General features: G+C 72.8%; 54 protein-coding genes (1 of these 54 only partly in view). 34 read left to right on the forward strand and 20 right to left on the reverse strand.

What is annotated here, in order from left to right; genetic code table 11:
• Positions 1-15 precede the first annotated feature (15 nt).
• Complete coding sequence (locus CUT83_RS15160; protein WP_101255216.1) at positions 16-1,794, reverse strand: acetyl/propionyl/methylcrotonyl-CoA carboxylase subunit alpha; 1,779 nt, start codon at positions 1,792-1,794, stop codon at positions 16-18.
• Positions 1,795-2,171: 377 nt separating this feature from the next.
• On the opposite strand from CUT83_RS15160, the gene CUT83_RS15165 reads away from it, so the two are divergent.
• A complete protein-coding gene (locus CUT83_RS15165) occupies positions 2,172-2,672 on the forward strand; it encodes a hypothetical protein (protein WP_101256421.1) in 501 nt (166 codons plus the stop codon).
• Here the strand turns inward: CUT83_RS15165 and CUT83_RS15170 are convergent.
• From CUT83_RS15170 to CUT83_RS15180, 4 genes are all read right to left on the reverse strand, one after another.
• Positions 2,653-3,267 (reverse strand): nucleoside triphosphate pyrophosphatase, encoded by a 615-nt coding sequence (locus tag CUT83_RS15170; RefSeq protein WP_101256422.1) that lies wholly within the window; start codon positions 3,265-3,267, stop codon positions 2,653-2,655. The two genes, CUT83_RS15165 and CUT83_RS15170, sit on opposite strands and share 20 nt — an antisense overlap.
• A 50-nt stretch (positions 3,268-3,317) precedes the next feature.
• Complete coding sequence (mmpB, locus tag CUT83_RS31600; protein ID WP_369126572.1) at positions 3,318-3,437, reverse strand: morphogenic membrane protein MmpB; 120 nt, start codon at positions 3,435-3,437, stop codon at positions 3,318-3,320.
• A gap of 90 nt (positions 3,438-3,527) precedes the next feature.
• The gene (locus CUT83_RS15175) at positions 3,528-3,743 is read right to left on the reverse strand and encodes an acyl-CoA carboxylase subunit epsilon (RefSeq protein ID WP_101256373.1); all 216 of its coding nucleotides are present in this window, start codon (positions 3,741-3,743) and stop codon (positions 3,528-3,530) included.
• A 57-nt stretch (positions 3,744-3,800) separates the two neighbouring features.
• The gene (locus tag CUT83_RS15180) at positions 3,801-5,408 is read right to left on the reverse strand and encodes an acyl-CoA carboxylase subunit beta (RefSeq protein ID WP_101256374.1); all 1,608 of its coding nucleotides are present in this window, start codon (positions 5,406-5,408) and stop codon (positions 3,801-3,803) included.
• Between the two features lie 138 nt (positions 5,409-5,546).
• Between CUT83_RS15180 and CUT83_RS15185 the strand changes: the two genes are divergently transcribed.
• The 5 genes from CUT83_RS15185 to hutH all read left to right on the forward strand — a co-directional run bounded on the left by CUT83_RS15185 (position 5,547) and on the right by hutH (position 11,667).
• Positions 5,547-6,425 (forward strand): biotin--[acetyl-CoA-carboxylase] ligase, encoded by an 879-nt coding sequence (locus CUT83_RS15185; protein WP_101256375.1) that lies wholly within the window; start codon positions 5,547-5,549, stop codon positions 6,423-6,425.
• A 229-nt stretch (positions 6,426-6,654) separates the two neighbouring features.
• On the forward strand, positions 6,655-7,725 hold the full coding sequence (locus CUT83_RS15190) for an adenylate/guanylate cyclase domain-containing protein (protein ID WP_240957566.1): 1,071 nt from the start codon (positions 6,655-6,657) through the stop codon (positions 7,723-7,725).
• Between the two features lie 161 nt (positions 7,726-7,886).
• Positions 7,887-8,687 carry an enoyl-CoA hydratase/isomerase family protein gene (locus CUT83_RS15195; RefSeq protein WP_101256423.1) on the forward strand — a complete coding sequence of 267 codons (801 nt, stop codon included), beginning with the start codon at positions 7,887-7,889 and terminating at the stop codon, positions 8,685-8,687.
• A gap of 107 nt (positions 8,688-8,794) precedes the next feature.
• The gene (locus CUT83_RS15200; protein WP_101256424.1) at positions 8,795-10,006 is read left to right on the forward strand and encodes a GGDEF domain-containing protein; all 1,212 of its coding nucleotides are present in this window, start codon (positions 8,795-8,797) and stop codon (positions 10,004-10,006) included.
• A gap of 104 nt (positions 10,007-10,110) precedes the next feature.
• Positions 10,111-11,667: a histidine ammonia-lyase gene (gene hutH, locus CUT83_RS15205; protein ID WP_173915079.1), complete on the forward strand. Its 1,557-nt coding sequence runs from the start codon at positions 10,111-10,113 to the stop codon at positions 11,665-11,667.
• Here hutH and CUT83_RS15210 read toward each other — a convergent pair.
• Positions 11,648-11,986: a hypothetical protein gene (locus CUT83_RS15210; RefSeq protein WP_101256378.1), complete on the reverse strand. Its 339-nt coding sequence runs from the start codon at positions 11,984-11,986 to the stop codon at positions 11,648-11,650. The two genes, hutH and CUT83_RS15210, sit on opposite strands and share 20 nt — an antisense overlap.
• Before the next feature lie 410 nt (positions 11,987-12,396).
• On the opposite strand from CUT83_RS15210, the gene CUT83_RS15215 reads away from it, so the two are divergent.
• From CUT83_RS15215 to CUT83_RS15225, 3 genes are all read left to right on the forward strand, one after another.
• A complete protein-coding gene (locus CUT83_RS15215; RefSeq protein WP_101256379.1) occupies positions 12,397-13,680 on the forward strand; it encodes a L,D-transpeptidase in 1,284 nt (427 codons plus the stop codon).
• 458 nt (positions 13,681-14,138) lie between these two features.
• Entirely contained in the window at positions 14,139-17,471 is a 3,333-nt protein-coding gene (locus CUT83_RS15220; RefSeq protein ID WP_338154113.1) for a S8 family serine peptidase, read from the forward strand.
• Between the two features lie 284 nt (positions 17,472-17,755).
• Positions 17,756-18,298, forward strand: coding sequence for a type 1 glutamine amidotransferase domain-containing protein (locus CUT83_RS15225; RefSeq protein WP_101256381.1), 543 nt, complete (start codon positions 17,756-17,758; stop codon positions 18,296-18,298).
• A gap of 96 nt (positions 18,299-18,394) precedes the next feature.
• Here CUT83_RS15225 and CUT83_RS15230 read toward each other — a convergent pair whose 3' ends face one another.
• Positions 18,395-18,691, reverse strand: a complete 297-nt coding sequence (locus CUT83_RS15230; RefSeq protein WP_158239020.1) for a YrhB domain-containing protein — start codon at positions 18,689-18,691, stop codon at positions 18,395-18,397.
• Between the two features lie 214 nt (positions 18,692-18,905).
• Between CUT83_RS15230 and CUT83_RS15235 the strand changes: the two genes are divergently transcribed.
• From CUT83_RS15235 to CUT83_RS29845, 3 genes are all read left to right on the forward strand, one after another.
• Positions 18,906-19,250 (forward strand): hypothetical protein, encoded by a 345-nt coding sequence (locus tag CUT83_RS15235; RefSeq protein WP_101256383.1) that lies wholly within the window; start codon positions 18,906-18,908, stop codon positions 19,248-19,250.
• A 391-nt stretch (positions 19,251-19,641) separates the two neighbouring features.
• Positions 19,642-20,052, forward strand: coding sequence for a hypothetical protein (locus tag CUT83_RS29840; RefSeq protein WP_143688570.1), 411 nt, complete (start codon positions 19,642-19,644; stop codon positions 20,050-20,052).
• A 166-nt stretch (positions 20,053-20,218) separates the two neighbouring features.
• Positions 20,219-20,548 carry a hypothetical protein gene (locus CUT83_RS29845; protein ID WP_143688571.1) on the forward strand — a complete coding sequence of 110 codons (330 nt, stop codon included), beginning with the start codon at positions 20,219-20,221 and terminating at the stop codon, positions 20,546-20,548.
• Between the two features lie 713 nt (positions 20,549-21,261).
• Here CUT83_RS29845 and CUT83_RS15250 read toward each other — a convergent pair.
• Positions 21,262-21,504, reverse strand: coding sequence for a DUF7848 domain-containing protein (locus CUT83_RS15250; protein ID WP_240957550.1), 243 nt, complete (start codon positions 21,502-21,504; stop codon positions 21,262-21,264).
• Positions 21,504-21,743 carry a hypothetical protein gene (locus CUT83_RS15255; protein ID WP_101256387.1) on the reverse strand — a complete coding sequence of 80 codons (240 nt, stop codon included), beginning with the start codon at positions 21,741-21,743 and terminating at the stop codon, positions 21,504-21,506. The genes CUT83_RS15250 and CUT83_RS15255 overlap by 1 nt, the downstream gene beginning before the upstream one ends.
• Positions 21,744-21,887: 144 nt before the next feature.
• On the opposite strand from CUT83_RS15255, the gene CUT83_RS15260 reads away from it, so the two are divergent.
• Together CUT83_RS15260 and CUT83_RS15265 are read left to right on the forward strand one after the other, a co-directional pair.
• On the forward strand, positions 21,888-22,604 hold the full coding sequence (locus tag CUT83_RS15260) for a helix-turn-helix domain-containing protein (RefSeq protein WP_173915080.1): 717 nt from the start codon (positions 21,888-21,890) through the stop codon (positions 22,602-22,604).
• Between the two features lie 3 nt (positions 22,605-22,607).
• Positions 22,608-23,078 (forward strand): NUDIX domain-containing protein, encoded by a 471-nt coding sequence (locus tag CUT83_RS15265; protein ID WP_101256389.1) that lies wholly within the window; start codon positions 22,608-22,610, stop codon positions 23,076-23,078.
• 87 nt (positions 23,079-23,165) lie between these two features.
• Here CUT83_RS15265 and msrA read toward each other — a convergent pair whose 3' ends face one another.
• Together msrA and CUT83_RS15275 are read right to left on the reverse strand one after the other, a co-directional pair.
• Positions 23,166-23,825 carry a peptide-methionine (S)-S-oxide reductase MsrA gene (msrA, locus tag CUT83_RS15270; RefSeq protein WP_101256390.1) on the reverse strand — a complete coding sequence of 220 codons (660 nt, stop codon included), beginning with the start codon at positions 23,823-23,825 and terminating at the stop codon, positions 23,166-23,168.
• 92 nt (positions 23,826-23,917) lie between these two features.
• Complete coding sequence (locus CUT83_RS15275) at positions 23,918-25,117, reverse strand: hypothetical protein (RefSeq protein WP_101256391.1); 1,200 nt, start codon at positions 25,115-25,117, stop codon at positions 23,918-23,920.
• A gap of 38 nt (positions 25,118-25,155) precedes the next feature.
• Here CUT83_RS15275 and CUT83_RS15280 point away from each other — a divergent pair, with 38 nt between their 5' ends.
• Positions 25,156-26,358, forward strand: coding sequence for a cystathionine gamma-synthase (locus tag CUT83_RS15280; protein ID WP_101256392.1), 1,203 nt, complete (start codon positions 25,156-25,158; stop codon positions 26,356-26,358).
• Positions 26,359-26,531: 173 nt separating this feature from the next.
• Here the strand turns inward: CUT83_RS15280 and CUT83_RS15285 are convergent, their stop codons facing one another.
• Positions 26,532-26,858 carry a TraR/DksA C4-type zinc finger protein gene (locus tag CUT83_RS15285; RefSeq protein ID WP_101256393.1) on the reverse strand — a complete coding sequence of 109 codons (327 nt, stop codon included), beginning with the start codon at positions 26,856-26,858 and terminating at the stop codon, positions 26,532-26,534.
• A 335-nt stretch (positions 26,859-27,193) separates the two neighbouring features.
• Here CUT83_RS15285 and CUT83_RS15290 point away from each other — a divergent pair, with 335 nt between their 5' ends.
• From CUT83_RS15290 to secD, 4 genes are all read left to right on the forward strand, one after another.
• Positions 27,194-28,201: a HAMP domain-containing sensor histidine kinase gene (locus CUT83_RS15290; RefSeq protein ID WP_101256425.1), complete on the forward strand. Its 1,008-nt coding sequence runs from the start codon at positions 27,194-27,196 to the stop codon at positions 28,199-28,201.
• A complete protein-coding gene (locus tag CUT83_RS15295) occupies positions 28,198-28,863 on the forward strand; it encodes a response regulator (RefSeq protein WP_101256394.1) in 666 nt (221 codons plus the stop codon). Before CUT83_RS15290 ends, CUT83_RS15295 begins: the two co-directional genes overlap by 4 nt.
• A 110-nt stretch (positions 28,864-28,973) precedes the next feature.
• Complete coding sequence (locus tag CUT83_RS15300; protein ID WP_101256395.1) at positions 28,974-29,402, forward strand: hypothetical protein; 429 nt, start codon at positions 28,974-28,976, stop codon at positions 29,400-29,402.
• A 63-nt stretch (positions 29,403-29,465) separates the two neighbouring features.
• The gene (secD, locus tag CUT83_RS15305) at positions 29,466-31,781 is read left to right on the forward strand and encodes a protein translocase subunit SecD (protein ID WP_101256396.1); all 2,316 of its coding nucleotides are present in this window, start codon (positions 29,466-29,468) and stop codon (positions 31,779-31,781) included.
• Positions 31,782-31,940: 159 nt separating this feature from the next.
• Here the strand turns inward: secD and CUT83_RS15310 are convergent, their stop codons facing one another.
• Entirely contained in the window at positions 31,941-32,153 is a 213-nt protein-coding gene (locus CUT83_RS15310) for a hypothetical protein (RefSeq protein ID WP_101256397.1), read from the reverse strand.
• Between the two features lie 4 nt (positions 32,154-32,157).
• Positions 32,158-33,030: a mycothiol conjugate amidase Mca gene (mca, locus tag CUT83_RS15315; protein WP_101256398.1), complete on the reverse strand. Its 873-nt coding sequence runs from the start codon at positions 33,028-33,030 to the stop codon at positions 32,158-32,160.
• A 104-nt stretch (positions 33,031-33,134) separates the two neighbouring features.
• Between mca and CUT83_RS15320 the strand changes: the two genes are divergently transcribed.
• Entirely contained in the window at positions 33,135-33,554 is a 420-nt protein-coding gene (locus CUT83_RS15320) for a DUF4307 domain-containing protein (RefSeq protein ID WP_101256426.1), read from the forward strand.
• Positions 33,555-33,695: 141 nt separating this feature from the next.
• Positions 33,696-34,193, forward strand: a complete 498-nt coding sequence (gene greA / locus CUT83_RS15325; protein ID WP_101256399.1) for a transcription elongation factor GreA — start codon at positions 33,696-33,698, stop codon at positions 34,191-34,193.
• Positions 34,194-34,308: 115 nt separating this feature from the next.
• Here the strand turns inward: greA and CUT83_RS15330 are convergent, their stop codons facing one another.
• The 3 genes from CUT83_RS15330 to ilvA form a co-directional block, all read right to left on the reverse strand.
• On the reverse strand, positions 34,309-35,169 hold the full coding sequence (locus CUT83_RS15330) for an ABC transporter permease (protein ID WP_101256400.1): 861 nt from the start codon (positions 35,167-35,169) through the stop codon (positions 34,309-34,311).
• A complete protein-coding gene (locus CUT83_RS15335; RefSeq protein WP_101256401.1) occupies positions 35,166-36,191 on the reverse strand; it encodes an ATP-binding cassette domain-containing protein in 1,026 nt (341 codons plus the stop codon). The genes CUT83_RS15330 and CUT83_RS15335 overlap by 4 nt, the downstream gene beginning before the upstream one ends.
• A 323-nt stretch (positions 36,192-36,514) precedes the next feature.
• A complete protein-coding gene (ilvA, locus tag CUT83_RS15340; protein WP_101256402.1) occupies positions 36,515-37,759 on the reverse strand; it encodes a threonine ammonia-lyase in 1,245 nt (414 codons plus the stop codon).
• Positions 37,760-38,046: 287 nt separating this feature from the next.
• Here ilvA and CUT83_RS15345 point away from each other — a divergent pair, with 287 nt between their 5' ends.
• The 11 genes from CUT83_RS15345 (at position 38,047) to CUT83_RS15395 (ending at position 49,438) form a co-directional block, all read left to right on the forward strand.
• Complete coding sequence (locus CUT83_RS15345) at positions 38,047-38,550, forward strand: MarR family winged helix-turn-helix transcriptional regulator (RefSeq protein WP_101256427.1); 504 nt, start codon at positions 38,047-38,049, stop codon at positions 38,548-38,550.
• Positions 38,551-39,035: 485 nt separating this feature from the next.
• A complete protein-coding gene (locus tag CUT83_RS31605) occupies positions 39,036-39,299 on the forward strand; it encodes a cypemycin family RiPP (RefSeq protein ID WP_143688572.1) in 264 nt (87 codons plus the stop codon).
• A 500-nt stretch (positions 39,300-39,799) separates the two neighbouring features.
• A complete protein-coding gene (locus tag CUT83_RS15355; protein ID WP_241524800.1) occupies positions 39,800-41,167 on the forward strand; it encodes an alpha/beta fold hydrolase in 1,368 nt (455 codons plus the stop codon).
• The gene (locus CUT83_RS15360) at positions 41,157-41,720 is read left to right on the forward strand and encodes a hypothetical protein (RefSeq protein ID WP_101256405.1); all 564 of its coding nucleotides are present in this window, start codon (positions 41,157-41,159) and stop codon (positions 41,718-41,720) included. Before CUT83_RS15355 ends, CUT83_RS15360 begins: the two co-directional genes overlap by 11 nt.
• On the forward strand, positions 41,717-42,289 hold the full coding sequence (locus CUT83_RS15365; RefSeq protein ID WP_101256406.1) for a CypD family RiPP peptide-cysteine decarboxylase: 573 nt from the start codon (positions 41,717-41,719) through the stop codon (positions 42,287-42,289). Before CUT83_RS15360 ends, CUT83_RS15365 begins: the two co-directional genes overlap by 4 nt.
• A complete protein-coding gene (locus CUT83_RS15370) occupies positions 42,282-43,019 on the forward strand; it encodes a class I SAM-dependent methyltransferase (RefSeq protein ID WP_101256407.1) in 738 nt (245 codons plus the stop codon). The genes CUT83_RS15365 and CUT83_RS15370 overlap by 8 nt, the downstream gene beginning before the upstream one ends.
• Positions 43,016-43,648: an ABC transporter ATP-binding protein gene (locus CUT83_RS15375; RefSeq protein ID WP_101256408.1), complete on the forward strand. Its 633-nt coding sequence runs from the start codon at positions 43,016-43,018 to the stop codon at positions 43,646-43,648. Before CUT83_RS15370 ends, CUT83_RS15375 begins: the two co-directional genes overlap by 4 nt.
• The gene (locus CUT83_RS15380) at positions 43,645-45,195 is read left to right on the forward strand and encodes a hypothetical protein (RefSeq protein WP_101256409.1); all 1,551 of its coding nucleotides are present in this window, start codon (positions 43,645-43,647) and stop codon (positions 45,193-45,195) included. The genes CUT83_RS15375 and CUT83_RS15380 overlap by 4 nt, the downstream gene beginning before the upstream one ends.
• 88 nt (positions 45,196-45,283) lie before the next feature.
• The gene (locus CUT83_RS15385) at positions 45,284-47,395 is read left to right on the forward strand and encodes a thioredoxin domain-containing protein (RefSeq protein WP_101256410.1); all 2,112 of its coding nucleotides are present in this window, start codon (positions 45,284-45,286) and stop codon (positions 47,393-47,395) included.
• 141 nt (positions 47,396-47,536) lie between these two features.
• Complete coding sequence (locus CUT83_RS15390) at positions 47,537-48,748, forward strand: pyridoxal phosphate-dependent aminotransferase (protein ID WP_101256411.1); 1,212 nt, start codon at positions 47,537-47,539, stop codon at positions 48,746-48,748.
• A gap of 264 nt (positions 48,749-49,012) precedes the next feature.
• Positions 49,013-49,438, forward strand: coding sequence for an SCO4983 family protein (locus CUT83_RS15395; protein ID WP_101256412.1), 426 nt, complete (start codon positions 49,013-49,015; stop codon positions 49,436-49,438).
• A gap of 144 nt (positions 49,439-49,582) precedes the next feature.
• Here CUT83_RS15395 and CUT83_RS15400 read toward each other — a convergent pair whose 3' ends face one another.
• Positions 49,583-51,418, reverse strand: a complete 1,836-nt coding sequence (locus tag CUT83_RS15400) for a phosphoenolpyruvate carboxykinase (GTP) (protein WP_101256413.1) — start codon at positions 51,416-51,418, stop codon at positions 49,583-49,585.
• Positions 51,419-51,655: 237 nt separating this feature from the next.
• Here CUT83_RS15400 and trhA point away from each other — a divergent pair, with 237 nt between their 5' ends.
• A complete protein-coding gene (trhA, locus tag CUT83_RS15405; protein ID WP_101256414.1) occupies positions 51,656-52,399 on the forward strand; it encodes a PAQR family membrane homeostasis protein TrhA in 744 nt (247 codons plus the stop codon).
• Between the two features lie 45 nt (positions 52,400-52,444).
• On the opposite strand, the gene CUT83_RS15410 is transcribed toward trhA, so the two are convergent.
• Both CUT83_RS15410 and CUT83_RS15415 read right to left on the reverse strand, forming a co-directional pair.
• The gene (locus tag CUT83_RS15410; RefSeq protein ID WP_101256415.1) at positions 52,445-54,043 is read right to left on the reverse strand and encodes an N-acyl-D-amino-acid deacylase family protein; all 1,599 of its coding nucleotides are present in this window, start codon (positions 54,041-54,043) and stop codon (positions 52,445-52,447) included.
• Between the two features lie 52 nt (positions 54,044-54,095).
• Positions 54,096-55,502, reverse strand: coding sequence for an alanine racemase (locus CUT83_RS15415; protein WP_101256416.1), 1,407 nt, complete (start codon positions 55,500-55,502; stop codon positions 54,096-54,098).
• A gap of 276 nt (positions 55,503-55,778) precedes the next feature.
• Between CUT83_RS15415 and CUT83_RS15420 the strand changes: the two genes are divergently transcribed.
• On the forward strand, positions 55,779-56,646 hold the 5' portion of the coding sequence (locus CUT83_RS15420; protein ID WP_101256428.1) for a sugar kinase. It continues 107 nt past the right edge of the window; the window shows 868 of its 975 coding nt (coding positions 1-868); its start codon is at positions 55,779-55,781; its stop codon lies off the right edge, out of view.

Raw genomic sequence — 56,646 nt, forward strand, 5'->3', positions numbered from 1 at the left:
CGGGCCGGTTCGGGTTCAGTCCTTGATCTCGCAGATGACGGCGCCGGCGCTGACACCGGTGCCGACGGCGGCGGTCAGGCCCTTGACGGTGCCGGCGCGGTGGGCGTTGATGGGCTGTTCCATCTTCATCGCCTCCAGCACCACGATCAGCTCGCCCTCGGCCACCGTCTGGCCCTCCTCGACGGCGATCTTGACGATGGTGCCCTGCATCGGGGAGGCCAGCGCGTCACCGGAGGCGGCCGGACCGGACTTCCTGGCCGCGCGGCGTTTGGGGCGGGCGCCGCCGGCCGCGGCGGTACGGGCCAGGGACATGCCCAGCGCGGCGGGCAGGGAGACCTCCAGGCGCTTGCCGCCGACCTCGACGACCACCGTCTCGCGGCCGGGCTCGTCGTCGTCCTCGGCGTCCGCGCCGGGCGCGGTGAACGGGCTGATCTCGTTGACGAACTCGGTCTCGATCCACCGGGTGTGGACCTCGAAGGGGCCGGCGGGCCGGCCGTTGACCTCGGGGGCGAAGGCCGGGTCGGCGACCACCGTGCGGTGGAAGGGCAGGGCGGTGGCCATGCCCTCCACGGTGAACTCCGCCAGCGCCCGGGCGGCCCGCTGCAGCGCCTGGGCCCGGGTGGCGCCGGTGACGATCAGCTTGGCCAGCAGCGAGTCCCAGGCCGGGCCGATGACCGAGCCGGACTCCACCCCGGCGTCCAGGCGCACGCCCGGGCCGGCGGGCGGATCGAAGCGGGTGACGGTGCCCGGGGCGGGCAGGAAGCCCCGGCCGGGGTCCTCGCCGTTGATGCGGAACTCCAGCGAGTGGCCGCGCACCGGCGGGTCGTCGTAGCCCAGCGGTTCGCCGTCGGCGATGCGGAACATCTCGCGCACCAGGTCCAGGCCGGTGACCTCCTCGGTGACCGGGTGCTCGACCTGCAGGCGGGTGTTGACCTCCAGGAAGGAGATGGTGCCGTCCTGGCCGACCAGGAACTCGCAGGTGCCGGCGCCGACGTAGCCGGCCTCCTTCAGGATGGCCTTGGAGGCGCGGTACAGCTCGGCGTTCTGCGCGTCGGTCAGGAACGGGGCGGGGGCCTCCTCGACCAGTTTCTGGTGGCGGCGCTGCAGCGAGCAGTCCCGGGTGGAGACGACCACCACGTTGCCGTGGGTGTCGGCCAGGCACTGGGTCTCCACGTGCCGGGGCCGGTCCAGGTAGCGCTCCACGAAGCACTCGCCGCGGCCGAAGGCGGCCACCGCCTCGCGCACCGCGGAGTCGTACAGCTCGGGGACCTCCTCAAGGGTGCGGGCGACCTTCAGGCCGCGTCCGCCGCCGCCGAAGGCGGCCTTGATCGCGATGGGCAGGCCGTGCTCGGTGGCGAAGGCGACGACCTCGTCCGCGCCGGAGACCGGGTCGGGGGTGCCGGCCACCAGCGGGGCGCCGGCGCGCTGGGCGATGTGGCGGGCGGCGACCTTGTCGCCCAGGTCGCGGATGGCCTGCGGAGGCGGGCCGATCCAGGTCAGCCCGGCGTCGAGGACGGCCTGGGCGAAGTCGGCGTTCTCCGACAGGAAGCCGTAGCCGGGGTGGACCGCGTCGGCGCCGGAGTCGGCGGCGGCCCTGAGCACCTTGTCCATGTCCAGGTAGCTGGTGGCGGGGGTGTCGCCACCGAGCGCGAAGGCCTCGTCCGCCGCCCGCACGTGGAGCGCGTCCCGGTCCGGGTCGGCGTAGACGGCCACGCTCGCGATCCCGGCGTCCCGGCAGGCCCGGGCGACCCGGACAGCGATTTCACCGCGATTGGCGATGAGCACCTTGCGCACGATGGCTTCCTCCTTGGCGCTGGGCCGCAACATATGAGCGATGTGAGTTTAGGTATCGGCGACACCGCAGGCCGAGTCGCCCAGGGGGGTGAGCTTGCCCACACGGAATGTGATCCCGAAAGTCCCCGGGAGCCCAAATCCCTTGTGGGTACACGGTACGCCGCGATCTCGCGTCCGGCTGGAGATCTTCGGTGTGGTCAAGGTTACTGTCCGGCTGAGAAACGAGCGTCCCTGACTCTTTGTGGGATTCCTACGAACGGAGGGGTGATTCTTTGCCGGGGCGCGAGGTCTTTCCCGAGCCGTTACCCGTTAGTAGCATGCGCGCTGTCGAAGGGGCCGCGCACCGCGCGCCCACGGGACGAGGGGTGGGGGACGGGATGGCGCTCAGAAGGCCGGTGGCCCTGACGGCGGCCGCCGTGCTCGCGGCCGAAGCCGCCGGCGCCGGGTGGCTGCACTGGGTCCTGGGCCTCATGGTCGACCGTCAGGAGATGTCCCTGGCCGGGCTCGACCCGCACCTGATGGCCCTCTCGACGTGGACCGGCGGTGTGCTCGTCGGCGCCTACCTGCTGCTGTGCGCCGCACTGCTGCTGCGTACGGGGCTGGCCGACCGGCCGCCCGGCCGCCCCTCCCGCGCCCTGCTGGTCGCCGCGGCCGTGGTGCACGGGGTGCTCGGCGCCCTCGGCGTCGGGCTGGTTGGCTGGGCCGCGTTCGCGGCCATGATGCTCGTGCTGGGACTGCTGGTGCTGACCCTGGTGGCGTACGGCCCCCGCGGCCGTACGAAGGAGACGCGGGGTCCGGACGCGCCGGAGGGCCCGGAGGGATCCGGGGAGGCTCCGGCGGGACCGGCCGGGCCGCCTCTTACGCCCACAGCTCCGTGACGGAGACGCCCAGTTCGGCCAGGAGGCGGCGCAGCAGCGGCAGCGACAGCCCGATGACGTTGCCGTGGTCGCCCTCGATGCCGTCGACGAAGGGGGCCGAGCGGCCGTCGAGGGTGAAGGCGCCCGCGACGTGCAGCGGTTCGCCGCTGGCGACGTAGGCGGCGATCTCCTCGTCGCTCGGCTCACCGAAGCGGACGGTGGTGGCGGCGGTCGCCGAGACGCGGCGGCCGGTGGCCGTGTCCACCACGCAGTGCCCGGTCACCAGGACGCCCGCCCGCCCGCGCATGTCCTTCCAGCGGGCCGTGGCCTCCTCGGCGTCCGCCGGCTTGCCCAGCGGCCGCCCGTCCAGCTCCAGCACCGAGTCGCAGCCGACGACGAGTGCGCCCGCGGCCTCGGGGCGCCCCGCCACGGCGCCGGCCTTCGCCTCGGCCAGCAGCAGGGCCAGCTCGCCCGGGGTGGGGGCGTCCAGGGCGTCCTCGTCCACACCGCTGACGATCACCTCGGGCACCATCCCCGCCTGCCTGAGCAGCCCGAGCCGGGCGGGGGACTGGGAGGCGAGGACGAGACGGCGGCGGGGCGCGTTGGTGTGGGCCATACGGCCCATCCTAGGAAGCCTCCCGACCGCCCGGGGCCGGGGCCGCTCGCTCACAGCAGCAGGAAGACCGCCACCATGGCGACGGCGAGCAGCCAGCCGGTGCGGCGGAGCATCGCCTGGGTGGTGCGCAGCTCCTCGGGGGGTTCGTCGGCCGGGTCGGACCAGAGCATGCCCCGATCCTGCGCCACGGCCGGGCCGGGCGCCTGAGTACGCGTACTCAGGCGCCCGGCCGTGTGCGGTGTCTCTCGCCGATGGGCAGGTCAGGCGGGCCAGTACGCCGTCCGCCAGGCCCGCGGGCCCGGGTGCGGCAGGCGGTGGCCGGGGACGGTGCGGGCCGGGTCCGACCACTCCGAGCCGCGCTCGGCGGACCCGTCGGCCTCCTCCGCGGCCGCGAGGGCCGCGGCCCGGGTGCGCACCACCGCCAGGGCGGCGGCCAGTTCCTCGGGGGTCGGGTTGCCGCGTACGACCTTGATCACGTCACGGTCTCCTCGCTGTCGCGGGCGGTCAGGGCGGTCAGGGCGGTCACGGGGCGGTCAGAGGGGGATGTTGCCGTGCTTCTTCGGCGGCAGCGACTCGCGCTTGTTGCGCAGCGAGCGCAGGCCCCGCACGATGTGGCGGCGCGTCTCGGAGGGCACCACCACCGCGTCCACGTACCCGCGCTCGGCGGCCACGTACGGGTTGAGCAGGGTGTCCTCGTACTCGGCGGTCAGCTTCGCCCGCAGCTCCTCGCGCTCCTCGTCCGTCTTCGCCGCCGCCAGCGTCCTGCGGTGCAGGATGTTGACCGCGCCCTGCGCGCCCATCACCGCGATCTGGGCGGTGGGCCAGGCGAGGTTGAGGTCGGCGCCCAGGTGCTTGGAGCCCATCACGTCGTACGCGCCGCCGAACGCCTTGCGGGTGATGACGGTGATCAGCGGCACCGTCGCCTCGGCGTAGGCGTAGATCAGCTTGGCGCCGCGCCGGATGATGCCGCCGTACTCCTGGTCGGTGCCGGGCAGGAAGCCGGGCACGTCCACGAAGGTCAGCACGGGGACGTTGAAGGCGTCGCAGGTGCGCACGAAGCGCGCGGCCTTCTCGGAGGCGTCGATGTCCAGGCAGCCGGCGAACTGCATCGGCTGGTTGGCGACGATCCCGACCGGGTGGCCCTCCACCCGGCCGAAGCCGGTGAGGATGTTCGGCGCGAACAGCGGCTGGGTCTCCAGGAACTCGCCGTCGTCCAGCACGTGCTCGATCACGCCGTGCATGTCGTACGGCTGGTTGGCCGAGTCCGGGATCAGCGTGTCCAGTTCGAGGTCGGTCCCGGAGGTCTCCAGGTCCGCCTCCTCGGGGAAGGCGGGCGGCTCGGAGAGGTTGTTGGACGGCAGGTACGACAGCAGCGCCTTGACGTACTCGACCGCGTCCTCCTCGCCGGAGGCCATGTAGTGCGCCACGCCGGAGGTGGAGTTGTGGGTGCGGGCGCCGCCCAGCTCCTCGAAGCCGACGTCCTCGCCGGTGACGGTCTTGATGACGTCGGGGCCGGTGATGAACATGTGCGAGGTCTGGTCGACCATCACCGTGAAGTCGGTGATCGCCGGGGAGTAGACCGCGCCGCCCGCGCACGGACCCACCACCAGCGAGATCTGCGGGATCACACCGGAGGCGTGGGTGTTGCGGCGGAAGATCTCGCCGTAGGCGCCGAGCGAGGCCACACCCTCCTGGATGCGGGCGCCGCCGGAGTCGTTGATGCCGATGACCGGGCAGCCGGTCTTCAGCGCGAAGTCCATCACCTTGACGATCTTCTGGCCGTAGACCTCGCCCAGCGCGCCGCCGAAGACGGTGAAGTCCTGGGAGAAGACGGCCACCGGGCGGCCGTCGACCGTGCCGTAGCCGGTGACGACACCGTCGCCGTAGGGGCGGTTGGCGTCCAGGCCGAAGTTGGTCGAGCGGTGGCGGGCGAACTCGTCCAGCTCGGTGAACGACCCCTCGTCCAGGAGCAGTTCGATTCGCTCGCGGGCGGTCAGCTTGCCCTTGGCGTGCTGCTTTTCCACCGCGCGCGCCGAACCCGCGTGCGTGGCCTCCTCGATGCGCCGCCGCAGATCCGCGATCCTGCCCGCGGTCGTGTGACGATCCTGGTCCTCGGGGGCTGGGCTCTGCTGCTCGGACACGGGCTGCGGCTCCTCGTCGTGGCGTGCGGTCGTCGTGCGTCGTGCGTCGTGCGTCGTGGCGTCTGGCTACCGACTCGTAGCGTATCGGCGCGGGAGTGATCCGGCGGTGCGGCGTTTGCCACACCTAATCTGTCTTGCATGACACCGAACGACCCGTCGGACAGTCCCTGGTCGGACCTGGAGCGCCCCCCGCTGAACGCCGCCTCGCTGCGCCGTGCGCTGGTGCGGCCCGAATCGCTGTGGACCTCGCTGGAGGTGGTGGACTCCACCGGCTCCACCAACACCGACCTCGCCGCGCGGGCCGCCCGCGGCGAGGCACGGGAGGGGGAGGTGCTGGTCGCCGAGCGGCAGACCGCGGGGCGCGGGCGGCTGGAGCGCACCTGGACGGCGCCCGCCCGCTCGGGGCTGTTCCTCTCCGTGCTGCTGACCCCCGAGGCGCCCGCCGACCGGTGGAGCTGGCTGCCGCTGCTCGCCGGGGTCGCCACCGCCTCCGCCCTGTCCCGCGTCGCCGGGGCGGACGTGGTGCTGAAGTGGCCCAACGACGTCCTGGTGCGCTCCGGGGACGAGGAGCGCAAGATCGGCGGCATCCTCTCAGAGCGGGTCGAACGCCCCGGCGGCCACGCCGCCGTGGTGCTGGGCATCGGTCTCAACGTCACACTGCGCGAGGAGGAACTGCCGGTGCCCGGGGCAGGCTCCCTGGCCCTGGCGGGCGCGCGCGTCACCGACCGCGACACCCTGCTGCGCGCGGTGCTGCGCTCCGTGGAGGAGTGGTACGGCCGCTGGCGGGAGGCCGGCGGCGACCCGGAGGCGAGCGGAGCGCGCGAGGCGTACACCGCCGGCTGCGCCACGCTGGGCCGGCGGGTGCGCGCGGTGCTGCCCGGGGAGCGCGAACTGCTGGGCGAGGCGGTCGCCGTGGACGGTGCGGGACGCCTGGTCCTGGCCGGCGCCGAGGGTGTGCAGCAGCCGGTGGGCGCGGGTGACATCGTGCACCTCAGGCCCGGTTCACAGGGGGAGTAGGGGCGGCCGCGGGAGCGGTCGCCGGGAGAGTGAGCCAGGGCACACCTGCCGTATCGTTGAGTCGACCCAGCGCGGCGGGCGCGGCGGCAGTGAGTGGATCGGAAGGGCAGTGGACGACTCGGGCACCCCAGCCGAAGAGCCGGCGACGGACGGCGAAGCGGCCGGTGAGGCGGCCGGTGAGGCGGACGGTGAGGTGACCGATGGGGTGACCGGTGAGGCGGACGGTGAGGTGACCGGTGAGGCGGCCGGTGGGGCGGCTCACGAACAGGCCCCTTTGGAGGGGGACCCCCTCGCGCTCCGCATCGAGCAGCTGATCCTCGGCGCCGGCCGGCAGTACACGCCCTTCCAGGCGGCCCGCGCCGCCGACGTCCCCATGGAGCTGGCCGCCCGCTTCTGGCGCGCGATGGGGTTCGCCGACATCGGCCAGGCCAAGGCGCTCACCGAGACGGACGTGATCGCGCTGCGGCGGCTGGCCGGCCTGGTGGAGGCGGGGCTGCTGAGCGAGGCGATGGCGGTGCAGGTGGCGCGGTCCACCGGGCAGACCACCGCGCGGCTGGCCGAGTGGCAGATCGACTCCTTCCTGGAGGGCCTGACCGAGCCGCCCGAGCCGGGCATGACCCGCACCGAGGTGGCCTACCCGCTGGTCGAACTGCTGCTGCCGGAACTCCAGGAGTTCCTGGTGTACGTCTGGCGGCGGCAGCTCGCCGCCGCCACCGGCCGGGTGGTGCAGGCGGCCGACGACGAGGAGATGGTGGACCGGCGCCTGGCGGTCGCCTTCGCCGATCTGGTCGGTTTCACCCGGCTGACGCGCCGGCTGGAGGAGGAGGAGCTGGGCGAGCTGGTCGAGGCGTTCGAGACCACCGCCGCCGATCTGGTCGCCGCGCACGGCGGCCGGCTGATCAAGACGCTCGGCGACGAGGTGCTCTACGTCGCCGACGACGCGGGCACCGCGGCCGAGATCGGGCTGCGGCTGATCGAGACCCTGGCCAACGACGCGACGATGCCGGAGCTGCGGGTGGGCATGGCCCTGGGCACGGTCACCACCCGGATGGGCGATGTCTTCGGCAACACGGTCAACCTGGCCAGCCGGCTGACCTCGATAGCGCCCAAGGACGCGGTGCTGGTGGACGGCGCGCTGCGCGCCGAGCTGGTGGCCGCCGGGGAGGCGCCGGAGTCGGAGAAGGAGACGGACGCCGACGCGCCGTACCGCTTCGCGCTGCGGCCCCTCTACCAGCGCCCGGTGCGCGGCCTGGGCGTCATCGAGCCCTGGCTGCTGACCCGCCGCGCCCCCGGCTCCTGACCGCCGTCCGGCGGTCTCGCACCACCCCGGCTCGCGGCGCCCCCCGTCCGCGTACCGCCGCCCGCCCCTGACGTGCCGGGCGGGGCGGATGGCATGATGCGCCCGTACACCAGTGAGCGATCGTTAACCGGAAGGGCTGCGTGGGCGACGTGAGCGAGGGCGTGGGCGAGGAGCGGTTCGGCGAGTGGGTCGCGGTGCGGCGGGAGCCGGAGGGACACGTCGCCGAGCTGGTGCTGGACCGGCCGAAGGCGATGAACGCCGTCTCCACCGAGATGGCCCGGAACATCGGGGACGCCTGCGCCGCGCTCGCGGCGGACCGGCGGGTGCGCGCCGTGGTGCTCTCCTCCACCCACGAGCGGGCGTTCTGCGTGGGCGCGGACCTGAAGGAGCGCAACTCCTTCAGCGACGCCGACCTGTCCCGGCAGCGGCCGTACGCCCGCGCCGCCTACACCGGGGTGCTGGAGCTGCCGATGCCGACGATCGCCGCCGTGCACGGGTTCGCGCTCGGCGGCGGCTTCGAGCTGGCCCTGTCCTGCGACCTGATCGTCGCCGACCCCACCGCGGTGGTCGGCCTGCCGGAGGTGTCGGTCGGGGTGATCCCCGGCGGCGGCGGCACCCAGCTCCTGCCGCGCCGGGTGGGCGCCGCCCGCGCCGCGGAGCTGGTCTTCACCGCGCGCCGGGTGGAGGCCGACGAGGCCCGCGGGCTGGGCCTGGTCGACCATCTGGCGGCCCGCGGCGAGGACCGCGCCGAGGCGCTGGAGCTGGCCCGGCGCATCGCCGCCAACTCCCCGGTGGGCCTGCGGGCGGCCAAGCGGGCGCTGCGCACCGGATGGGGGATGAACCTGCGCGCCGGTCTGGAGGTCGAGGACGCGGCCTGGCGCTCGGTGGCGTTCTCCGGCGACCGGGCCGAGGGGGTCGCCGCCTTCAACGAGAAGCGGGCCCCGCGCTGGCCGGGGGAGTGACCCGGCGACGAGCGGGCACGAGCCCGGTGAGCCGGACGGGCCGGTGCGAGCCGGTCGGCGACCCGGAGTGAAGGCCCATAACCTGGGTCGTGTGGATCGGGTACGGCATGGGTGACGACGCGCGGCTGAGGACCGTGGTGGGGCTGGCGCAGGAGATGGCCGCCGCCCACACCCTGCGCGAGGTCGCCCGCACCGCCGCCGAGGGCGCGCGGGCCGCGCTGGGCGGCTCCTTCGCGGCCCTGTCCGTCTGGGAGCGCGAACGCGGCCTGCTGCGGGTGCTGGTCAACACCGGCGAGCGGCGCGGGGACGAGGAGGAGTTCCCCGAGGACGAGACGTACCCGGTCCACGACTTCCCCGAGATCACCGGCCTGCGCCACGGCGGCGGCCCCGGGGCCGGGACGCACGCCTGGGTGGAGACGGCCGCCGACGGGGAGCGGGCCTCTCGGTACGGACCCGGGGCGCCCCGGGAAGGCCGGCCGCCGGCGCTGCGCCGGCGGGGGCGCGGCTGCTGTGTGGTCGCCCCGGTCGTGGTGGACGGGCGGGCGTGGGGCGAGCTGTACGTGGCGCGCGAGCCCGGCCAGCCGGTCTTCGACCGCGCCGACGCGGACTTCGCCGAGGCGCTGGCCTCGGTGATCGCGGCCGGGATCGCCCAGACCGAGCGGCTGGAGGAGGTGCGCCGGCTGGCCTTCACCGACCCCCTCACCGGCCTGGCGAACCGCCGGGCGGTGGATGTGCGGCTGGACGAGGCGCTGGAGCGGCACCGCGCGGACGGGACGGTGGTCAGCCTGCTGGTCTGCGACGTCAACGGGCTGAAGGGGGTCAACGACGTGCTGGGCCACGATGCGGGCGACCGGCTGCTGGAACGTTTCGCCTCGGTGCTGTCCCTGTGCGGCGCGATGCTCCCGGAGACCCTGGCCGCCCGGCTGGGCGGGGACGAGTTCTGCCTGCTGGCGGTGGGGCCGCCGGCGGACGAGGTGGTCCGGGTGGCGGACGAGGTGTGCCGCCGGGCGGCGGAGCTGGAGACGGGGCAGGGGGTGGCCTGCGGGGTCGCCTCGACGGGCGATCCGATAGGCCCGGTCCGCTCGGCCCGCCGGCTGTTCCGTCTCGCCGACGCCGCCCAGTACCGGGCCAAGGCCGCCCGTACCGACAAGCCGGTGGTGGCCGGGCGCGAGGGCGGCGGCGGGGAGATTGGTGCGGCCGGACGGGCGGAGGGCCCCGAGTACACCGGGGACGCCGTGGTCCGCCTGGCCGACCAGGCCGAGGAGGGGCGGATCGGAGCCCGGGGCGACCGCCGCCGGCTGCGCGGCCTGGACGTGTGAGCGCTTGAGGCGCGGGCCCGGGGAGTACGCGGGTCCGGCGCGGGCCGGGCGCGGTCCCGGCAGGGTCGTGACAGAACTCGATTCACTCTTTAGTGTTCCTGAATATGGATATGCAGAACCGCGTGGTGATCGGCTCCTCCGGCACCACCGCCGAGGACGTCGTAGCCGTCGCCCGCGGCCTGGCCCGCGTCGAACTGTCCGACGAGGCGCTGGCCGCCCTGACCGCCGCCCGCCGGATCGTCGACGACCTGGCCGCGGCCCCCGACCCCGTATACGGCGTCTCCACCGGCTTCGGCGCCCTGGCCGTCCGCCACATCCCCGCCGGGCTGCGCGTACGGCTCCAGCGCAACATCGTCCGCTCGCACGCCGCCGGCATGGGCCCGCGCGTGGAACGCGAGGTGGTGCGGGCGCTGATGTTCCTGCGGCTGAAGACACTGGCCTCGGGCCGCACCGGGGTACGGCCCGAGGTGGCCCGCGCCATGGCGGACCTGCTCAACGCGCGCATCACACCCGTCGTCCACGAGTACGGCTCGCTCGGCTGCTCCGGCGACCTGGCGCCGCTGTCGCACTGCGCGCTGGCCCTGATGGGCGAGGGCGAGGCCGAGGGCCCCGACGGGCGGGTGCGGCCGGTGGCCGAACTGCTGGCCGAGCACGGGCTGGCCCCCGTAGAGCTGCGGGAGAAGGAGGGGCTGGCCCTCCTCAACGGCACCGACGGCATGCTCGGCATGCTGGTGATGGCCTGCGACGACCTCGCCCGGCTGCTGACCTGCGCCGACATCACCGCCGCCCTCACCCTGGAGGCGCTGCTGGGCACCGAGCGGGTGCTCGCGCCCGAGCTGCACGCCGTCCGCCCGCACCCCGGACAGGCAGCCTCCGCCGCCAACATGCTCAAGGTCCTGGCCGGCTCCGAACTCACCGGCCACCACCAGGACGACGCCCCGCGCGTGCAGGACGCCTACTCGGTGCGCTGCGCCCCCCAGGTCGCGGGCGCCGGACGCGACACCCTGGCGCACGCCCGCACCGTCGCCGAGCGGGAACTGGCCGCGGCCGTGGACAATCCGGTGGTGCTCCCCGAGGCGGGGCGGGTGGAGTCCAACGGCAACTTCCACGGCGCTCCGGTCGCCTACGTGCTGGACTTCCTGGCCATCGCCGCGGCCGATCTGGCCTCCATCGCCGAGCGCCGCACCGACCGGCTGCTGGACCGCAACCGCAGCCACGGGCTGCCGCCCTTCCTGGCGGGCGACGCGGGCGTGGACTCGGGGCTGATGATCGCCCAGTACACCCAGGCCGCCCTGGTGAGCGAGATGAAGCGGCTGGCGGTCCCGGCCTCGGTGGACTCGATCCCGTCCTCGGCCATGCAGGAGGACCACGTCTCGATGGGCTGGTCGGCAGCCCGCAAGCTGCGCACCGCCGTCGACGGGCTGACCCGCGTGGTGGCCGTGGAGCTGTGCGCGGCCGCCCGCGCGGTCGAGCTGCGCGCGGCGGAGGGGCTGACCCCCTCGCCCGCCGCCTCGGCGGTGGTGGCCGCGGCGCGCGGGGCCGGGGTGCGGGGCCCGGGGGAAGATCGTTATCTGGCGCCGGAGTTGGCGGCGGCGGAGGCGTTCGTCCGCACGGGAGGGCTGGTGGCGGCGGCCGAGGCCGTCACCGGACCGCTGGCGTGAGCCCCTCACGGCCGGTCCGGACGCGGGCGTTGACCAGCAGGGCGACGCCCGCGCCGAGGAATCCGAGACCGCCGACGAGGTAGGGCGTGCTGTCGAAGGTGCCGGTGTCGGCCAGCACCACCTCGCCTTCGGAGCCGGCCCGCGGCCGGTCCTGTGCGCCGGCCTGTGCGTCGGTCCGTGCGCCGGCCTGTGCCTGCGAGGCGGCGGATCCGGCCGGTTCGCCGTCACCGGTGGCGTTCGCGGACGGTACGAACCACAGCCCGCACAGGAGGCCGCCCGCGACGGCGGCGGTCACCAGCGGTCGACGGTGTGCTCGCACGGAAGAGCCCCCTCGGTACAGCGGATCGGTGGTGCTGTGACCGATGCTAACGACGGGAGGGGGGCCGCGTGAAGGGCGGCCGGTGCCCGTGGTCTCCCACCGCCCGGCCGCCTCATGCGAAATCGGTCACATTGCCATATAAGCGCCGTGACAGGAGGAAAGTGCTGTGATGTGATCGGGTGTCACGGGTGGACGGGTCGCCGGTAACGATCCGGACCCGAGGGGGGAATTCCCGTCCGCCAGTGCAACCCCTGGTGACCGAAGGGTGTCTTACCCCACAGTCTTACCCTGGGTGGAACGGGTCACAGTTCCCTCGCGTTCTCGTATGTGCGGCCGTGGGGTGGATGTCCCGCTTCGCCTTCACCGGACGGCGTGGGACGCGGAACGGGGAGCCAGAGGTTCGTCAGCGGATGGAGAAGCGTGTGATGAGGGACGGCAAGCGCCGCAGGAGCGTCGTGGCGGCGGCCGCGCTGCTCAGTGGAGTGCTCACACTGTCGGCGTGCGGGGGTGAGAGCGGCAGCGCCGACGGCGGGTCCGACGCCGGTTCCGCGAAGAAGCCGGAGAAGGAGCAGGCCCAGGTGGACAAGGCGGCGGCGGAGAAGTCCTCCGACGCCCGAATACTCATCACGCCCAAGGACGGCGCGGACAACGCCAGCATCCACGCGGCCGAGGTCGGGGTGAAGGGCGGCAAGCTCACCTCGGTGACGATGAAGGCAGCCGCGACCGGCCAGGAGGTCGAGGGCACCCTCGCGGCCGACGGCAGCGGCTGGAAGCCCAACGGCCAGCTGCAGCGCGCCACCCGGTACACGATCTCCGCCGAGGCCGAGGACTCCGAGGGCCGCAAGGTGCTGGAGAACGCCACCTTCACCACGGTCTCGCCCGACAACAGCTTCATCGGCTACTTCACGCCCGAGGACGGTTCGACCGTCGGCGTCGGCATGCCCGTCTCCCTCAACTTCGACAAGGGGATCACCGACAAGAAGGCCGTCCAGGCCGCGATCGAGGTCAACACCACCAGCGGCCAGGAGGTCGTGGGCCACTGGTTCAGCGACACCCGCCTGGACTTCCGGCCCAAGGACTACTGGAAGGCCGGCTCCAAGGTCACCGTCGACCTCAACCTCGACGGCGTCGAGGGCGCGAACGGCATCACCGGCGTCCAGGACAAGAGCTTCAGCTTCACCGTCGGCCGCTCCCAGGTCAGCACGGTCGACGTGAAGACCAAGACCATGGAGGTCGTCCGGGACGGCAAGACCGTCAAGACCTTCAAGATCTCCGCGGGCGCGCCGGAGACCCCCACCTACAACGGCCAGATGGTGATCTCCGAGAAGTACAAGGAGACCCGGATGAACGGCGCGACCGTCGGCTTCACCGACGACGACGGCAAGGGCGAGTACGACATCCCCGACGTGCCGCACGCCATGCGCCTGTCGACCTCCGGCACCTTCATCCACGGCAACTACTGGGGCGCCGACTCGGTCTTCGGCAACGTCAACACCAGCCACGGCTGCGTCGGGCTGAACGACGTCCAGGGCGCGGACGACCCCGGCCAGGACGGTGCCTGGTTCTTCAAGAACTCGCTCCTGGGCGACGTGGTCATAGTCAAGAACTCGCCCGACAAGCAGATCACCCCGGACAACGGGCTCAACGGCTGGAACATGTCCTGGGAGGACTGGAAGGCCGGATCCGCCCTCTGATCCGCCCTCCGATCCCCCAGATCCTCCGCAAGAGCCCGTGACGGCTCGCTGACGGCATCCACCGCTCCTTCGGAGCACCTCCCGGAAGGCGGCGGGAACGGCGCACCGCGCTGTTCCCGCCGCCTTCCGCCGTTCCCCGTTCCCGCCGGGCGGCCTCGCGGCCGGGCACCGGAAGAACCGGAAGACGGGCCGGAGACGAACCGGACAGGCCCCGGGAGCGTCCTCACCGTCGCGAGAGCCGGAAGCGGCCCGCTTCGACCCCGGACCGAGGGGAACCGGCGCGGCGTCACACCCAGAACACCTGTCCCATACGAGGCCGTATGGTGCGGGCGTCACGGCCTCCCGCAGACTGATCGCGCCGGGGGGCCGCAGGGGTCCCCCCACGCATGGTGATCACCTCACCAGGGGGAAAGTTGACACAACGGAGGAGAGCGGGCGCCGCCGCGATAGCCACCGCCGTGGCCGTCGCACTGACGATGGGGCTGACCACCGCATCGTCCGCCGCCCCGAGGACCGGCCCGGACGCCGCGCCGGACGCCGCGCCGCAGACCGCACCGAGGACAGGGCCGGGAACGGGGGCGTTCCCGGCGGGCCCGCCGCGGGGAACCGACCGGACCGAGCGCGGCCGGCGCTCCGTCACCCTCGTCACCGGCGACCGGGTCGTGCTGGACCGGCACGGCAGGGTCACCTCGGTGATCCGCGCCGAAGGACGCGAGGACGTACCCGTCCGGGTCGTCCGCACCGGGGACCGCACCTATGTGATCCCGCAGGACGTCACCCGCCTCATCGCCGAACGCAGGCTCGACCGGAGGCTGTTCGACGTCACCGAACTCAGCCGCGAGCAGTACCGGGACAGGACCGGCACCGACGTACCGGTCATCGTCACCTACCGCGGCGCGAGACCCGCGGCCAGGGCCGAACTCCACGCCGAGGCCGAACCGACCGTGCGCGCCGCCTTCCGGTCGGTCAACGGCGAGGCGCTGGCCGTCGCCGTGGACCGGGCCGCCAAGGCGTGGAAGGCCCTGACCCGCCCGGCCTCGGCCGGACAGCTCGCGGCGGCGCCCGGAGTCGCCACCGTCTCCCTCGACGGCGTCCGCAGGGCGGCGCTCGACACGAGCACCGCGCGGATCGGCGCCCCGGCGGCATGGAAGGCCGGCTACGACGGCAAGGGCGTCACCATCGCCGTCCTCGACACCGGCATCGACGCCGCCCACCCCGACTTCGCCGGGCGGATAGCCGCGGAGAAGAACTTCACCGCGTCCGAGGACACCGAGGACCGCTACGGGCACGGCACCCACGTCGCCTCCATCGCGGCCGGCTCCGGAGCGAAGTCCGGCGGCCGCTACAAGGGGGTGGCCCCCGGCGCGAAGCTGCTCAACGCCAAGGTCCTCGACGACGCCGGCTACGGCAGCGACTCCGAGATCATCGCCGGGATGGAGTGGGCCGTCGCACAGGGCGCCGAGGTGGTCAACCTCAGCCTCGGCGGCGGCGACACCCCCGAGATCGACCCGATGGAGGACGCCGTCGACCGGCTGTCGCGGGACAGCGGCGCCCTCTTCGTCATCGCCGCCGGCAACGAGGGCCCCCATGCCTCCAGCATCTCCAGCCCCGGCAGCGCGGACGCCGCGCTGACGGTCGGCGCCGTGGACAAGCAGGACGCCCTCGCCGACTTCTCCTCCATCGGCCCGCGCACCGGGGACGGCGCGGTCAAGCCCGACCTGACCGCCCCCGGCGTGGACATCGGCGCCGCGGCGGCCGAGGGCAGCATCGTCGAGCAGGAGGGCGACCCGGTCGCCGACGGCTACGTCTCCATCTCCGGCACCTCCATGGCCACCCCGCACGTCGCCGGCGCGGCCGCGCTGCTGGCCCAGCGGCACCCCGACTGGACCGGCGAGCGGATCAAGGGCGCGCTGACGGCCTCCACCGAGCCCGGCAAGGGCTACACCGCCTTCCAGCAGGGCTCCGGCCGGGCCGATGTGAACAAGGCGCTGAAGCAGACGATCGTCGCCGAACCGGTGTCGATCGGCTTCGGCACCGCCCAGTGGCCGCACGGCGACGACAAGCCGGTCACCAAGGACATCACCTACCGCAACCTGGGCACCGAGGACGTCACCCTCTCCCTGACCGCCACCGGCACCGACCCCCGGGGCAAGGCCGCCCCCAAGGGCATGTTCACCTTGGCTGCCGACGAGATCACCGTCCCCGCGGGGGGTACGGCCGAGGTCGCCGTCACCGCCGACACCCGGCTCGGCGGCAGCGTGAACGGCGGCTACAGCGTGGCGGTCACCGCGGCCGGCGGCGGCCGGAGCGTCCGCACCGCGGGCGCCGTCGACCGCGAGGTGGAGTCCTACGACCTGACCGTGCGCACCCTCGGCCGCGACGGCGGGCCCGCCCCCCTGTGGAGCAGCATGCTCGTCGGTTACCGGACCGATGTGTTCAAGAGCCTGACGGGCGAGGACGGCACCACCACCGTCCGCGTACCCAGGGGCACCTACGCCCTGTCCACCGACATCGCCCTGCCCGGCGGCACCGAGGAGGAGTACGAGGGCAGCGACTGGCTCGTGGCCCCGGCGGTCCGGCTCACCAAGGACACCACCGTCACCTTCGACGCCCGCAGGGCCGAGGAGGTGAGGATGACGGTGCACGACCGCAGGGCGAAGCAGATCGACCTGTCCGTCGAGTACACCGGCACCCTCGGCGACGAAGGCTACGTCGGCCTCTACGGCGGCACGGAGGGCGGCGGGCGGGCCCTGCGCACCGCGCAGGTCGGCGGCACGGGCGACGTCGAGGCCACCTCGACCGCCGCCGCCGTGTGGACCCGCAAGGGCACCGACTACAACACCTTCCACGTCCGCGAGGGCGGCTTCTACACCGGCCTGAGGACACACACGAAGAAGTCGCAGATGGCCAGGCTGAACGTCCGGCAGGGCGCCTCGGCCCCAGGACGCACCGGAGTCCTGGCCACCGTGCCCTCAGCCGTGGGCTCCTTCATCGGGACCGAGCGCAGGCTCCCGAGCACCAACACGGTCTACGTCAAGGCCGAGGGCACCCGCTGGTCGCAGTACTTCACCCAGCTCGGCCCCGAGGGCGACTTCGAGGCCGACTACTACACCGACGAGCGGAAGTTCACCGCGGGCAGGACCTACCACCGCACCTTCAACAACGCCGTATTCGGACCCCACCTGGACGAGTACGGCGGCATCTTCCGCGACGGCGACGAGCTCTACGGCATGCTGAACCCGCTCACGGACGGCGCCGGCCACCACGGCGACGTCGCCTACGACTCGGCGCGGACGACCCTGTACCGCAACGGCGAGAAGTACGCCGAGGAGAAGGAGATCCTCGACCACACCGGCTTCACCCTCCCCAAGGGCAGGGCGGAGTACAAGCTGGTCACCACCCTCAGCCGGGCCAAGACCTCCCGGCTGAGCACCAGGGTGAGCGCCACCCACACCTTCACCTCGGCCCGCACCTCCGGCGAGACCCGCCTCCCGGCGACGGCCGTGCGCTTCGCGCCGAAGCTGGCCCTGGACGGCACGGCCAGGGCGAGGGCCGTCATGAGGGTGCCGGTCACCGTCCAGGGAACGGCCGCCGGCAAGCACCTGAGGTCGCTGACCGTCCACGTCTCCTTCGACGGCGGCGGGAGCTGGAGGAAGACCACCGTCAGGAAGGGAAAGATCACCTTCAGGAACCCCGGCAGGAAGGGCACGGTCTCCTTCAGGGCGAACGTGAAGGACAACAAGGGCAACACCCTGTCCCAGACGATCGTCAACGCCTACCGCACCAGGTGACACCCGCGGTCACACGGGCGACACCGTGCCCATGAGCCACATGCGGCCACCGGTGACAGTGCGGCCCGCCGGAGCGATCGCTCCGGCGGGCCGTTCCGCGTCATCGGGGAGGCGGACGGGGCCGGCGGGGCGGGAGATGCGAACGGTGCCGCGATACGGGACCGTTCCGCCCGGAAAGACACGGAAAGTGGCATAGGACCGCTCCCGGCGGAAACCCGTATCGAGGTACGGGGGAGTACGCAGCATGTACCGAGGACCCGAGCTGCCGAAAGGACGTGGCAGAAGTGAAGGTCGCCTTTCTCGTCGCCCCCGAGGGCGTGGAGCAGGTAGAGCTGACCGAACCGTGGCAGGCCGTGATCGACGCCGGAGGCACCCCGAGCCTGCTGTCCACCACCGGCGGGCGGATCCAGGCGTTCAACCACCTCGACAAGGCCGACACCTTCGAGGTGGACAAGCAGGTCGGCCGGGCCGCGGTCGAGGACTACGACGGACTGGTGCTGCCCGGCGGCGTCGCCAACCCCGACTTCCTGAGGATGGACGAGGGCGCAGTCTCCTTCGTCCGGGAGTTCTTCCAGACCGGCAAGCCGGTGGCGGTGATCTGCCACGGCCCGTGGACGCTGATCGAGGCGGACGTGGTGCGCGGCAGGAAGATCACCTCCTGGCCGAGCCTGCAGACGGATCTGCGCAACGCCGGCGCCAACTGGGTCGACGAACAGGTCTCCGTCTGCACCGATGGACCGAACACCCTGGTCAGCAGCCGCAAGCCGGACGACCTCAAGGCGTTCAACCAGGCGTTCCTGCGGGAGTTCCAGACCGTCTCGGCCTGACCACGCCACGCGGCTTCCGGCCCCGCCCGACCCGCTGTGGGCCGCCCGCCACCCGCGGGCGGCCCACACGCGCGCCCAGACCAGGACTCCTGGCGGTCAGGCGCTAGCGGTGTAGGCGTCCCTGGCCAGCTCACCCAGGTACTCGCCCAGCGGCTGGTGGGTCGGGGGGAAGTGCGGCCCGCTGCCGTCCTTGGGCACGACCACCACGCGGACGAAGGGCGCCAGCGCCATGTTCCCGGTGTCGATGTGCTCCTGCGAGTCGAACCGCACCGCCCACGCCACCGGGTGCTCCTGCGTCAGCCCGTCCTGCACGACGATCGTGAACTCCCCCTCGGGGAAAGCCTCGTCGAGGAACCGGCGGGCGGAGTCGATGGCCTCGTCCCGTGAGAGCACTGGAAGTCTCCTTGGTATCGCTCAGAACCTTCGGGGAACCGGCGGACCCCGGCGCTCGGACGGCGTGAACCCGCTTCCGGACGACCGCACCGCCATGACTGGCGCAGCATAGGACGATACGACCGGCCCGCGCCCCCCGGCCCGGTCCTCACCGCCGACCAGGGCCGGCGAGGCGGCGCAGCGCGCCGCGAACAGCACCCGCAACCGCAAGGCGGTGCTGCGCATCATCGACAACGGCTCGGTCCAGCCCGGCCAGACACTCCATTTCCGCGCCTTTCCGGAGTCCATGGCCTGGGACAACAACGAGATCGAGAGGTGGGTCGCCGAGGACCCCAGGCGCGGCCGCGCCACCTGGACCGGCGACCGCGGCCGCCCCCTGCGGTGGGAGTACGACGGGCAGTGCTACGCGCCGACGTCGCTGGTGAAGGAGATGGTCGAGCAGCTGACGGGGAACCGGCCCGGATACGCCTCCGGCCCCAGGTACTGGCTGGACTCCGAGGGGCGGGACCTGGCCGAACTGGCCGACCTCCCCGGCGAGCCCGCCCCCGACACCCCATGAGCACCGACGCCCCATGAGCACCGACGCCCCATGAGCACCGACACCTCATGAGCGCCGACACTCCCGAGCACCGGAACGCCACGCCCGTGGAAACGGACTACACGGCCGCGTCAAGGTGTCCGCCTCCGGTCTGCCCGGAGTGCAGCCGGCCCATGAGGTCCGGCGGCTCCGTGCTCTCGGGGCGGCAGGACGACGGCCGACGAGCCTGCCGCTCGCTGTGGAGTTGTGCCGGGCGGCACCTGTGGTGGAAATGGGCCGACCGGCCGGAGGAGCCGCTGGAGGCGTGCCCGTTGCCGGAACTGTTCCGCTGACACCAGCGGACGCCGACAGCCGGGAAGGGTTCCCGGGCAAGGCCCTTCCGCCGGACCAAGCCCCCTCTCACCGTGAGTCGGTGGCGTTCGCGGCGGTACTCAAACCGCCGGGCCGGGCCGTGCCTACCATCCGGATATGGAGAACAAGGGGCTGGGGTTTCTGGTGGGGCTGGGCGCTCGCGGGCTCGGTGTACCTCGGCTGTGGGGAATCGGTCCGGGGGTGCTCTGTCCCCGACGGCGGCGGCTGGTACTTCGCAGCGATGATGACGGTGCCGTGGCTCCTGACGTTCTTCGGTAACGCGGTCATCCGTGACGACGACTGGCGCCCGTCACTTGGCATAACAGCCGGGGCCGCCGCGGGCATCGCCTTCGCCCTGTCCAAGGACTCCATGCCGCCGCGCATGTGGATCCTGGCCGCGGCACTCATGGTCATCGCGATCGGTACACCATTGACGCTGTGGTACCGGGGGCGCAGCCGGCAGACCTCGTGAACGACGGGCACGTGCGACCTCTGAGAACGAGGAGGACCGGAGCGGGGTGCGGCGGCGACCGGGATCCCCAAGTGCTACTGGCGCCTGGACCCCACTCGATCACCCAGAGATGAATGAGGCCACGATGCGCCGGGTAGGGTCATAGCCCGCTGAAGGGGAGGGAACGTTGGACCTCAGTGAGGTTGAGAAGGCCGTAGACGACGGTAGAGGTTATGCAGCTATCAGCGTCAAGGCGCTTCGCAACGCTGTGGGGGCAGCCCGTGCGAAGAAGAACGTGGTGGCGGAGATCTCTGCCGGCCTACGGGCAGGTGGGTTCGGTCACGTACCGTTCGAGATACCGAAGCGCCAAGATCGGGTGGTTTTGGTGTACCGCCTCGGCCCTGGTACAGGTGCTGCGCTGATGGCGCTGGTGGAGGCGGCACACGGTGATGGTGAGCAAGCGAACGGTGCCGCGTGGCTTCTGAGCACCATGTTGGCGTCGGTCGACAGCAAGTAGGGCTGCGCGACTTCTGACATCCGCGATCGACATCAACGAGGCCGGACATCAGCGCACAGGGGCATCCTTGAGGGGCCGACAGACCAGTCGACGCTAGCGCCAAGAGCGGACTTGGATCGAACTTGTAAAGCGGTGGCCAGCATGCGGTCTGGGGTGGCTACCGCGGGCCGTTGATGCGTTCGGTTGCTCTCGCAGTAGGCGGGCTACCTCCTGGGCCGCGAGGGTCGGTAGGCGCAAGTGGAGGACGCCCGAGCCGTCGGCGTCGGTGTCGGCACGGGTTGCCAGCTCGGTGGTGTCGATGCCGGCGGAGGACAGGGCGTCGGTCAGGTCGGCCGCTGTGTTCGTCGCGTCTCGCCAGCCCGCCACGTAGTCCACGCCACGGACCCAGAGCCAGCCGTCCGGGTCCAGTTCGCCGCTCTCGGAGGCAGGGCCTGTCGGGGCGTGCTGCACTGAACTTCCCTTCCTGCGAATGAGGTTTGGCACCGTGCCGTTCGCGCTGACGATCAGGCATGACGGCGGCCCCGGTACTTATCGGGCACCGGGGTCCGCGAGGGCTCCCAGAGCCGGACCACCCGGATGCTGTCCGGGCGAGGGGTGGTCCGGCTTCTTCACTTGTCTTGCCGGTCAGCGTGGGTAGGGGTCGCCGGCTATCGCCAGCGGTATGACCACCGCGACCCAGAAGACGACCATCAGCACGCAGAACAGGCGCTGCCTCACAGGTACTCCCCCTCGGCAGGGGGCATGCGCCAGTTGCGGGTGACGACCTCCCGGTACGTGCGATGGGACGGGTGGCTTCCCGTGTGGGAGAAGGCCCAGGCGCGCGCCTCGTCGAAGTCCGCTTCCGTGCCGGAGGAGGCCAGGCACGAGGAGCACTCCAGCTCGTGCAGCATCTCGGGGGCGTCCGCGGTGATGTGCGGTGCCATCGTCCACGTGATGTAGCGGAAGACCGTGCGCATCACGGCGCGTCCTTGCCGTACGGGTTCCTGCTGTATGCGTTGACCTCGGCCAGCCGCGCGGTCAGCCGCTCCTTCGGGGTGACGGGCCGCACCTGGCCCGGGTCCGCGTCCCACTCCAGGCCGCCGCCGGGCGGTCTGAGCTGTACGTGCGAGCCGAGGTGGTCCATCACCCGGCCCACGCGGCCCGTTCGTTCGTCCAGCGCCAGCGTGCCCACGTCGAGGGCTCCCTTGTCGCTCATGCAGTGAGGATCACGCCGGTACCACGGACGTTGGTACCTCCCCCAAAACCCATTTGGGGACGTCCCGGAGTTGGTAGAACGTCCCTGGCTACGTCCCCGCGACCAGGGAGAGACTCGGTGCAGAACGAGCGACTACGAGCCGCCATGGCAGCCGGTGGGTGGACCTACGCCACCCTCGCGGCGAAGGCGGAGGTGGACCCCAAGTCCGTTGAGCGGTGGGTCAACCTCGGCCGTACCCCGCGCCGCACGACGGCGATGCTGGCTGCCGAAGCCTTAGGAGAAGACGTGCACGCACTCTGGCCGGCCCTGCGCCAGGCCCGCAGCGCACGAGCCATAAGTCCCGAACTGATGGCCCTGTACGACCAGCGCGCGGACGTTCCCGTGTCGACCTTCACGGACATGCTCGCCCAGGCCCGCGAGCACATCGACGTGCTGGTCTACGCGGCCGTCTTCCTGCACGAGGCGTACCCCCGCCTCAACGACCTGCTGCGGGAGCGGGCGGCCGAGGGGTGCACCGTGCGCATCGCCATCGGCGACGCCGACAGCGAGAACGTCCAGCAGCGCGGCCGGGAAGAGAAGTTCGGCCACGGCATCGAGTCCCGTTGCCGACTCGCGCTCATGCACTACCGGCCACTGGTCGGCGTGCCGGGCATCGAGATCCGCACGCACGGGACCACGCTCTACAACTCCCTCTACCGGGCAGACGATCAGATGTTGGTCAACGCCCACGTGTGGGGTGTCAACGCCTACGGGGCGCCCGTGTGGCACCTGCGCCGCCACGACAATGGCAAGGTCTTCGACACCTACGCGCAGAGCTTCGACGCCGTCTGGGCAACGGCGACACCGGTACGGGAAGAGTGAGGCATGGCACGGACCGAGTACTACGACGACCCCGACGCCCCCGAGCCCAACAGTCTGGTCGTCGCCGCCTCCGCCGTCGTCACCGACGACCAGGGCCGCATCCTGCTCCAGCGCCGCCGCGACAACGATCTGTGGGCCCTGCCCGGCGGCGGCATGGAGATGACCGACTCCCTGCCGGGCACGGCCGTGCGCGAGGTGAAGGAGGAGACCGGGCTGGATGTGGAGATCACCGGTCTGGTCGGCACCTACACCGACCCCCGCCACGTCATCGCCTACAGCGACGGTGAGGTCAGGCGGCAGTTCAACGTCTGCTTCACCGCCCGCGTCACCGGGGGCGGACTGGCGATCTCGGACGAGTCCACCGAGCTGCGGTTCGTGCCGCCCGGAGAGATCGACGCCCTGTCCATGCACCACACCCAGCGGCTCAGGCTCCGGCACTTCCTGGAGCACCGCGACCGGCCCTACCTCGGCTGACCCGGCCGGAAGACGGTGACGCCCCCGCGCTGCGGGAGCAGGCGGGGGCGTCGCGACGAGGCGGCTGGGCAGAGGTCGGCCAGGGGCTCAGCCCTCGGCCCGGGCCACGCCGACCGGGCAGCTCACGCCCGTGCCGCCGATGCCGCAGTAACCGCCGGGGTTCTTGTCCAGGTACTGCTGGTGGTAGCCCTCGGCCGGGTAGAAGGGCCCGGCGGGGAGGATCTCCGTGGTGATCTCGCCGTAGCCCGAGGAGGCCAGGACGGCCTGGTAGGAGTCGCGCGACGCCTTCGCCGCGGCATCCTGTTCGGCGGAGTGGGTGTAGACCGCCGAGCGGTACTGGGTGCCCACGTCGTTGCCCTGGCGGAAGCCCTGGGTGGGGTCGTGGGACTCCCAGAAGACCCGCAGCAGCTCCTCGTAGGTGACCTTTGACGGGTCGAAGACGACGCGGACGGCCTCGGTGTGCCCGGTCAGGCCCGAGCAGACCTCCTCGTACGTCGGGTTCTCGGTGTGGCCGCCCTGGTAGCCCGCCAGGGTGGTCCACACCCCGTCGGTCTGCCAGAACTTCCGCTCCGCGCCCCAGAAGCAGCCCAGGCCGAAGTCGGCGGTCTCCAGCCCCTCCGGGTAGGGGCCCAGCAGCGGGTTGCCCAGGACGGTGTGGGCCTCGGGGACGGTGTAGGGGCGTTCCGGGCGGCCCTTGAGGGCCTCCTCCGCCGTCGGGAGGGACTTCCTGAAGTGGCCGAACAGCATGCTCAACTCTCCTCGTGGCCTCGGCGGGCCCGGTGGGGCCCGGTGCCGCCTGGGGGCGGCGTACGCCGTGTGCCGTACGCCGCCCCTACGTCTCAGTGCGCCGGCGGGGTGTGCGCCGCGTCGCCGCCCAGGCTCTCGTAGCCGGCGACCGCCAGGGCGCGGTACGCCGAGTACTCCGCCACCGGGTCGCCGCCGTCGACCCAGGGCAGCGCACCGACATAACCATCGACGGCCCGCACCTGTTCCACGGCCTGCGCGTACCGCTCGGCGCGCACCAGGAAGCACAGCAGCAGATGGCGCACGTGCGGGGCGACGGGGTGGTCGGCGGGCGCGTGGTGCAGGGCGTACCGCGCGCCCTCGACGGCCTGCTCCACCACCGCGCTGCGGTAGAGGCCGCTGACCATGTTGGCCTCCGGCAGGTGGTCGTAGACCGCGAAGAGCGGCAGGGCCGGCAGCAGGCTGCCCTCGGGTGCCTCGCCCGCGGCGCGCTGCGCGAAGGCGTAGGCGTCCTCCTTGGAACCGTGGCCCCTGGCGGACCAGTACGGCAGTGCGACCAGGTGCGCGCCCATGTGGTGCGGCGCGCGCCTGCGCACCTCCTCCCACCGCTCCTCGAACTCGGGGCGGCGCACGCCCAGGGCGCGGGCGGCGAACAGGTCGGTGATGTACGCGGTGGGGTCGGCCGGGGCGAGCCGGACCGCCTCGCGGGCGATCTCGCGGGCCTCCTCCAGGATGATCCGCCGGTCGGCCGAGCCGGTGTCGCCCAGCGCCTGCCAGACCAGGAACTGCGCGTACACCTGCGCGCAGCCGGCGTCGCGCGGGGAGGTGGTGCGCCAGTTCCGCAGCCAGCGCGCGTCCGGGGCGGGGGCGGGCGGCTGCTCCTTGCTGAGGGAGGGGGTCTGGTCGGCCGAGGGGGCCGGCTCGGCCGGGGCCTCGGGGGGCGCGGGGGCGGTGCGCGAGCGCGCCAGTTCCACGGCCGCGGCGCCCGCCAGCGACTGCACGCGCTGCCAGCGCAGCTCCCAGTCGTCGCCGGTCAGCGCGAGCAGCCGGGCGACGGGCTGCCAGTCCTGGGTCCGCTGGGTCTCCTCCAGTGCCTCGATCAGCTCCGGGTCGGGGCCCGGCAGCCGTACGTCGAGCCGCTCGGGCGGTACGAGGCCGTAGCGGTCCGGATCGCCGGCGGCCCGGACGCCGGGGGAGCCCCCGGAACCGGTCAGCGCCCGGCGGCGGCGGACCGCGGGCACGATCAGCAGGCCGACGACGGCGGCGGTGGCGATGAGGAACAGCAGGGCTTCCATGCCTCCACGGTACGGCCCGCGGGGCTAGGCTCGTGGCCATGAGTGACCAGCACGCAGCACGGGACGAGGCGCGGGACGCGGAGCAGAACGCGGCGCGTACCCCGGCGCAGCACTTCGAGACCCTCGCCATCCACGCCGGGCAGGAGCCCGACGCCGCCACCGGGGCGGTGGTGCCGCCGATCCACCAGGTCTCCACGTTCAAGCAGGACGGGGTGGGGGGCCTGCGCGGCGGTTACGAGTACAGCCGCAGCGCCAACCCGACCCGCACCGCGCTGGAGGAGAACCTCGCGGCGCTGGAGGGCGGGCGGCGCGGGCTGGCCTTCGCCTCCGGACTGGCCGCCGAGGACTGCCTGCTGAGGACCCTGCTCACCCCCGGCGACCACGTCGTCATCCCCAACGACGCCTACGGCGGCACCTTCCGGCTGTTCGCGAAGGTCGCCGAGCGGTGGGGCGTGGAGTGGGACGTGGCGGACTCCTCCGACCCGGCGGCCGTGCGCGCCGCGCTGCGCCCGCGCACGAAGGCGGTGTGGGTGGAGACCCCGTCCAACCCGCTGCTGGGCATCGCCGACATCGCGGCGCTGGCCGACGTGGCCCGTACGGCGGGCGCCCGCCTGGTGGTGGACAACACCTTCGCCAGCCCCTACCTCCAGCAGCCGCTGGCACTCGGCGCGGACGTGGTGGTGCACTCCACGACCAAGTACATGGGCGGCCACTCCGACGTGGTCGGCGGCGCGCTGATCACCGCCGACACCGCGCTGGGCGAGGAACTGGCCTTCCACCAGAACGCGATGGGCGCCATCGCCGGGCCGTTCGACTCCTGGCTGGTGATGCGCGGCGCCAAGACGCTGGCGGTGCGCATGGACCGGCACTGCGCCAACGCCGCGCGGATCACCGAACTGCTCGTCTCCCACCCGAAGGTCGTCCAGGTGTACTACCCGGGGCTGGAGACGCATCCCGGGCACGAGGTGGCGGCCAAGCAGATGCGCGACTTCGGCGGCATGGTCTCCTTCCGGGTCGCCGGGGGCGAGGAGGCGGCGGTCGAGGTGTGCAACCGGGCGGAGCTGTTCACGCTCGGGGAGTCGCTGGGCGGGGTGGAGTCCCTGATCGAGCACCCGGGCCGGATGACGCACGCCTCGGCGGCGGGCTCGGCGCTGGAGGTGCCCTCGGATCTGGTGCGGCTGTCGGTGGGCATCGAGGCCGCCGACGACCTGGTGGCGGATCTGGCGCAGGCGCTGGGCTGAGCCAGGGTCGGGCCCGGGCCCGACCGGGCCGTACGGGGTGTCGGCGGGGATCGCGGCGGGGCCGCGGTCCCCGCCGTCCTGTGCGGGGGCGGGCATCACGGCGGGGGCGCGGGCGTGCGGTGTCCGCGCCCCCGCCGTGATGCCCACCCCCGCACCGTCAGGTGGACATGCCGTCAGGCGGAGCGCTGCTGGCAGCCGACGCAGCGGCTCGCGTACGGCAGGATCTCCAGCCGCTCGGCCGGGATGGCGCTGCCGCAGCCCTCGCAGACCCCGTAGGTGCCGTCCTCCAGCCGGGCCAGCGCCAGGTCGATCTCCGCCAGCACCCGGCGGGCGGAGTCCGTCTGGACGGCCAGCAGGTCCGCGGACGCCTGGTCCGCGGCCTCCTCGACGGCGTTGAGCTGGGACAGGCGGGAGTCGCGTTCGTGCTCCAGGCGCAGACGCGCGTCGTGCGCCGGGAGGCGTTCGGGAGGGTCCGCGGAGCGGGCCGCGTCGATCGTCATCGCGGTCGTGTTCCTTCCGGGCTGAGGGAGGCCGATGGCATACGGGAGGGCGCGCGGCCCGTCCCGGGAGAGGGGCCACGCGCCCCTGCGCTCCCACCATGGACGGCGTGCCGGTTCCGGTCCATCGGTGGCGCCACCCATTCCGGGGTGGGGGCGGTGTGTACGCACCGGGCGGGGCAGGGGCACCGGGGCCGGGCGGGATGGCCCGCGTCACCGATCGACCGGGGCGGCCCCGCCGCGGCAGGCTGGCGGGGAAGGGCCGGGCGATGCCGGCCGGACCGCGCCGATGGCGGATAGTGGTGGGGACGCAGGTGATGGAGGAGGACGTGCACGCCGTGTCCCTGTTCTGGCGGATCTTCGCCCTCAACGCCCTGGTGCTCGGCGCGGCCACGGCGCTGCTGCTGTGGGCGCCGGTGACCGTCTCGGTGCCGGTGCTGCTCACCGAGGCCGTCGTACTGGTCACCGGCCTGGCCGTGATGCTGGTGGCCAACGCCGCCCTGCTGCGCGTCGGACTGGCGCCGCTGGAGCGGCTGACCCGGCTGATGACCCGGGTCGACCTGCTCAGGCCCGGCCACCGGCTGCCGGTGGCCGGACACGGCGGGGTGGCCGATCTGATCCGCACCTTCAACGACATGCTCGACCGGCTGGAGGCCGAGCGGGCCGCCAGCAGCGCCCGGGTGCTGTCCGCGCAGGAGGCCGAGCGCCGCCGTATCGCCCAGGAGCTCCACGACGAGGTCGGCCAGAGCATGACGGCCGTGCTGCTGGAGCTGAAGCGGGCGGCCGACCGCACCCCGGACGAGGAGCTGCGCGCCGAGCTCCGGCACGCCCAGGAGACCACCCGCGGCAGCCTGGACGAGGTGCGGCGGCTGGCGCGCAGGCTGCGCCCCGGCGTACTGGAGGACCTCGGCCTGGTCAGCGCCCTCACCGCACTGGCCGCCGACTACTCCACCCACACCGGACTGAGGGTGCGCCGCAGCTTCGAGGGCGGGCTGCCGCCGCTGGACGGCGAGCGGGAGCTGGTGCTGTACCGCGTCGCCCAGGAGAGCCTGACCAACGTCGCCCGCCACGCCGAGGCCGGCAGCGTCGAGCTGCGGCTGCGGCGCACCGCCGGCGGTGTGGTGCTGAGCGTGCGCGACGACGGCCGCGGCATCGGCTCCGCCCCGGAGGGCGCCGGCATCCGCGGCATGCGGGAGCGCGCGCTGCTGGTCGGCGCCGACCTGGACATCGGCCCGGCGCCGGAGGGCGGCACCCGGGTCCGTCTGACGGTGCCCGTGGACGGAGCGCCCGCGCGACCGACGCCGCCGGTCGGCGCGACCACCACCGCACAGGAGGCGGCTGCGTGAACGCGCCCGAGCCCGGCGTCACCCGCATCCTGCTCGCCGACGACCACGCGCTGGTCCGCCGCGGGGTGCGGCTCATCCTGGACGGCGAACCGGACCTGAGCGTCGTCGCCGAGGCCGGGGACGGCGCCGAGGCCGTCGCCGCGGCCCGCGAGCACCCCGTCGACCTGGCCGTCCTCGACGTCGCCATGCCCCGTATGACCGGACTGCAGGCGGCCCGGGAGCTGTCCGCCCGCCACCCCGGCCTGCGCATCCTGATCCTGTCGATGTACGACAACGAGCAGTACCTCTTCGAGGCGCTCAAGGCCGGGGCCTCGGGGTACGTGCTGAAGTCGGTGGCCGACCGGGATCTGGTGGAGGCGTGCCGCGCGGCGATGCGCGGCGAGCCGTTCCTCTACCCGGGTGCGGTCACCGCGCTGATCCGCAGCTACCTCGACCGCGTCCGGCAGGGCGGGGACATCCCCGAACGGGTGCTCACCGCACGGGAGGAGGAGGTGCTCAAGCTGGTCGCCGAGGGCCACTCCTCGAAGGAGATCGCCGAGACACTGGTCATCAGCGTCAAGACGGTGGAGAGGCACCGTGCGAACATGCTGCACAAGCTCGGGCTGCGCGACCGCCTGGAACTGACCCGCTACGCGATCCGCGCGGGGCTGATCGAGCCCTGAGCCCGGTTCCGCGCCCGCCGGCGGATACGGGAGGACGCGGGCGCCGCGCCGGCGCCCGCGGTGACCGACGGCGCCGGGTGCCGGAGGAGGACAGCGGAGGAGGAGGCGGCATGGACCAGCGGTCCGCCGTGCTCCGGTTCGCGCCGGCACGGGCCCTGCCGGCGGTCCTGGCCCTTCTGCTGGGGGCCCTGGCGCCCACCGTCTCCGCACTCGGCTCCGCACTCGGCTCCGCGCACGCCTCGGCGGCCTCGGCCGCCTCCGCTCCGCCGGGCGCCGCGCCGAACGCCGCCGCCGCGGCCGCGCAGACCGCCGACGGGCCCTGCGCGGCCGAGTGCGACCGCACCCCCCTGCTGCACCGGGACGCCGCGGCCGAGCGGCACGCCCCGCACCCCGCGGGGGCGGCCCTGCCGGTCCGGGCCCGCCCCGCCCGGACCACCGCGGGCATACGCCCGCCCGCACCCCCGCCGCACACCGCCGCACGTCCCCCGTACACCGCACGCCCTCAGGGCCGGGCGCCGCCGCCTCCGCCGGACAGCTGACGTTCCCCGTCGTCCCACCGCCGCGGCCGGCACCCGGCCGCGGCGCCCTGCTGGAGGCACACCTTGAAACGCGCCACCCTGGTGCGGGCGCTCCTCGCCCTCACCGTGATCGCCCTGTCCGTCTACGCCGCGGTGACCTCCTCCCCGCGGCTCGGCCTCGATCTGCGCGGCGGTACCCAGATCGTGCTGGAGACCCGCGACTCGCCCACCACCGAGGCCGACCGCGAGGCCACCGACCGAACCCTGGAGGTGCTGCGCCGCCGCGTCGACGCGCTCGGCGTCGCCGAACCGAACATCACCCGGTCCGGGGACAACCGGATCATCGTCGAACTGCCCGGCCTGCAGGACCCGCGCGAGGCCGCCGACGTCCTCGGCCGCACCGCACAGCTCACCTTCCACCCCGTCCTCGGCGCCGCGGCCGAGGGGGAGGAGGCCGAGGAGGAGGGCGAGCGCGTCCTGCCCGACACCTCGGGCCGGCCGCTGCGCCTGGGGCCGGCCGAGCTGACCGGCGAGGGGGTGGAGGACGCCGAGGCGGCCATCGACCAGCAGACCGGCGGCGGCTGGTACGTCACCGTCGACCTGCGCGGCGGCGGTGAGGAGGCCTGGGCCGAACTGACCGGCCAGGCCGCCTGCGCGCCGCCCGGCGACCCCAGGCGGCGGGTGGCGATCGTCCTGGACGACGAGATCATCTCCGCGCCGCAGGTCGATCCCTCGGTCGCCTGCGAGCGGGGCATCACCGGCGGCTCCACCCAGATCACCGGCGACTTCTCCCAGGAGGAGGCCAAGGAGCTGGCCCTGCTCATCGACGGCGGCGCCCTGCCGGTGCCGGTGGAGATCATCGAGCAGCGCACCGTCGGCCCGACCCTGGGCGAGGAGGCCATCGAGGCCAGCGCCCGGGCCGCGATCATCGGCACCGCGCTGACCGCGCTGTTCATCATCGCCGTCTACCGCCTGCTGGGCGCCCTCGCCACCGTGGCCCTGGCCTGCTACGGGCTCATCTCCTACGCCGCGCTGACCGCGCTCGGCGCGACCCTCACCCTGCCGGGACTGGCCGGCTTCGTACTGGCGATCGGCATGGCCGTGGACGCCAACGTGCTGGTCTTCGAACGCGCCCGGGAGGAGTACGCCGCCCGCGGCGGCAAGAACCTGTCCAGGGCGCTGACGGAGGGCTTCCGCAACGCCCTGAGCGCCATCGCCGACTCCAACGTCACCACGCTGCTGGCCGCCGGCCTGCTGTTCTTCTTCGCCTCCGGGCCGGTGCGCGGCTTCGGCGTGACCCTGTCCATCGGTGTGCTCGCCTCCATGGTCAGCGCCCTGCTGATCACCCGGGTGCTCACCGAGTTCGCCGTCTCCCGCGACGCGGTGCGCGGGCGGCCGCGGCTGACCGGCATCGCGGGCGTGGGCCGGGTGCGGGAGTGGATCAACCGCCGCGAGCCAGACCTGATGGGCCGGCGGCGGCGCTGGCTGGCGGTCTCGCTGGCCGCCGTCGTCCTGGCGGGCTCGGGCATCGCGGCGCGCGGGCTGGACTTCGGGGTGGAGTTCACCGGTGGGCGGCTGATCGAGTACTCCACCGCCTCCCCCGTCGACCCGGAGCGGGCGCGCTCGGCGCTGGCCGAGGCGGGCTTCCCCCGCGCCGTCGTCCAGACCTCGGGGGAGGGCGACATCTCGGTGCGCACCGAGGAGCTGTCCAACGACGAGGCGGCCGAGGTGGCCGAGACGATCGGGGAACTGGGCGGGGAGACGGAGAAGATCCGCGACGAGCTGATCGGCCCCAGCCTCGGGGACGAGCTGCGCAGGGGCGCCCTGATCGCCCTCGGCGTCGCGCTGGCCGCCCAGATGCTCTACCTGGCGATCCGCTTCCGCTGGACCTTCTCGGTGGGCGCGGTGCTGGCGATGGTCCACGACGTGCTCATCCTCGTCGGGATCTTCGCCTGGCTCGGCAAGCCGGTCGACGGGGTGTTCCTGGCCGCCCTGCTCACCGTGATCGGCTACTCGGTCAACGACTCGGTGGTGGTCTTCGACCGGGTCCGCGAACTGTGGGCGGCCCGGCGCAGGGAGCCCTTCGCCGGGGTCGCCAACGCCGCCGTCCTCCAGACCGTGCCCCGCACCGTGAACACCGGCATGGGCGCGCTGTTCATCCTGGCCGCGCTCGCCCTGCTCGGCGGCGACACCCTGACCGACTTCGCCGTCGCGCTGCTGATCGGCATCGTCGTGGGCACCTGGTCCTCGGTGTTCACCGCGACGCCGCTGGCCGTCGAACTGGAGGCGCACAGCAGCGCGCCGCCGCCCAGGCCGGCGCGGAGCAGGTCCTCGGCGGCCGCGGGCCGCTTCGGGACGGGGGACGGACGCCGGCCGGGCGACAGCGGCGCCCAGGTCTGACGGGCCGGGCGCCGGGCCCGCCCTCCCGGGGCACGCCGACGCGCCGCCGCACGCCCGAGGGGGTGTGCGGCGGCGCGTACGCCGCGTACGCGGGGCCGGGCCGGTGTGCGACCGGTGTACGGCCGGTGTGCGGCCGGTGTGCGCAGGTGCCGGACGGGGTCAGGACCGCCCGGCGTCCGAGGCGGGCGACTCCTCGAAGTCGACCTTCCCTATGTGGCGGTTCAGCGACTTCATCAGCATCCAGACGGCCAGTCCCAGCACCGCGAAGACGAGGAAGCCGAGGACACCGGGCGTCACCTTGTTCTCGTCGAACTCCTTGGCGAGGTCGACGAGGCCGGGGGCCTGGGTGAGGGCGAGAGTGGTCGGGCTCATGGCGTCAATTGTTACGGATGCCCGCGAAGAGGTCGTCCTCGGGGACGGACGTGTCCACCAGAGACTTCGCCAGCTCGTACTCCTCCGTCGGCCAGACCTCCTTCTGGAGCTCCATCGGGACCTTGAACCAGCCGCCGTCGGGGTCGATCTGGGTGGCGTGGGCGATCAGCGCCTTGTCCCGGACCTCGAAGAAGTCCGCGCAGGGCACATAGGTGGTCAGCGTGCGCTCGGGACGCTGGAACTCCTCCCACCGCTTGAGCCACTCGCCGTAGGGGGACTCCAGACCGCGCTCCAGCATCGCCTCGTGCAGGGCGAGGGTGCGGGGACGGTTGAAGCCCTGGTTGTAGTAGAGCTTCAGGGGCTGCCAGGGCTCGCCCGCCTCCGGGTACCGGCCGGCCTCGCCCGCGGCGTCGAAGGCCGCCATCGTGATCCGGTGGGTCATGATGTGGTCCGGATGCGGATAGCCGCCGTTCTCGTCGTAGGTGGTGACCACGTGCGGCCGGAAGGCGCGGATGCTGCGCACCAGCCGCTCGGCGGCCTCGTCCACGTCCTGGAGCGCGAAACAGCCCTCCGGCAGCGGCGGCAGCGGATCGCCCTCGGGCAGACCGGAGTCGACGAAGCCCAGCCACTCCTGCTTCACGCCCAGGATCTCGCGGGCCTCGGCCATCTCCCTGGCCCGCACCTCGTGGATGTGCTCCTCGATGTAGGCGTCGCCCTGGAGCTTCGGATTGAGGATGGAGCCGCGCTCCCCGCCCGTGCAGGTCACGACCAGCACGTCCACCCCCTCGGACACGTACTTCGCCATGGTCGCCGCGCCCTTGCTCGACTCGTCGTCGGGGTGCGCGTGCACGGCCATCAGTCTGAGCTGTTCAGTCAAGGCTCGATCCTCGTTACCTGGTCATGGGAGACGGCTTCTATAGTGACCGAAGCGGCATCCGCTTGTATTCCCGATAGGACCGACAGGACCGGCAGGACATGGCGATGAGTTCGGCTGACCCGGCGCGCGCGCAGCTGCCCCAAGGGCGGTACGGGCGCTCGGCGGACGGGCGCTCGGACCGCCGCCTGAAGGCGGTCGGCGCGGTGCTGGGCGTGGCGTTCCTGGCGCTGATCGCCTGGTTCGGGGTGTCGTACGTCACCGGGACGAAGGTCAGCGGCGAGCTGATCAAGTTCGAGATCGTCTCGGACCGGGAGGTGGCCGTCCACCTGGAGGTCCGCAAGGGCGAGGACGTCACCGGAGTGTGCACCGTCAACACCCTCGCGGCGGACGGCGGGGACGTGGGCCGTGCGGACTTCACCTTCGACGGGCCTCGCGGCCGCATCGACGAGGTCGTCACCGTACGCACCACCGAGCGGGCCACCAGCGCCCAGCTGATCGGCTGTACGGCGGCCGGCGGAAACTGACGGTCCTCCCCGGGCCCCGAAGGTCCGACCTTCTTCCCTTTTCCGGCGGAATTGTTAGGCTCGTGGTTTCGCCCACCCATGAAGGCGCACCCTTCGGGTAGGGCGTTGCTTTATATCCGAGAGTACCTACGAGGAGCACCTGTGACCCAGACCAGCGACAACGTCACCTGGCTCACCCAGGAGGCGTACGACCAGCTCAAGGCCGAGCTGGAGTACCTGTCGGGTCCTGCCCGCATCGAGATCGCCAAGAAGATCGAGGCGGCCCGCGAGGAAGGCGACCTCCGTGAGAACGGCGGCTACCACGCGGCCAAGGAGGAGCAGGGCAAGCAGGAGCTGCGGGTACGCCAGCTCACCCAGCTGCTGGAGAACGCCAAGGTCGGCGAGGCTCCGGCGGACGACGGCGTGGTCGAGCCCGGCATGGTGGTCACCGTCGCCTTCGACGGTGACGAGGACGACACGATCACCTTCCTCCTCGCCTCCCGCGAGTACGCCAGCTCGGACATCGAGACCTACTCCCCGCAGTCCCCGCTGGGCCGGGGTGTGAACGGCAAGAAGGTCGGCGACGACGCCGAGTACGAGCTGCCCAACGGCAAGATGGCCTCGGTGCGGGTCCTGAACGCCAAGCCGTACCAGGGCTGAGCCCTCCGAGGGGCGGACGACGCGGCCCCCGGCCGCCACGGATCCTTCCGTGGCGACCGGGGGCCGCTTCGCCGTGCTCACGGTCGTGAGCACGGCTGTGAGCACGGCGCGCCGGTCAGGCCGCCGAGCGGTACTTGCGCACCGCCAGGGTGCGGAAGACCGCGATGATCAGCACCGACCACAGCAGCGAGGCCAGTACCGGGTTCTGCATGGGCCAGGCGTCGGGCGCCTGGTAGCCGGGCGGGAGGTTGCCGAACAGTTCGCGGGCCGCCAGTACGGTCGCGCTGAACGGGTTCCACTCGGCGACGTGCTGCAGGAACGACGGCATGTTCTCCGAGGGCACGAAGGCGATCGAGATGAAGGTCAGCGGGAACAGCCAGATCAGCCCGCCGGAGGTCGCCGCCTCCGGAGTGCGCACCGACAGGCCGATCAGCGCGCCGATCCAGGTGAAGGCGTAGCCCAGCAGGAGCAGCAGACAGAAGCCCGCCAGCGCCTTGAGGACGCCCTCGTGGGCCCGCCACCCGACGATCGCCGCCACGACGGCCAGCACCACCAGTGTCAGCGCGGTCTGGACGAGGTCGGCCAGGGTGCGGCCGGTCAGGACCGCGCCGCGCGCCATCGGCAGGGAGCGGAAGCGGTCGACGAGGCCCTTGTGCATGTCCTCGGCGATGCCCGCGCCCGCGCCGGCCGTGGCGAAGGTGACGGTCTGGGCGAAGATGCCCGCCATGAGGAACTCGCGGTAGGCGCCGGCGTCCACACCGGCGCCGGGGATGCTGATCGAGCCGCCGAAGACGTAGCTGAACAGCACCACGAACATGACCGGCTGGATGAGGCCGAAGATCACCATCTCCGGGATGCGCATCATCCGCAGCAGGTTGCGCTTGGCGATGGTCAGCGAGTCCGTCAGGGACTGCCCGATGCCGCCGCCCGCGCGGGGCGCGCGGGTGGTGGGCGTGGAACCGGTGGTGGTGCTCACTTGGTGTTCTCCTTCCGGCCCGCGGCCTTCGCGGCGGACCCGGTGCCCTTGCCGTCCGGGCCGGTCCCGGCCTCCTCGGCGTCCTGTGCCGCGTGGCCGGTCAGCGAGATGAACACGTCGTCGAGGGTCGGGCGGCGCAGGCCCACGTCGTCGAGCTCCACGCCGCGGGCGTCCAGCTCCCGGATGGCCTCGGCCAGAAGCTTGGCGCCGCCGACGACCGGGACGGTCAGCCTGCGGGTGTGCTCCTCCACCGCGACCGCGCCCCTGCCCAGGCCCCGCAGGACCTCCTCGGCGGTGCGGATGTCGTCGCGCTCGTGCACGACGACCTCGATGCGCTCGCCGCCGATGCGGGCCTTGAGCTCGTCGGAGGTGCCGCGGGCGATGACGCGGCCGTGGTCGACCACGGCGATGTCGTGGGCGAGCCGGTCGGCCTCCTCCAGGTACTGGGTGGTCAGCAGCAGCGTGGTGCCGCCGGCGACCAGTTCCTCGATGACCTCCCACAGCGCCTGGCGGTTGCGCGGGTCCAGGCCGGTGGTCGGCTCGTCCATGAACATCACGGGCGGGCTGACGACCAGCGCGGCGGCGAGGTCGAGACGGCGGCGCATGCCGCCGGAGTACGTCTTGGCGGTCCGGTCGGCGGCGTCGGCGAGGTTGAACCGCTCCAGCAGCTCGGTGGCCCGCCGCTTGGCGTCGCGTGCGGACATCTGGTAGAGGCGGGCGACCATCTGGAGGTTCTCACGGCCGGTCAGATACTCGTCGACGGCGGCGAACTGCCCGGACAGACCGATGGAACGGCGCACCTCCTGGGGCTGCTTGAGCACGTCGATGCCCGCCACGACCGCGCGGCCGCTGTCGGGCCGCAGCAGTGTGGTCAGCACTCGTACGGTGGTGGTCTTCCCCGCGCCGTTGGGCCCGAGCAGGCCCAGCACGGTGCCTTCGGGGACGTCGAGGTCGACACCGTCCAGAGCCCTGACGTCGCCGAAGGTCTTGACCAGCCCCTCGGCGTGGATGGCACCTGGCATGGAGGTCTCCCATGGGTGTGGGTGGTCGGAAAAGGACGGGAACGCTGGGAACCGCGGCAACAGTGGAAACCGCGGAGAGCAGCCGCTCCGCACCGAATGCGACGGCGCGTGCGGATGCCCGCGGACACACCGCGGGCGCGGTGCGGGTCAGCACTATGCAGCAACGCGATATATCGCGTCAAACGATTTACGGCGTGTCCCGCGGACGTGTTCCAACGGCGCCCCACCAGTGTCCCCACCAGTGTCCCCACCGGTGCCCCACCGGCGCGACGTGCCCGGGGCGACCCGTTCCGCGCCGCCCCGTGCGGCCGCCCCCGTACGCCTCAGCCCGTCACCGTGTAGCCGGCCCTGACCAGCGACGCCTTCACCTCGGCGCAGTGCTGCGGACCCTTGGTCTCCAGATGCAGGTCCACCTCCACCTCCGTCAGCCCGAGCCGGGGGTCGGTCCGCACATGACTGACGTCCAGGACGTTGGCGTCCGCCACCGACAGCTCCGCCAGGAGCGCCGCCAGCGCCCCCGGACGGTCGGTCAGCCGCAGCCGCAGCGACAGGTAGCGGCCCGCCGCCGCCATGCCGTGCCGCAGGGTGCGCTGCAGCACCAGGGGGTCGACGTTGCCGCCGGAGAGCACGGCCACCACCGGCCCCTCGAAGGCCTCCGGAGCGGACAGCAGCGCCGCCACCGGGCTGGCGCCGGCCGGCTCGACGACGAGCTTGGCCCGCTCCAGGCAGAGCAGCAGAGCGCTGGAGATCGCGTCCTCGCTCACGGTGCGGACCTCGTCGACCATCCTGCCGATGATCCCGAACGGCACGTCACCGGGCCGCCCGACCATGATCCCGTCGGCCATCGTCGAGACCGACTCCAAGGTCACCGGATGCCCGGCGGCCAGCGAGGGCGGGTAGGCGGCGGCCCCCTCGGCCTGCACCCCTACCACGCGCACGTCCGGCCGCAGCGACTTGACCGCCAGCGCCACCCCGGCCGCCAGCCCGCCGCCGCCGATGCCGACGACGACCGTGCGGATCTCCGGGCACTGCTCCAGGATCTCCAGCCCGACCGTGCCCTGGCCGGCGACGATGTCGGGGTGGTCGAAGGGGTGGATGAAGACCGCGCCGCTCTCGGCCGCGTACTCCTGCGCCGCCCGCAGCGTCTCGTCCACCACCTGCCCGTGCAGCCGCACCCGGGCGCCGTAGTCACGGGTCGCCGCCACCTTCGGCAGCGCCGCGCCCACCGGCATGAAGACCGTCGAGCGCACCCCCAGCAGGGACGCCGCCAGGGCGACGCCCTGGGCGTGGTTGCCCGCGGAGGCCGCGACGACCCCGCGGGCGCGCTCCTCGGCGGACATCGCGGCTATCCGCACATACGCGCCGCGGACCTTGAACGATCCGGTGCGCTGGAGGTTCTCGCACTTGAGGTGGACGGGGGAGCCGACCAGTTCGCCGAGGTGGCGGCTGCCCTCCAGCGCGGTCGTCCGGGCCACGCCGGAGAGGGTCTTCTGGGCGGCGCGTACATCGTCGAGGGTGAGTGCCGGCGCGTCGTCGCGGCCGGTGTGCTGGACAGTGCTGGCGACCATGCCGCCAGTCTGGCAGCCCGGCCCGCGGGCGGCTCGCGGGGACCCCGGCCGCCTCCCGGGACCCCGCGGAGCCCGGGCGGGCGCCGCGCCCCGCTTCCCGCCGCGGGAGCCGCTCATTCGTACGCTGCCGGTACGGGGCGGGCCCGGGGCGCGTACTCTGTGGCACACCCTCAGCCCGTCGTACCCCGTATTCACGAAGAAGCGAGCACCCGGCCATGCCCACGCACCCGGACATGACGACCGCACACCCCCACGACGAAACGAGCGAAGAGAGCGTGCAGGCCAGCATGCCCCCCACAGCAGGCCGCCCGGACCCCGACCAGGACCGGACCGGCTCCGCACCCCCTCTCGACCTCGACGCCCTGCAACACCAGGTGGCCCTCTTCGCGCGCCGCGCGGAGCAGACCCGGCTCGGCGGCGTCGGACAGGCCCGCAACTCCATGGACCGCGCCGCCTACCTGCTGCTCAACCGGCTGGACCGGGACGGACCCACGGGCGTCAAGGCGCTCGCCGCGGGCATGGGGATCGACTCCTCGACCGTGACCCGCCAGGTGGCCCCGCTGGTGGAGTCCGGCCTGGTCAAACGCACCTCCCACCCCGATGACGGCCGCGCCGTGGTCCTCCAGCTCTCCCCGCGCGGCGTCGCGCGGCTGGAGCAGGTGCGCGCCTCGCGGCGCGAGCTGATGGAACTGCTGACCCGGGACTGGGACGAGGAGGAACGGACGGTCTTCTGCGAACTGCTCACCCGCTTCAACCAGGCCCTCTCCGACTTCCAGGCGGAGGGCTCCTGATCCTCTCCGCGGCCCCTCTGCGGAGGCCCGCTCCCGAGCAAGGCGCAAGGCGTCCGGGGGCGGGCCCCGCGAAGCCGCTGCGACGCGGCGTCTGCCCCTCCGGGGCGCACGGGGAGCCGGAGGGGACATAACCAACCGACTCGCCGCCGAGACGTCCCCGGGCAGTTTCGGCCTGGAACGTTTTCGAGGAGTTCCGGTGTCGAAACATGAGATGAACGGCCGGGTGCAGAGGTCCGGGCCGAGGTCCGATCGGCGACTTTCACCCTCCGCAGCCGGAACAACACCCTCCAGCGTGACCACGGTGTAATGCGCCCTCTCGTCGGCCGAAAAGAGAAGTAGATTTTGAGACACGTCAAGTGTCACGTTGCGCAAGATGGCTGGGGATTAATTGAGCTTGACGTGTTCCGGGGAGGGTGCTTACAGTCGCTCAAGAGATCGAGTTCCGTGTCGTGCGGCGCGTCCGCTCGCAGTGGGCGACGAGAGCAATGTTCGACACGTCGAGACCATTTCGCTCGTATGATCATCGACGAAAGGTTAGTGAAGTGCGATCTGAATTAACCGCGACGCGACCGGATTCCGCCGATATCCGCCCTGAGGCGCTTGCGGCGCAAGACTTCGCGAACACCGTCCTCAGCGGATCGGCGCCGGGCTTCCATTCGGACTGCGAGACCCCCGCCATGGCCACGCCGGCCACCCCGACCGCGGCCCAGTTCGTCATCCAGGGCAGCACGATATGCCTGGTCTGCTGACGAGAAAATGATCCGGGCGCCGGGGAGTCCCTGTAGTCCAGGCCTCTCCGGCGCCCGGTTCCCAGATTTTCACGACGGTAGCCAGACCTGCGGCTGGGGAGACGAAGAATCCGGTGAGACGGAAGCGGTGGAGATGGCGCGCCTCAAACGCGACTGCCGCCCAGGAAGCAGCTGATCGCGTATTTCTTCCGATAGCGGTCGGACAGATTCTGGCGGCTGCGGAGACTCTTTCTCTCCGAGAAGAATTCGAAGAGCATGGTTATCTGCGTGGCGTGTCGGCCCAGCAGTATCCGCCGGGCAGTCTGAGGCGCCGGATCGGCCGCGTCCTCGACCACCCGCGCACCCCAAGAGTGCTCGCGGGAGTGACTCTTGCCGCGTCGGCGGGGCTTGTGTTCGCGCGCGGCAACCGGAGGGCGCAGATCACCGCTGCGGCGATCATCGGGACGTGCAATCGGCTGAATGAGATCCGCACCCCGTACGGACGGGACGGTGCGGACCAGATGACGGCGGTCATCACGCAGTACCGCGCCCTCACGGCGCTGATACCCGATCGGCAGGTCTCCGACGACCTCTTCCTGCGGGCGGTCAACTTCCAGGCCGGGCTCAGTTATGCGGTCTCGGGCATCGCCAAGGCCTTCGGCAGCAGTTGGGTACAGGGTGACGCCCTGCTCGAAGTCCTGCAGACGGAGGCCTACGGCCGGGGACCTGCCGCGGCCCTTCTGCGCAAGCGTCCGGGACTGTGCCGGGCCCTGACCGTCGGCACGGTGCTGTGGGAGACGTTCTTCCCGTTCGTCTACCTGTTGCCGCGCAGGCAGGCCTCCCAGGTGCTCTCGGCGGTCAAGGCCTTCCACGTCGGGGTGGCGGCAGCGATGGAGCTGCCGCGATTCGTGTGGGGGTTCTTCGGGTCCCACGGAGCGGTCGGCTACGTGCTGGACACGCGCGGCGCACGCCGGACCTTCGAGAAGACCGTGGTCGGCGTCGTCGGCGGCGTCACCCTCGCGAGCGCGCTGATCGCGCGCGAGAAGCGCAGGATCGCCGAGCAGCGGCGGCTCGGCCCCAAGGGCGCCGCGCGGCTCCGCTGCGCGGACGGCACCGTCGAGTACAGGGTGGACCGCCCCGCGGACGGGGCCGCATCCCGCGCTGTGGTCGTTCTCGAGTGCGGCCTGGGGCAGTCCCTCGAATCGTGGGAGTGGGTAGCGGAGAGCCTGGCGCAGCAGTACACGGTCATTCGCTACCACCGGCCCGGATACGGCCTCACGACGTCGCGCGCGACGAGCGGGGACCTCCTCGCCGCGGTGCTCGACGAGGTCGGCGCCGAGGGGGAGATCGTGGTGGTCACCCACTCGATCGGTTCGCTGAGCGCGGCCTCCTACGTGGGGGACGAGCGCTTCGCCGACCGCGTCGGCAAGATGGTCGTCGTCGACGGCACCGACCCGGCCCTCCTGGAGGAGGACCGCGGGGACCGCAGGCGGCTCGGCAAGTTCGTCCAGGCACAGGTCTACACTCTCTTCGCGGCCGTGACCGGAATCTACGAGTGGGCGCCCAACGCGGTGGAGCGTCAGTCGGGGTACACCCCCGACACCCAGTACAGCCACGTGCAGTTCGTGTTCTCACCGAGGAACATCGTCAACTCGGTCCGGGAATACCGGGGGATGCGGACCGACGACGCCCTCTCCCGCCTCGGCGCGGTCGGCTCGGTCCTGGTCATCGCCTCGGACGAGTTCGCCGCCCAACAGGCGGTGCTGGCCGAGAAGCTCGGGGCGAAGATCGAAGTGGTGCACGGTTCCGCGCACCGGTCGATCATCGGGTATCGGGAGCATGCCGAGAAGGTCGAAGGCGCTATCAGAAGGTTCATGGATGCTTGCTGACCGGATCAAGGGGGCGGTGGCCTCCTGTGCCGTAGGCGCGCTCGCGGCGCACCTGATCGCGACCGTTCTGCAGAACACCCCCGACTCCTACAACCAGGATCTGCGCAAGTTCACAGGTGGCTGGCCCATCCCCGGATGGAGGTTCTTCGCGCCGAACCCGGGCGTGCAGAACGTGCACCTGCTGGTGCGCGAAACCACCGGCGACGGCCCGACGCCGTGGCGGGACGTGACCCCCGTCGTGCCGCACGGGTGGACACAGGTGCTGTACAACCCGCAAAGCCGCGGTCCCAAGGCGCTGTTCGACGCCATGCAGCAGCTCTCCGTCATGAGCGCGAACCAGGCCGACTTCGCCTGGGTCACCCGGAGCCTGCCGTACGACCTGGTGCTCGCGGCGAGCCGGGCCGCGGCGACCGACGACGCACAGGCCCTGCAGTTCCTGTTGATGAACGTGTTTCCCAGTGCGCCGGCGGAGCATCGGATGAAGCCGATCCTCACCTCCGAGTGGATCCCTCTGGGTACCGCCGCCCCCCGCACGGCGGGAGCCGTCGGGTGAACGTGGAGAAGTTCGAGGGTGCGGAGCTGCATGTCCACATCACCGGCTCCATCAGCGCGGCGCTCGTGCCGTGGTGGATCCACTGGCTGCGGGAGCTCCATCCGGACCTGATCGTGAACGTGTCGGTGACGCCCGCCGCGTCGCGGTTCCTGGCGGTCCGGGCTCTCCATCACCTGGCCAACGGCAAGGTGTGGGTCGATTCGTGGGACGACCCGGGGACACCGCCCGAGGTCAACTCCGGGAGAAGCGGCGACTCCGAGTGTTTCCTCGTCTTCCCCGCGACCCTGGACACGGTCATGCGCCTGGCACAGGGGCGCGCGGACTCACCCGCCCTCCTGATGTTGCAGGTGACCGATGCGCCCATCGTGATCGCGGACACGTTCCCGGGGTCCAACGAGATCGTCGAGAGCAATGTGCGGACCCTCATGCTCCGCCCGAACGTCGAGTTCGCCCCGCGGGTCAACGGCGTACGCGCGAGCAACCGGTCGGAGGCCGAGGTGGGGTTCAACCTGCCCGGCGCTCTCGCCGTGGTCAACAGAATGCTGAAGGAAGGTCGTCCCGGTGAGTGACCCGAGCGTGTACGACGAGGCGGCGATCGAGGCCTACGACCTGGTGTCCTCGATGCTCTCCCCGGGGGCCGGGCTCGCCGCCTGGGTGTCGTCGCACCGGCCGCTGGCCGGGCGTACCGTCCTGGACCTGGGGTGCGGCACGGGCGTTTCCTCGTTCGCGCTCGCCGAGGCCGGCGCACAGGTCACGGCGGTCGACGCCTCACGGCCGTCGCTGGACGTGCTCGAGAGCAGATGCCCGGACCGCGGCGTCGAGGCGGTGGAGGGCGATTTCCGGGATCTCCGGTTCGACTCCGCTTTCGACGTCATCACCCTGTCGCGGAACACCTTCTTCCTCGCTCAGGAACAGCAGGAGAAGATCGATCTCCTGCGGGTCGTCGAACGGCACCTCGAACCGGGAGGCGCGGCCTTCCTGGACTGCACCGACCCCGCCGAGTTCCAGCGGGCGGGTGGCGACGCGCACTCGGTCACCTATCCGCTGGGCCGCGAGCACATGGTGACCGTGACGCAGACCGCGGACCGGGCCGCCCAGCGGGTCCTGAGCGTCTTCCTGGTGCAGAGCGCGTCGACACTCACCGCGTTCCACGAGCAGGCCACCTGGGCCACCCTCGCGGAGATCCGGCTGATGGCACGGATCGCAGGCCTGAAGGTGGCGGACGTCAACGGGTCGTACGCGGGAGAGCCCTACGGTGCGCACTCGCGGGAGATGCTGGTAGTACTGGAGCGACAGTGAGCGAAGTGCCCGCGATCGCGGCGGAGGGCGCCACGGTCGTCCTGGACGGGACCACGCTGCTGGCACCGACGACGTTCGCGGTGATGCCGGGCGAGTTCTGGTGCCTCACCGGCAGCAACGGCTCCGGGAAGACGACCCTCCTGCGGGCCTTCCTGGGGAGCCGGAGACTGACGGACGGTGCCGTCCGTGTCCGGGGCGAGACCGTCGACCTGGCCAGGCCCCGGCACCGGCGGCTCGTGGCCTCCCTCGTCGAACCGGTGCCCGTCGCACGTGACATGACGCTGCGCGAGCAGGTGACCCTGGTCGCCGCCTCCTGGTACGGCAACACCACGACGACCGTGGAGCGCGCCGAGGAGGTCATCGGGCAACTGGGCCTCTCCGTACTGGGCGAGAGGTTTCCCACGCAGCTCTCCTCCGGCCAGCTGCAGCTGTTCAGTCTCGCGCTGACCCTGGTCCGCCCCGCCGACGTCGTCCTGCTCGACGAGCCGGAGCGGCATCTCGACACCGACCGCGTCGACCTCGTCGCCACGCTGCTCGCCGAACGCGCGGAGCGGGGAACCTCGTTCCTGGTCGCCACCCATGAGGCCGCCGTGGTGGAGGCCTGCGACGGCGTCGTGGAGCTGGGATGACGGTGGACGGCATCATGGCGGCGGAGGCCGGCCCCAGGGACCGGGTCCAGGCCGTACGGCAACGGTACGCCCACCGCGGTGGCCGCGCCACGGTGCACGACTGGGCGTACACCGGCTACCTCGCCGTCATCCTCGTCTCCGTCTACGCGGCGCCGGTCGTCCACCTGATGAGGACCTCGCGGGCGCGTGTCCCACTGGAGTCCTCCGAGGCGGCGGCGCCCGTGGCATGCCTGGTCGCGGCGGTGGCGGTCTGGGGCGCCCAGCTCGCCGGCCGGTTCTGGGGGCCGCTGGTGCTCAAGCCGTTCCTGCTGCACGTGTTCATGTCCACGGACCTGTCCCCGACGCACTACCTCGGCACGATCGCCCGCCGCCGGCTGATGTACGCGGGACTCGGAACGGTGCCGGCGGTGTGCACGGCGACGTTCCTCGGGACCGACCTGTTCGACCACCCGGGGAGCGCGCTCGTGCCGCAGGGCGTGGCCGTCGCGGTGGGCATCGGCGCCGTCGCCTCCGTCGCGTGGCTGTGGGGTCAGATCCGGACGGTGCGCGAGAACCTCCTGCTCGCCTTCGCCGCGGCCGCCGCGGCCGTCGCCGTCGCGCTGCTCGGCCGGTCCGCCTTCCTGGGCGTGGGCGGTCTGTGGCTCGTCGCCGGTGTACTGGCGGTCTCGGCGACGGTGCTCGGCCGGTCCGCCTTCCGGTCCCTCCGTACGGTCGATCTCGCCCGGCTGGCACGTGAATCGGCGCGTGCCGCCGAGGCCCAGGCCTTCGCCTGGACCGGCACGCTCCACCACGCGCTCGACCTGTACCGCCCGGAGCCGCGCGGGCTCACGTCGGCCCTGCTGCGCCCGGACGGGCGCCTGCGCGGCCACCTCGCACAGGGAGCGGTCCGCGCGCTCCGCACACGGGGCCGTGCGATCGCGGCCGCGGCCTTCCTGCCGACCGGTGGTGCCCTGCTGACGCTCGGCGTCGCGGAGCCGGACGCCGAAGGGGCGACGTTGTTCCGGGTGGCCGGCTCGGTCGCCGTGTACTGGGGGTCCGGGTGGGTCGGCGAGACCTGGCGCGGTCTGCGCGACGAGCTGACGCTGGCCCCCTTGTTCGGTGAGCGGTGGGGCGGGGTGCTCGCCCGCACCCTGGCCTGGCCGGTCGTCGCGGTGGTGGTCATGGTGGGCCTTGCCGGGGGTGTCGCGGCCATGACCCGGTGGCCGTTTCAGGGCGGCGGGCCGGCCGACGCGCTGCTGCTCGCCGCTGCATCGGTGGTGCTCGTGCTCGGTGCCAGGTTCCTGCGCGAGATGAAGACGAATCTGCCGATCGAACTGCTGCTCCCCGTCATCACGCCCCTGGGCGACCTTTCCGGGCTCCGGGTCTTCGTGTGGCAGTTCGACGGACTCGCCGTCGTGCTGACCGGCGTCCTCGTGATGACGTGGATTCCCTCCGCGCCCGGCGCGGCCCTGGTCGCGCTGGGCATGGCCGCCTGGTGCGGCTGGGCGGGCCTGCGCCGGACGGGGTGGGCCCGCCCGGCGCTGTTCACCCGCCTCGGCCGGGCGTAGGGCCGCCCAGCGCCGAGTGGTACCGGTACCCGGGCCGACGGATGACGGGCCGCCGCGCGGGACCGCTGCGCAGGGCAGGATGGGAGGCATGGCGAACCGACTGGCCCGTGAGACGTCCCCCTACCTCCTCCAGCACGCGGACAACCCCGTCGACTGGTGGCCCTGGTCGCCGGAGGCGTTCGACCAGGCGCGGCGGCGGGACGTGCCGGTGCTGCTCAGCGTCGGCTACAGCTCCTGCCACTGGTGCCATGTGATGGCCGAGGAGTCCTTCGAGGACGAGGTCACCGCCGAGTACCTCAACGCCCACTACGTGTCCGTCAAGGTGGACCGCGAGGAGCGCCCGGACGTCGACGCCGTCTACATGGAGGCGGTCCAGGCCGCCACCGGGCAGGGCGGCTGGCCCATGACCGTCTTCCTGACGCCGGACGGCGAACCGTTCTACTTCGGCACCTACTTCCCGCCCGAGCCCCGGCACGGGATGCCCTCCTTCCGCCAGGTGCTGGAAGGGGTGCGCGCCGCCTGGACCGACCGGCGCGAGGAGGTCGCCGAGGTGGCCGGGCGGATCGTGGCGGACCTGGCGGGGCGGAGCATCGGCTACGGCGACGGCGGGGACGCCCCGCGTCCGCCCCGGCCGGAGGAGGTGGGCTCGGCACTGCTCGGGCTGACCCGCGAGTTCGACGCGCGGCACGGCGGCTTCGGCGGCGCGCCGAAGTTCCCGCCGTCGATGGTGCTGGAGTTCCTGCTGCGCCACCACGCCCGCACCGGCTCCGAGGGCGCACTGCAGATGGTGGAGGCGACCTGCGAGGCGATGGCGCGCGGTGGCCTCTACGACCAGCTCGGCGGCGGCTTCGCCCGCTACTCGGTGGACGCCACGTGGACGGTGCCCCACTTCGAGAAGATGCTCTACGACAACGCGCTGCTGTGCCGGGTGTACGCGCACCTGTGGCGCGCCACCGGCAGTGAGCGGGCGCGGCGGGTCGCGCTGGGGACGGCCGACTTCATGATCCGCGAACTGCGCACTCCCCAGGGCGCCTTCGCCTCCGCGCTGGACGCCGACAGCGACGACGGCACCGGGCGGCACCGGGAGGGCGCGTACTACGTCTGGACGCCCGCCGAACTGCGCGAGGTCCTCGGAGATGAGGACGCGGAGCTGGCCGCCGCCCACTTCGGGGTGACCGAGGAGGGCACCTTCGAGGAGGGGGCCTCCGTCCTCCGGCTCCCGGACACCGACGGTCCCGCGGACGCCGAACGGATCGAGTCGGTGCGCCGCAGGCTGCTGGACGCCCGCTCCGCGCGTCCGCGCCCCGGCCGGGACGACAAGGCCGTCGCCGCCTGGAACGGGCTGGCGATCGCCGCGCTGGCCGAGACCGGCGCCTACTTCGACCGCCCCGACCTGGTGGAGGCGGCCACCGCCGCCGCCGATCTGCTGGTCGCCGTCCACCTCGATGCGGGCGGGCGCCTGGCGCGCACTTCCCGCGACGGCGCCGCGGGCTCCGGGGCCGGGGTGCTGGAGGACTACGGCGATGTGGCCGAGGGCTTCCTCGCCCTGTACTCGGTGACCGGCGAGAGCTGCTGGCTGGAGCTGGCCGGCACCCTGCTGGAGACCGTGCTGAGGCGCTTCACCGCCGCCGACGGCACCCTGTACGACACCGCCGACGACGCCGAGCGGCTCATCCGCCGCCCCCAGGACCCCACCGACAACGCCGCGCCCTCCGGCTGGACGGCCGCCGCCGCGGCCCTGCTGTCGTACGCCGCCCACACCGGGTCCTCCCGCCACCGGGAGGCCGCCGAGCGGGCGCTGGGCGTGGTGACGGCGCTGGCCCCGCGCGTGCCGCGCTTCATCGGCTGGGGGCTGGCCGCCGCCGAGGCGGCGCTGGACGGGCCGCGCGAGATCGCGGTGGTCGGCCCGGCGGGCGATCCGGCCACCGCCGTGCTGCACCGCACCGCCCTGCTGGCCACCGCGCCCGGCGCGGTGGTGGCCGTCGGCGAGCCGCCGGCGGACGGCGGCCAGGGCGCGGGCGGCGGCAGGGGCGGCGGGGCGGGCGACGGCGCGGACGAGGAGACGCCCGCGCTGCTGCGCGACCGGCCGCTGCTGGAGGGCCGCCCGGCCGCGTACGTCTGCCGGCACTTCGCGTGCGACGCCCCCACGGCCGATCCCAAGCGGCTGGCGCGGACGGTGGGCGCGTCCGCCGGAGCGTGAGGCGGTGCGGGCGGCGGCCCCCTTCCGCCGCCCGCAGACCGCCCGCACACCACCCGTACAGCACTCGCGCGCCGCCCGCGCGTCACCCACGTGGGGAAAAACACGGAGCGCCCGGCACGGGGTATCCGTACAGTGGCGGTCATGCAGGTGATCCAGTCGACGAAACTCGCCAATGTCTGCTACGAGATCCGGGGTCCGGTTCTCGAGGAGGCCATGCGGCTGGAGGCGGCGGGTCACCGCATCCTCAAGCTCAACACCGGCAATCCCGCGCCCTTCGGCTTCGAGTGCCCGCCGGAGATCCTCGAGGACATGCTGCGCAACGTCGGGTCGGCGCACGGCTACGGCGACGCCAAGGGGCTGCCGGCGGCCCGGCGCGCGGTGATGCAGTACTACCAGACCAAGGGCATCGAGCTGGACGTCGAGGACGTCTACATCGGCAACGGCGCCTCCGAGCTGATCCAGATGTCGATGCAGGCGCTGCTGGACGACGGCGACGAGGTGCTCGTGCCGGCGCCGGACTACCCGCTGTGGACGGCCTCGGTCTCGCTGTCGGGCGGCACCGCCGTGCACTACCGCTGCGACGAGCAGTCCGACTGGATGCCGGACCTCGCCGACATCGAGAGCAAGGTGACCGACCGCACCAAGGCGATCGTCGTCATCAACCCCAACAACCCCACCGGCGCCGTCTACGGCGAGGAGGTGCTGCGCGGCCTGACGGACATCGCCCGCCGCCACGGCCTGATCGTCTACTCCGACGAGATCTACGACAAGATCCTCTACGACGGCGCCACCCACACCCCCACCGCCGCCGTCGCCCCCGACCTGCTGACCGTCACCTTCAACGGTCTGTCCAAGTCCTACCGGGTGGCCGGGTACCGCTGCGGGTGGATGGCGGTCTGCGGGCCGAAGACGCACGCCGCCAGCTACATCGAGGGCCTGACGATCCTGGCGAACATGCGGCTGTGCGCCAACATGCCGTCCCAGTACGCGGTGGCCACCGCGCTGGGCGGACGGCAGTCGATCAACGATCTGGTGCTGCCGGGCGGTCGGCTGCTGGAGCAGCGCGACACCGCGTACGAGCTGCTGACGTCCATCCCGGGCGTGACATGTGTGAAGCCCAGGGGGGCGCTGTACCTCTTCCCGCGGCTGGATCCCCAGGTCTACAAGATCAAGGACGACCGGCAGATGGTCCTGGACCTGCTGCGGGCGGAGAAGATCATGGTGGTCCACGGCACGGGTTTCAACTGGCCCGAGCCGGACCACTTCCGCATCGTCACGCTGCCTCCGGTACAGGATCTGGCGGACGCGGTGCAGCGGATCGGTAAGTTCCTGGACGGCTACGGCCAGTACTGAGGCAGGGCCGAGGCGGCACCGGGACAGCGCCGAGGCGGCACCGGGACAGCGCCGAGGCGGCACCGGGACAGCGCCGAGGCAGCGCTGAGCCAGCACTGCGGAGCTGTCCGCGCCCGGTGGGCGGTGCGGGGTGACCGGAGTCCGGACGGATGGGAAAGGCCTGGCGGGGGCGGGTGAGGACGCCGGGAAACTCTCTGCACCCGTGACAACTTTAGACAGAGTCCAAGTTAAGATGGACTCCTGCATCAGTCAGGAGGCCATCCCATGTACGAACCGATTCGCACGCCGTCGGTCCACACCATGGCCGATCCGGCCAGGGCCGAGGGACTCCTCCCGCGCCGCTCCCGCGAGGAGGAGCTGGACAACAGGCTCGCCGGCCATCTGACCGCGCTGCTGACCGTGACCGACGAGCTCCGCGTCCACACCCCGAACGCGGAGCTGGACGACGCCGCACAGCGGCTCGACACCCAGGTCACCCGATTGTGCGCGGGGCGCGCCCCGCTGCGGGCCGAGCCGTCCGCCGCCGGGGCCGACGCCTCCCGCGTCACGGCCCTCCACCAGCGGGCCCACACACTCGCCGGGCAGGCCCTGGTCGTGGCCACCTCCCGCTCGGACGCGGCGGCCGCGACCCTGGCCGCCGGGCGGTTGGAGGCCCACGCCCGGGCGCTCGACCTGGCCGGGGTCGGCTGACCGGCGCCGTCCGGAGGACGGACCGGAGGACGGGAAGTCCGCGAAGCCCGCGGGCCCCGTCCCGGCACAGGGTGCCGGGACGGGGCCCGCGGGCTCTCGCGCGGCGGCTCGGCCGGGCGGCTGTCCGGCCGGACGGCCGTCCGCTCAGCCCAGGCGCTCGACCAGGGCGTGGTACTCGTCCCACATCGCCTTCGGGGTGTGGTCGCCGAAGGTGTTCAGGTGCCCGGGGATGAGGGCGGCCTCCTCGCGCCAGACCTTCTCGTCCACCTTCAGCAGGAACTCCAGGTCCGCCTCGGGCAGCGCCAGGCCGTCGGTGTCCAGGGCGCTCTTGGCCGGGACGACGCCGATGGGCGTCTCGGCGCCCTCCGCCTCGCCGTTCAGGCGGCCGACGATCCACTTGAGCACCCGGCTGTTCTCGCCGAAGCCCGGCCACACGAACCGGCCGCCGTCGTCCTTGCGGAACCAGTTCACGTAGTAGATCCTCGGCAGCTTCGCCGGGTCCGCCTTGGCGCCGACATCCAGCCAGTGGCCCATGTAGTCGCCCATGTTGTAGCCGCAGAACGGCAGCATGGCGAACGGGTCGCGGCGCAGCTCGCCGACCTTGCCCTCGGCCGCGGCGGTCTTCTCCGAGGCCACGTTGGCGCCGAGGAAGACGCCGTGCTGCCAGTCGAAGGACTCCGTCACCAGCGGCACCGCGCTGGCGCGGCGCCCGCCGAAGAGGATCGCCGAGATCGGCACGCCCCTGGGGTCCTCCCACTCCGGCGCGATGATCGGGCACTGGGAGGCGGGCACGGTGAAGCGGGCGTTGGGGTGGGCGGCCGGGGTGCCGGAGGAGGGCGTCCAGTCGTCGCCCCGCCAGTCGGTCAGACGGGCCGGGGGCTCCTCGGTCATGCCCTCCCACCACACGTCGCCGTCGTCGGTGAGCGCGACGTTGGTGAAGATCGCGTTGCCCCACAGGGTCTTCATCGCGTTGGCGTTGGTGTGCTCGCCGGTGCCGGGCGCCACGCCGAAGAAGCCGGCCTCGGGGTTGATCGCGTAGAGGCGGCCGTCCTCGCCGAAACGCATCCAGGCGATGTCGTCGCCGATCGTCTCGACCGTCCAGCCCGGGATCGTCGGCTCCAGCATCGCCAGGTTGGTCTTGCCGCAGGCGCTGGGGAAGGCGGCGGCGACGTACTTCGACTCACCGCGGGGAGGCGTCAGCTTGAGGATCAGCATGTGCTCGGCGAGCCAGCCCTCGTCGCGCGCCATCACCGAGGCGATGCGCAGCGCGTAGCACTTCTTGCCCAGCAGCGCGTTGCCGCCGTAGCCCGAGCCGTAGGACCAGATCTCACGGGTCTCGGGGAAGTGGGAGATGTACTTGGTGGAGTTGCACGGCCAGGGGACGTCCTCCTGGCCCGGCTCGAGCGGGGCGCCGACGGTGTGGACCGCCCTGACGAACGTCCCGTCCTCGCCCAGCTCCTCCAGGACGGCGCTGCCCATGCGGGTCATCGTCCGCATGGAGACGGCCACGTACGCGGAGTCGGTGATCTCCACGCCCAGCGCGGAGAGCGGGGAGCCCAGCGGACCCATGCAGAAGGGGACGACGTACATCGTCCGGCCGCGCATCGAGCCGCGGAAGACACCGCCCTCGCCACCGGAACCGGTGAAGACCTCGCGCATCCTCGCGGGGTCCATCCAGTGGTTGGTGGGACCCGCGTCCTCCTCCTTCTCCGAGCAGATGAAGGTGCGGTCCTCCACGCGCGCCACGTCGGAGGGGTCGGAGGCGGCGTAGTACGAGTTGGGGCGCTTGACCGGGTCGAGCTTGGTGAAGGTGCCCTTGGCGACCAGTTCCCCGCAGAGCCTGTCGTACTCCGCCTCCGAGCCGTCGCACCAGACGACGCGGTCGGGCTGGGTGAGGGCCGCGATCTCGTCGACCCAGGCGGCCAGTTCCTGGTGACGGGTGGGGATGGTGTTGCCGGGAGCCGCAGTACTGCGCGCCACAATCGCTCCAGATGTCGAGGGTTTCATGCCGGATACCGCACGTGTATCCGTTTTGTTCATCCGTACTTCAGACTCGGCCCCGTGGGGGCTGCGACCCGGATGCTGCGGCGTTGCTCATCCGGTGCCGACCACGCTCATTTGATACTCCGCCTTCGGGGCGATTCTGTCCAGACGGCCGTGTGGTGAGCATGGCCACGCGGCGGTGATACCTACGGTCACGTAGGTACGATGAGAGGCATGACCGCCGCAGTGCCCGAATCCCCCAGGACTCTGCCCGCCGACGACCGCGGCGACCGTGACGGCCGTGGGGACCGCGAGGACCACGGGGCCGACAGGTCCGCCCACCCCGTCAAGCCCCGCCTGCGGGGCTGGCTGCACGCCGGGATGTTCCCGGCCGTGCTGATCTCGGGGATCTTCCTGACCGCCCTGGCACAGACCCCGCGCGGCCGTCTGGCCTGCGCGGTCTACACACTGACCGCCTGTCTGCTGTTCGGCGTCAGCGCCCTGTACCACCGCGGGAACTGGGGTCCGCGCGCCAACGCGGTGCTCCGCCGCCTCGACCACGCGAACATCTTCCTGATCATCGCGGGCACCTACACGCCCCTGACGATCCTGCTCGTCCCCCAGGGGCGCGGCCAGTTGCTGCTGTGGGGCATCTGGGCCGCCGCCGTCGCCGGCATCGCCTTCCGCGTCTTCTGGGTCGGCGCGCCGCGCTGGCTCTACACCCCCTGCTACATCGCGATGGGCTGGGCCGCGGTGTTCTTCCTGCCCGACTTCCTGCGCGCGGGCGGCGTCGCCGTCCTGGTGTGCGTGGTCGTCGGCGGCCTCCTCTACAGCGTGGGCGGCCTCGTCTACGGCATCAAGCGGCCGAACCCCTCACCGCGCTGGTTCGGCTTCCACGAGGTCTTCCACTCCCTCACCCTGGCCGCCTTCGCCGTCCACTACGTGGGGATCTCCCTGGTGGCCTACAACGCCACCTGACGTGCGGCCCGTTCCCCGACCCCGTTCCCCGGCCCCGGCCGGAGGTCAGCCGCCGCGCCGCACCGAGCGGCCGGCGAGCACACCGGTGCGGCGGCCGTCCTCGACGGCGAACCGGCCGCCGACCAGCACATGCGGGATGCCCGGCGGCGGGGTGCGCGGCGCCTCGAACGTCGCCCCCGCCGCCACCGTCTCCGGGTCGAACAGCACCAGATCGGCGTGGTGCCCCTCACGCACCAGCCCCCGGTCCGGCAGCCGCAGCCGGGCGGCCGGCCGCCCGGTCAGGTGCGCCACGCACTCCTCCAGCGACAGCACGCCCAGCTCGCGCACATAGCGGCCCAGGTAGTGCGGGAAGGTGCCCCACGCCCGCGGATGGGGCCGGCCGCCGACGAGGATGCCGTCGCTGCCGCCGGTGTGGGCCCGGTGCCGCATGATCGCCCGGACGTTCTCCTCGTGCCCGACGTGCTGGAGGACGGTGGTGCCCAGCCGGTCGTCGAGCAACAGCCGCCGCGCCACCGTGAACGGCTCCTCGCCGCGCCCGGCCGCCGACCGCGCGACCGTGCGGCCCACGTACCCGGCCAGGGCGGCGTCCGTCACCCCGGAGACCTCCACGGTGTCCCAGTCGACCGGCACCCCGTGGCAGCCGTCCGAGCCCTCGGTCTCCATGGCGTACCGGATCCGGGCGCAGGCGGCCGGATCCCGCAGCCGGGCGAGGGTCGCCCCGGGACCGCCCTCGGCCGCCCAGCTCGGCAGCAGCGCGGCCAGGGTGGTGCAGCCGGGCAGGTAGGGATAGCTGTCCAGCGTCAGGTCCACGCCCCCGTCCAGGGCCGCGTCCAGCAGGGCCAGCAGCTCGGGGGCGCGGCCGGCGTTGACGGAGAAGTTCACGGTGGCGTGCGCCAGGTGCAGGGCGCATCCCGAGGCACGGGCGACCTCGATCATCTGCGCGTACGCCTCCAGCGCGCCGGCGCCGTAGGAGCGGTGGTGGGGGCAGTGGTAGCCGCCGTAGGACGCCACCACCCGGCACAGCTCGGTCAGCTCGGAGTCCGGGGCGTACATCCCCGGGGTGTAGGTCAGGCCGGAGGACATCCCCACCGCGCCCTGCTCCAGGCCCTCGGCCACCAGGCGCCGCATCCTGCCCAGCTCCCCGTCCGTGGCGGGCCGGTCCTCCCAGCCGACCACCATCGCCCGCACCGTGCCGTGGGGGACGAGATAGGCGGCGTTGACGGCGGTGCCGCGGTCGAGCCGGTCCAGGTACTCCCCGACGGTCCGCCAGTCGAACTCCACGTCCGAGCCGTCCCCGTTCCAGCCGGTGATCGCCTGCCGCACCCGCGCCAGTGTGCGGTCGTCCACCGGCGCGTACGACAGGCCGTCCTGTCCGAGCACCTCCAGCGTGACGCCCTGGGCCACCTTGGCGACATGGGCGGGATCGCGCAGCAGCGCCAGATCGCTGTGGGCGTGCATGTCGATGAAGCCGGGCGCCAGGACGAGGCCGTCCGCCTCCAGCACGCGCCGTGCGCCGGGGCGCGGCCCGGGGTCCCCCTCGTGGTGGACCACGGCGATCCGGCCGCCGTCGACGCCGACGTCGGCCCGGCGGGCGGGGGCCGGGGTGCCGTCGGCGACGCGCGCGCCACGCAGGACGAGTTCCACGGCGGACTCCGGTTCTCGGAACGGGGGCGGGGGGAGGGACGGGGGAGGGGGGTCAGAAGAACGTGCGGACGAAGTCGGTGACGGTGCCGTCGGCCTCGGCGACCGGGATGAGCTGCCACCGGTCGAAGACCGTGCACGGATGCGACAGGCCCAGCGCCACCCAGTCGCCCACCTCCAGCTCCGCGCCCGGCGCGAGGCGCACGAACGCGTGCTGGTCGGCCAGCTTCACCACCTCCATCCCGTCGGCGGCCCGCTCGGCGCCGCCGCCGCCGGCGGCGCGGACGGCCACCGGCTGGGGCAGGCCCAGGTCGTAGGAGGCGTCGCGCTTGCCCGCGTTGAGGAACGCCAGATGAGGCTCGGGCCGGGAGAGCACCTGCGCCCACAGCCGGAACGCAGGCAGCAGCGAGCCCTGCCCGGGGACGCGGTTGAACGGGGTCGCGCGGTGGTAGTGGCCGTCGTCGTGCGAGACGTACGCGCCCGAGCGCAGCAGCTTCAGCACCGGGCGCGACAGCTTCGGCAGCCGCCCGAGGACCTCGGCCACCGCGTCGAACCAGGCGCTGCCGCCCGCGCTCACCACGATCTCCTCCTGTGGCCCCAGGGCGGCGAAGCGGCCCGCCGCGTCCAGGGCGGCGGCCAGCGCGACCAGCTCCTCCAGCCAGGCCCGTACCCGCGCGGCGTCGGCGTCCGGCACCTCGCCCTCGTAACCGGCGACACCGACCAGCCGCAGCGAGGCCGCGTCCGTCACCGCCCGCGCCACCCGGGCCGCCTCGTCGGCGGTGCGTACACCGGTACGGCCGCCGGGCACGCCGAGCTCGACGACGACGTCCAGGGGGCGCGGGGCGGGGGAGGCGTGGTGGGCCGGGGCCAGGGCGGCGTCCATCAGCTCCACGCCGCGCACCGAGTCCACGTAGCAGACGACCGTCGCCTCCGGGTCAGCCGCCAGCTCCGCGGCGATCCAGCGCAGCGCGGCGGCGTCCACCACCTCGTTGGCCAGGAAGACCCGCCGCACCCCGAAGGCCCGGCACACGCGCACCTGGGAGGGCACCGCCGCCGTGATGCCCCAGGCGCCGTGGTCGAGCTGGCGCCGGAACAGCCGCGGGGACATCGAGGTCTTGCCGTGCGGGGCGAAGGCGAGGCCGTGCCGGGCGGCGAAGGCGCCCAGCTGCCGCAGGTTGTGCTCCAGCGCCCCGGCGGCCAGCGTCAGCACCGGGGTGGTGAAGCCGCCGGTGAACAGCGGGCGCCGCTGTGCCGCCAGCTCGCCCACGGTCAGTCCGGCCGCGTCCGGGGGCAGCCCCTTGAAGCGGTGGTCGACGACCTCGTCGGCGAGACGGGCGACGGGGTCGGCGGGCCCGGGCCCGCCGGTGTGCCGGGGGCGTGCGGAACGCCGGGGGAGCGCGGCGTGATCGGGGCGCTCGGCGTGATCGAGGTGCTCGGCGTGATCGGGGTGCTCGTCGGCCATGGTGAACTCCGGACTCCGGGACGGGCCCCGGGAGAATGATTGCGATATGTGCAACGCTTATTGCGCATAGTGCTTGTCGCTGTCTAGCATCCCCGCGAACGCCCGGTCAACGGACGGCCGGGACGGAGACGGAGGAGGGGAGGGACGACCGTGACAGTGCCCCCCGTGCCCCCCGTGCCCCCCGCGACTCCTGCCTCCCCCGCACCCTCCGCACCCGCCGCGGACTGCGGCCCCCGCGCCGGGGCCCCCTTCGACGCGGTCTGCCTGGGGGAGACCATGGCCGCCTTCCGGCCCGCCGGCCCCGGCCGGCTCGCCGACTCCCCGGTCTTCGTCCGCGGCGTCGGCGGCGCCGAGTCCAACACCGCCTGCCTGCTCGCCCGCGCCGGGCACCGGGTCCGCTGGATCGGGCATGTGGGCACGGACGGCTTCGGCGACCACGTACTGGCCGAGATCGCCGCCCGCGGAGTGGACATCTCCGCGGCGCGCCGTGACCCCGACCGCCCCACCGGCGTCTACTTCCGCACCGGCGGCGAGCGCTCCACCACCGGCGAGCGGCCCGCCGACCCGGCCCTGGCCGAGGTGCTCTACCACCGCGCCGGATCGGCCGCCTCCGCGATGTCCCCGGACACCGTCGACCGCGCCGCCGCCGAATCCGGCCGGATCCTCCACCTCAGCGGCATCACGGCGGCCCTCTCCGACGGCTGCCGGGCACTGCTGTACGAACTGACCGAGCCCAGGCCCGGACGGCCGCTGCTGTCCTTCGACGTCAACTACCGGGTGGGGCTGTGGAAGAGGCGGGACACGGCCGTCCTGCTCGACCTCGCCCGCCGCTGCGACCTGGTCTTCACCGGCGCGGACGAGGCGCGGGCCGCCTGGGGCGCGGCGGACCCGGCCGCCCTGCGCGAACTGCTGCCGGAGCCGTCCGTGCTCGTGGTCAAGGACGGCGGGCGGGGCGCGACGGCCCACACCGCGGCGGGCGCCTGCCATGTGCCCGCCCTGTCCGTGGAGACGGCCGACCCCGTCGGGGCCGGGGACGCCTTCGCCGCCGGGTTCCTCTCGGCCACCCTGCGCGGACTGCCCCCGCGGGCGTGGCTGCGGCACGGCCATCTGGCCGCCGCCGCCGCGCTCACCTGCCCGGGCGACC

The sequence above is a fragment of the Streptomyces barkulensis genome (genome assembly GCF_002843305.1).
GTDB lineage: Bacteria > Actinomycetota > Actinomycetes > Streptomycetales > Streptomycetaceae > Streptomyces > Streptomyces barkulensis.

Coding starts and splice junctions, on each gene's coding strand:
- CUT83_RS15165 (WP_101256421.1), top strand. CDS start 2,172: ATGGCGCTCAGAAGGCCGGTGGCCCTGACGGCGGCCGCCGTGCTCGCG.
- CUT83_RS15170 (WP_101256422.1), bottom strand. CDS start 3,267: ATGGCCCACACCAACGCGCCCCGCCGCCGTCTCGTCCTCGCCTCCCAG.
- mmpB (WP_369126572.1), bottom strand. CDS start 3,437: ATGCTCTGGTCCGACCCGGCCGACGAACCCCCCGAGGAGCTGCGCACC.
- CUT83_RS15185 (WP_101256375.1), top strand. CDS start 5,547: ATGACACCGAACGACCCGTCGGACAGTCCCTGGTCGGACCTGGAGCGC.
- CUT83_RS15200 (WP_101256424.1), top strand. CDS start 8,795: ATGGGTGACGACGCGCGGCTGAGGACCGTGGTGGGGCTGGCGCAGGAG.
- hutH (WP_173915079.1), top strand. CDS start 10,111: ATGGATATGCAGAACCGCGTGGTGATCGGCTCCTCCGGCACCACCGCC.
- CUT83_RS15215 (WP_101256379.1), top strand. CDS start 12,397: ATGGAGAAGCGTGTGATGAGGGACGGCAAGCGCCGCAGGAGCGTCGTG.
- CUT83_RS15250 (WP_240957550.1), bottom strand. CDS start 21,504: ATGCGCACGGTCTTCCGCTACATCACGTGGACGATGGCACCGCACATC.
- CUT83_RS15255 (WP_101256387.1), bottom strand. CDS start 21,743: ATGAGCGACAAGGGAGCCCTCGACGTGGGCACGCTGGCGCTGGACGAA.
- CUT83_RS15260 (WP_173915080.1), top strand. CDS start 21,888: ATGGCAGCCGGTGGGTGGACCTACGCCACCCTCGCGGCGAAGGCGGAG.
- CUT83_RS15265 (WP_101256389.1), top strand. CDS start 22,608: ATGGCACGGACCGAGTACTACGACGACCCCGACGCCCCCGAGCCCAAC.
- msrA (WP_101256390.1), bottom strand. CDS start 23,825: ATGCTGTTCGGCCACTTCAGGAAGTCCCTCCCGACGGCGGAGGAGGCC.
- CUT83_RS15275 (WP_101256391.1), bottom strand. CDS start 25,117: ATGGAAGCCCTGCTGTTCCTCATCGCCACCGCCGCCGTCGTCGGCCTG.
- CUT83_RS15280 (WP_101256392.1), top strand. CDS start 25,156: ATGAGTGACCAGCACGCAGCACGGGACGAGGCGCGGGACGCGGAGCAG.
- CUT83_RS15285 (WP_101256393.1), bottom strand. CDS start 26,858: ATGACGATCGACGCGGCCCGCTCCGCGGACCCTCCCGAACGCCTCCCG.
- CUT83_RS15300 (WP_101256395.1), top strand. CDS start 28,974: ATGGACCAGCGGTCCGCCGTGCTCCGGTTCGCGCCGGCACGGGCCCTG.
- CUT83_RS15310 (WP_101256397.1), bottom strand. CDS start 32,153: ATGAGCCCGACCACTCTCGCCCTCACCCAGGCCCCCGGCCTCGTCGAC.
- CUT83_RS15320 (WP_101256426.1), top strand. CDS start 33,135: ATGAGTTCGGCTGACCCGGCGCGCGCGCAGCTGCCCCAAGGGCGGTAC.
- CUT83_RS15335 (WP_101256401.1), bottom strand. CDS start 36,191: ATGCCAGGTGCCATCCACGCCGAGGGGCTGGTCAAGACCTTCGGCGAC.
- ilvA (WP_101256402.1), bottom strand. CDS start 37,759: ATGGTCGCCAGCACTGTCCAGCACACCGGCCGCGACGACGCGCCGGCA.
- CUT83_RS15345 (WP_101256427.1), top strand. CDS start 38,047: ATGCCCCCCACAGCAGGCCGCCCGGACCCCGACCAGGACCGGACCGGC.
- CUT83_RS31605 (WP_143688572.1), top strand. CDS start 39,036: ATGTTCGACACGTCGAGACCATTTCGCTCGTATGATCATCGACGAAAG.
- CUT83_RS15355 (WP_241524800.1), top strand. CDS start 39,800: ATGACGGCGGTCATCACGCAGTACCGCGCCCTCACGGCGCTGATACCC.
- CUT83_RS15360 (WP_101256405.1), top strand. CDS start 41,157: ATGCTTGCTGACCGGATCAAGGGGGCGGTGGCCTCCTGTGCCGTAGGC.
- CUT83_RS15380 (WP_101256409.1), top strand. CDS start 43,645: ATGACGGTGGACGGCATCATGGCGGCGGAGGCCGGCCCCAGGGACCGG.
- CUT83_RS15385 (WP_101256410.1), top strand. CDS start 45,284: ATGGCGAACCGACTGGCCCGTGAGACGTCCCCCTACCTCCTCCAGCAC.
- CUT83_RS15390 (WP_101256411.1), top strand. CDS start 47,537: ATGCAGGTGATCCAGTCGACGAAACTCGCCAATGTCTGCTACGAGATC.
- CUT83_RS15395 (WP_101256412.1), top strand. CDS start 49,013: ATGTACGAACCGATTCGCACGCCGTCGGTCCACACCATGGCCGATCCG.
- trhA (WP_101256414.1), top strand. CDS start 51,656: ATGACCGCCGCAGTGCCCGAATCCCCCAGGACTCTGCCCGCCGACGAC.
- CUT83_RS15415 (WP_101256416.1), bottom strand. CDS start 55,502: ATGGCCGACGAGCACCCCGATCACGCCGAGCACCTCGATCACGCCGAG.